This is a genomic window from Candidatus Pseudomonas phytovorans (assembly GCA_029202525.1).
In the GTDB taxonomy this organism is placed as follows: Bacteria; Pseudomonadota; Gammaproteobacteria; order Pseudomonadales; family Pseudomonadaceae; genus Aquipseudomonas; species Aquipseudomonas phytovorans.
In genome coordinates this window covers 1,011,853-1,069,523 of the sequence record CP119325.1, presented here as the reverse complement: position 1 = coordinate 1,069,523, position 57,671 = coordinate 1,011,853, and the positions used below count along the sequence as shown (strand labels likewise).

Sequence of the window (57,671 nt, the reverse complement as noted above, 5' to 3'; positions counted from 1 at the left end):
CACCGGCAACGCCAACGCTGCCGGCTCCAACGGGTTGTGCCCACCGGTAGGCACCAGGCTCCCGCCGACAAAGGCAATGTCGGCCAGCGCATAGAGGAACAGCAACTCGCCCATGGTGTCGCCAAGCAGTACCCGCGTCTGCGCATCGACCGGCGTGCCGGCAGAGCGGCGCACGGTCGTGAACTGTTCGCTGCAAAGCGCATGCACCGCGTTGAAGCGCTCGGGGTGGCGCGGTACCAGGATCAGCAAGGCATCCCCATGCACCTGCAGCAATTGCCGGTGCGCCTGCAGGATCAAGGCATCCTCACCCTCGTGGGTACTGGCGGCAATCCACACCGGGCGCTGCGTGGTACCCCACTGTTCACGCAAGGCCCTGGCACGCGGTAGCAGTTGCTCGTCGATCTTCAGATCAAATTTGATCGAGCCTGTGACCTGCACACACTCCGGCCGCGCACCCAGTTCACGGAAGCGTTGCGCCTCGGTCTCGGTCTGCACGGCAATCAGGTTCATCTCCGCCAGCATCGGCCGCGTCAGCTTGGCAAAGCGCCCGTAGCCACGGGCCGAACGCTCGGACAATCGCGCATTGGCCAGCGCCACCGGAATGCCGCGCTTGGCACACTGGTGAATGTGATTGGGCCACAGCTCGGTTTCCATGATGATGCCCAGCTTCGGCTGCACATGGTCGAGAAAACGCCCGGCCGCCCACGGCAGGTCGTAGGGCAGGTAGCAATGCTGCACGCGCGGTTCATCGGCGAACATGGCGCGAATGCGCTCGGAACCGGTAGGTGTCATGCAGGTAAGCGTGATCGGCAACTCGGGGTAAGCCTTGAGCAAGGCGCGCACCATGGGCGCGGCGGCAATGCTCTCGCCCACCGACACCGCATGCACCCAGATGCCACCCTGGCGCATGGCTGGCAGCTTGCAGGCGAAACGCTCGGCGATACGCTGACCATAGGCTGGCGCCTTGCGCGCACGCAGGTACAGGCGCAGCCTAACCAGCGGCAGGCCCAGGTGAAACAGCAAGGTATAGAGTGTTCTGTTCATGGCGGCGGAGTTTACCCGATCGCACGCAGGTGCACCGCAAAGCGCTCGGCCAGCCACTGCGCCGCCGGCCCCAAGGGCTCATCGCGCCGCCAGGCCAGTTCCGCTACCAGCGCCGGTGGGCGCCATTCGCTGTCCAGCTCGACCATGTGCGCCTGGTAGGTCGGGTACTGCACCACATGGCGTGGTAACCAGGCCCAGCCCAGGCCACGCATCAGCAACTCTGCCATGGCGTAGAAGCTGTCGGCACGCCACACCTGCGGGCTGGCTGCTTCGCTACCTGGATAACCGCTTTGCTGCGGGGTAATCAGCAATTGCCGGTGGCGGGCCAGCTGCTGGCAGGTAACGCGCTGCTCGCGGGCCAACGGGTGGTCGATCGAACACACCGTGACCATTTCCACACTGCCCAGCGCACGCCGCTCCAGCGAGGCCGGGATGCTCTCGTGGTGAAAGAACAGGCCGAGGTCAGCGCGACGCTCCACCAGCTTGCGCGCCACATCGCCCTGGGCGCCACTGGCCAGCTGCACCTCCAGGAACGGGTAGCGGCTGGCCAGTTCATCGAGGCTGTCGATCACCGGCTGATAGGGCATGGCTTCGTCCTGCGCCACCCGCAGCAAGGCCTCCTGCCCGCGCATCAACGCCAGTGCGCGGCCATCCAGGCGCTCGCACTGGCGCAACAGTTCGCGGGCATCTTCCAGCAGCGCGCTGCCATTTTCGGTGAGCTTTGGCTGCCGGCCGCTGCTGCGCTCGAACAAGGTGACACCCAGGTCAGTTTCGAGCAGGGCGATGGCGCTGCTGACTGCCGACTGGGCTTTGCGCTGCTCGCGCGCCACAGCAGAAAACGAGCGCAGTTCGGCAACGCGCAGAAAGGTTCGCAACTGCTCGAGGTTCCACTGCTCGGCCATCGACCTATCTCCCCTATTGATAGGTAATGACTTTACCCCATCCAGGTAACGTCTAGAATGCCCGACCAGTTATCGGAGGATCCTGCCATGAATGCCTACACCTACCTCGCTATCGCCATCTGCGCCGAAGTTATCGCCACTGCCTCGATGAAAGCGGTGAAGGGCCTGAGCACGCCATTGCCGCTGCTGCTGATGGTGGTCGGCTACGGCATCGCGTTCTGGATGCTGACCTTGGTGGTGCGCAGCATTCCGGTGGGGATCGCCTACGCCATCTGGTCGGGGCTGGGGATCGTGCTGATCAGTGTGGCGGCGCTGGTGATCTACGGGCAGAAGCTGGATGTGCCTGCGATGCTGGGCATGGCCATGATTGTGGGTGGGGTGGTGGTGATTCAGCTGTTCTCGAAGACAGCCGGGCATTGAGCCAACCTGTGCCGGCGATAGGGCCCCCACAGGTATAGCCTGTATACTTGCCAGCTGTCCCAGTCTTCGAGGTACCGCCATGCCATCTGCCATTTCCACTGACGTGCTGATCGTTGGTGCCGGGGTCGCAGGCCTCTGGCTCAATGCCCGCCTGCGCCGCCAGGGCTACTCGACAGTGCTGGTGGAACGCGCCAGCCTTGGCGGCGAGCAGACTATCAAGTCGCAGGGCATCATCCACGGCGGCACCAAGTACGCCCTGCACGGCGCCCTGACTGGTGCCTCGGAAGCCATCGCCGAGATGCCGCGCCGCTGGCGCGAGGCCCTGGCTGGCGACGGCGAACTCGACCTCGGGCGTACCCGCCTGCTCTCCGACGCCCACTACCTGTGGTCGCCGGGCACCTTGGCCGGTAACCTCACCAGTTTCTTCGCCAGCAAGGCCGTGCGCACCCGTGTCGAACAGGTCAAGGGCGAGCAACTGCCACCGGCCCTGCAGGACCGTGCCTTCAAGGGCAAGGTGTATCGCCTGGCCGAGCTGGTTATCGACGTGCCCAGCCTGCTGGCCAACCTGGCCGAACTGGCCGGTGACAGCCTGCTGGCGGGCGAACGCATCGAACCGCTGCGCGAAGGCGACGAACTGGTCGGCCTTTGCGTGGACGGTCGCGAAATCCGTGCCCAGCGCGTTGTGCTGAGTGCGGGTGCCGGCACCGAAGACCTGCTGCACACCCTCGGCGTGAACCAGCCCGCGATGCAAACCCGCCCCCTGCACATGGTCATGGCCAAGGGCGCCAACCTGAAGCCGCTTTACGCACACTGCCTGGGCGGTGGGCCGAAGCCGCGGGTAACGGTCACTACCCATCCGGCTGCGGATGGGCAATGGGTATGGTATCTGGGCGGCGACCTTGCCGAAGCGGACGGCGTCGCTCGCGAGCCTGCCGCGCAGATTGCTGCGGCGCAAAAGGAAATCGCCAACCTGCTGCCGTGGGTCGACCAGAGCCAAGTGCGCTGGGCCACCCTGCGGGTCGACCGTGCCGAACCTGCGCAGTCCGGCCTGGTACGCCCGGACAACGCCTTCCTCGCCGACCAGCAGCGCCTGCTGGTCGGCTGGCCGACCAAGCTGGCGCTGGCACCGGACTTCAGCGACCGGGTCATCAGCCACCTGGAGCGCGACGGCATCCGCCCGCAGGCGCAAGCCGACCTGGCCGACCTGCCACGCCCACCGCTGGGCGTACCGGCCTGGGAGCAACTGCTGCCATGAGCCTGCCAACCTTGCATGACTTCCACCGCCCGCTGGGCAGTACCGGCTTCAAGGTGTCCCCCTTGGGCCTGGGCACGGTCAAGCTGGGCCGCGACCAGGGTGTGAAGTACCCCACCGGTTTCACCATCCCCGGCGATGACGAAGCCCGCATGCTGCTGGCCCAGGCCCGCGAACTGGGCATCAACCTGATCGACACCGCCCCCGCCTATGGCCGCAGCGAGGAACGCCTGGGCCCGCTGCTGCGCGGCCAACGCGATGAGTGGGTAATCGTCAGCAAGGTCGGCGAAGAATTCGACAGCGGCCTGTCGCACTTCGACTTCAGTGCCGCCCACACCCGTCGTTCGGTGGAGCGCAGCCTGCGCCGCTTGGAAACCGACCGCATCGAACTGGTGCTGGTGCATTCCGACGGCAACGACTTGGCGATACTCGAACAGCAGGAGGTCTACCAGACCCTGGCGGAGCTCAAGCGCGAGGGCAAGATCCTCGGCTTCGGTCTGTCCGGCAAGACCGTCGCCGGCGGCCTGAAAGCACTGGAGCAAGGCGACTGCGCCATGGTCACCTACAACCTCAACGAACAGGCAGAACGCCCGGTGCTGGACTACGCTGCCGAACACGGCAAGGCCATTCTGGTCAAAAAGGCCCTGGCCAGCGGGCATATCTGCCTGGCCCCGGGCGTTGACCCGGTGCAGGCAAGCTTCGAGCTGTTGTTTGCCCACCCGGGCGTCAGCAGTGCTATCGTCGGCACCATCAATCCGCTGCACCTGGCCCACAACGTGGCCACCGTCGCCCGTATCCTGGGCCAGCACTGAGTTGCCTCTGGCCCAAGGGCCAGGAGAATGACCCGACGCAAGGAGGAGCCTCGTGGCGCGAACGCTGATCCGCAAGAACCCGAGCAACTTCAAGACACTGCCACTGCATGTCGAAGCCACGCCCGAAGGCCTGGTCTACCAGAGCATCGGCATGCCGCTGAACTTTGCCCAGACCCAACAGCGGCGCAAGGCCATCCAGCTGCCCGACACGCAGCGCTTCGTGGTCGAACTGGCCAACCTGGGTGTGTCGGTGCGCCTTACCCTGCATTGGCAAAACCGCGATTACTGGGTGTTGGTACGTCAGCGTCGGCAAGACCGGGGCGATGTGGTGCTGAAACTGATTTCTGGCTACGTACCCGCGCAGGAGCTGAACCTGCCGTTGCACACGGCTGTTCAGGAAGTGGCAGAGGAATGCCTGCTGGAAACCCCGGAAGGCTGGTTGGGCGGGCGCTTCAACGATACCTGGCTGCCTGTCCCGTACGCCGCAGCCCTGCACTATCGCGAAACACCGCACTTCTTGCTGGCCCCGGAGTCCGGCGCCGCCCGGCCCGTGCACTGCGGCAACCTGATGCTGCTGGAGCGGCCACGGGCCTATGTGCACTTGCCCACCGCCTCGCTGCAACTGATCTACGACATGCGCCTGCAGGTGCCCCGTGAAGCCAAGAAACTCAGCCTGTTTCACGTCGATGAGCGGCTGGAGGGTGGCCAGCTGGTGGCGCGGCTCAACCGCAAACGGCCAGACCTGTACCTGATGCCTTTGAAGGACGGTCAACCGCTGGCTGAGCTGTATACGCTGAAAAAGGATGAGCTGGTGCCGGCGAGTACCCGCGGGCTATATCTGGCCGAGAGTTTTGCCCGGCAGGAAGGCTGGGTAGTGACGGACGAGCGGGTGCGCTGGAAGGACTGGGTGAAGCAGCAGGGGTTGGTCGAGAGCAAGCCGGTGCGGGCATCGCACCTGCAGCGGTTTGGTGACAAGGCGCGGCAGTTGCTGGAACGGGCGCGAACATCACTTCACAAATGATTGGGGCCGCTATGCGGCCCTTCGCGGGCATGCCCGCTCCCACAGGGACGGTGCAACCTTCAAGCCTGCGCCGTACATGTGGGAGCGGGCGTGCCCGCGAAGGGCTGCACAGCAGCCCCAAAGCATCAGTTCTTGCGAATTTTCTCGACAATGGCGGTGGTCGAGCTGTTCTCGACCAGCCCCAGCACCTTCACGGTGCCGCCATAGGCCTTGACGATATCGGCGCCCACGACCTGGTCGATGCCGTAGTCGCCACCCTTGACCAGTACATCCGGCTTCACCTGACTTAGCAGGTTTTCCGGCGTACCTTCGGGGAAGCTGATTACCCAGTCTACCGCACCCAAGCCGGCCAGAACGGCCATGCGCCGGTCGACGCTGTTGATTGGTCGGCCCGGCCCTTTCAGGCGGCTGACCGAAGCGTCGTCGTTGACCGCGACAATCAGGCGATCGCCCTGGGCCCGCGCCTGTTCCAGGTAAGTGACGTGCCCGGCATGCAGGATGTCGAAGCAGCCATTGGTGAAGACGATCTTCTCGTTGTGCGCCCGCGCGTCATCGATGGCCAGCAGCAGTTGCTCCAGGCCCAGTACGCCGCGCTCGGAGCCTTCCTCACGCTGGATTGCCCGGCGCAGTTCGGGGGCACTGATAGCAGCCGTACCCAGCTTGCCGACCACGATGCCTGCCGCCAGGTTGGCCAAGGCCACCGCGTGGGGCAGGTCCTCGCCAGCGGCAATGGCCGCTGCCAGGGTGGAGATGACGGTATCACCGGCACCGGTCACATCGAACACTTCACGCGCCCGCGCCGGCAGGTGCAGCGCCGGCTGGCCAACGCGCAGCAGGGTCATGCCATGCTCGCCACGGGTTACCAGCACGGCACCCAGGTCCAGTTCCTGCAGCAACTGCAAACCTTTGGCGACCAGTTCAGCCTCATCGGCACAACGGCCAACGATGGCCTCGAACTCGCTGAGGTTGGGGGTAATCAGGCTGGCGCCACGGTAGATGGAGAAATCCTTGCCCTTGGGGTCGGCCAGCACCGGAATGCCCTTGGCCCGCGCCGCCTGGATCAGGCTCTGGTGATTCTTCAGTGCGCCCTTGCCGTAGTCCGACAAGACCAGCACCTTGACGCCTTCGAGCAGGCTATCGACTTCTGCACCCAGCGACAGCGGGTCGGTGGCAAACGGCTCTTCGAAATCGATACGCAGCAGTTGCTGGTGACGGCTCATGACCCGCAGCTTGACGATGGTCGGCTGGTGCGCAATGCGCTGGAACACCGAGCGAACCCCCGCAGCCTGCAAGCTGTTGGCCAGGCTGTCGGCGGCCTCGTCCTGGCCGGTAACGCCGATCAGCGAAGCCGGTGCGCCCAGGGCGGCGATGTTCAACGCAACGTTGGCCGCGCCGCCGGGGCGATCCTCGATCTGATCGACCTTGACCACCGGCACTGGCGCTTCAGGCGAGATACGCGAAGTACCGCCATGCCAGTAGCGGTCGAGCATGACATCGCCGACCACCAGAACCGGGGCTTGATCGAAACGCGGCATGGACAACTTCATGGGCAACCCATATGGAAATAATGAACAGGGGCAGGATATTAGCACAGGGTAGACGACGGCTTTATGGCCAGATCGCCCCCGGAAAATTCCCGTGACAATCGGGGCCGTTACGGCCCCGATCAGGGAGGACTCAGGTGATATCGGCCTTGACCGGCTCATCCAGGCCCATGGCATGAAGGCGGGCATAATGGCCATTAGCCGCGAGCAGCTCGGCATGGGTGCCGCGCTCGACCAGACGGCCTTGGTCCATGACCAGGATCTGGTCGGCCTTCTCGATGGTCGACAGGCGGTGGGCGATCACCAGTGTGGTACGGCCTTGCATCACATGGTCCAGGGCCGCCTGGATGTGCCGCTCGGATTCGGTATCCAGCGCCGAGGTGGCTTCGTCGAGAATCAGCAGCGGTGCGTTCTTCAGCAGCGCCCGGGCAATCGCCAGGCGCTGGCGCTGGCCGCCGGAGAGCAGCACGCCGTTTTCACCCACATCGGTGTCGAAGCCCTTCGGCAGCTTGTCGACAAACTCCTTGGCGTAGGCATCGGCCGCAGCGGCTTCGATGTCTGCGCGCGGGGCACCTGCCAGATCGCCGTAGGCGATGTTGTTGGCCACGGTGTCGTTGAACAGGGTGACGTGCTGGGTCACCTGCGCAACGTGGCGGCGCAGGTTGCGCAGGCGGTAGTTTTCGATCTCCACGCCATCGAGCAGGATCTGCCCCTGGTCGTGGTGATAGAAGCGTGGAATCAGCGCCGCCAGGGTCGACTTGCCACTGCCGGAGCGGCCGACCAGGGCGATCATCTGCCCGGGCTCGGCAGTGAAGCTGATATCGCTCAGCACTTCACGTTCGGTTCCCGGGTAGGTGAAGCTGAGGTTGCGTACTTCCAGGCGCCCTTCCACCCGCTCTTTCTCTACGGTGCCGGTGTCCACTTCAGCTTCTTCGTCCAGTTGCTCGAAGATGCTCTCTGCACCCGCCAGGCCTTTCTGGATGGTAGAGCTGACTTCCGACAACTGGCGAATCGGCTTGGGCAGCAAGCCGGCGGCGGTAATGTAGGCCACCAGGTCACCGGCGGTAGACTCACCCCGCAGGAACAGCACCAGGAACATCAGCGCGGCCATGGCGCTGTAGATCACCAGCTGCAGCATCGGCGTGTACAACGAGCCGGTCTTGGTCATGCGCAGTTGCTTGTCGGTATTGCTCTGACTGGCCTTGCTGAAACGCTGCTCCTCGTAGGCCTCGCCGCCGAAGCTGCGCACCACGCGGTAGCCCTGGATGGTTTCCGAGGCGACGTGGGTGACATCGCCCATCGCCACCTGGATTTTCTTGCTCTGCTTGCGGAATTTCTTGCTGGCAACGCTGACCATCACCGCAATCACCGGCAGGATGGCAACCATGACCAAGGTGAGGTGCCAGTTCATCCACAGCAGGTAGGCAAACAGGAACACCACGGTCAGGCCTTCACGGATGACCACCTTGATAGCATCGGTGGCAGCACCGGTGACCATGGTCACGTTGAAGGTGATACGCGAAATCAGGTGCCCGGAGTTGTGGTTGTCGAAGTAGCGGTTGGGCAGTACCAGCAGCTTGTTGAACAACTCCACGCGCAGGTCGTGCACCAGGCACAGGGAAACCTTGGCCAGAAAATAGTTGCCGAGGAACGAACCCAGGCCCTGCCACGCAGCGATCAGGATGATCAGCAGCGGCACCGCCTGCAGCAATTGCAGGTCGCGCAGGTACGGGACGGTGGGGAACAACACCGCTTCAGGGTTGCTCAGCCCGTCGACAAAGTACTTGAGGATGCCGGCCAGCATCGGCTGGGTGGAGGCGAAGATCACGAAACCGACAATGCTCAGCAGGAAAATGCCGAGATAGGGTTTCACATAGCTCAACAGCCGGAAGTAGATCTTCAGGCTGGAGGTGTGCTCCGCTGGTCGCGGTGTTTCGGCCATTATCGAGCTCGCTGTTCAGGTTGAACCGGAAATTTTACCACAGGCGTCATTTTCGGCACGCCCCCATGGCAGCATCATGGCAAGGCCGACAGGTAGCCAGCTGATAAACCATTCGGCACGTGGCGTGCCGGTGAGGCTGGCGGCATCGAACTGCATGGCCAGGGTCGAGTACACCCAGAAACCCAGCAGTATCTTGCCGAACAGCGTACCGCGTGCGCGCACGATTGCAGCCAGGGTGTACAGCCACACGGCGACCCAGAGCAACATGCCGGGCAAGCCCATTTCCACGGCGACGTGGGTGAACATGTTATGGGTGTGGTCGAAGTGCTTGCCGACAGCGCTTACTTCATAGTCAGCACCCAGGCCCAGCCCGGTCCAGGGGTGCGCGGCAATCATGTCGACCACAGCATGGAAAATTTCCGGCCGGTAGGACGAACCACGCTTGGCGATAATGTCGTACACGGCGAAGAAGGCCAGGCCGGTAGCAATGACTGCCAGTATGGAAAACACCCGGCTGTGACGATCACGGAACCACAGCGGCGCAACCACCACAGTGATCACCAGCGCCAGGATCGCCCCACGGCTCTGGCTGAGCATGGCAAATGCACCCAGGCAGACCAGTGCCGCCAGCCACAACAGCTGCAGGCCGCGTTGCCGGGGCGGCTCGTAGAGAAGAAAAAGCACAGCCGAGCCGATCACATAGGCGCCCAGGATGGGGTGGGATATCTCACCGATACCCCCCAATCTGGCCAGTAAAGGCATCCGCTGCAGCCCGTAGAAATTGATGATGGAGACCAGCGCGGCAACGGCCAGCAATGCGCTGCCGAGCAGCAACAACTGGCGAATGCGGGCAAGGCCTAGCTGGGCCAGCAATGGGAACGCCAGCAGAAACACCAGAATGTAGAGCAGGCGCTTGATCTCGCGCCCGTGCTCTTCTGCGGGCGACCACGCCAGGCTCAACCCGCTCCAGGCCAACAGCAGCAGCACACTCCCCCACAGCGCCGGCTGGCGCTTCCAGGCTTGTACCAGCACCTCACGGGCCGACCACGCGAGCACCAGCGTTGGCAGCCACAGGAACAATACCAAACCCTGTTGATAAATCTTGTTGCTCGGTGCCAGCGCAATCGCCGCCAGGAACCAGACCAGACCCAACCCCAACCAGGCCCGTGCCCAGTTTTTTTGATACAACATCCTTTTCCCCCGATGAATCAAAGACACCATCCATGGTGCTACCGCATTATTTTCGGCATTATTGCCGGTCATTTTGCTCGCCAGACGACAAGGCTCTATTCATGCAATGCTCCCGGCTCACCCAGGTCGACTTCGATCAGCTGACACAAGGCGCACAGGTGCTTGAGGCAGACAGCCATGGCGCCAAAGTCTACCTGCTCGCGGATGGTAATTTCCTCAAGGTTTTTCGTAGGAAGCGGCTGATTTCATCTGCACTGTTGCGGCCCTACTCGCAGCGCTTCGTCGATAACGCCGCGCGCTTGGCGCAATTGGGCATTCCCACCCTCGAAGTCATCAGCCAGCACAAGCTCGACCTGCCAGGCCGCACTGCCGTGCTGTATCGCCCGCTACCCGGGCGTACCTTGCTGCAAATGTCGCGCGATGAAGGATTCAGCTGGGACACGTACCTGCCCCAACTGATCCAGCTGGTCCGCCAGTTGCACCGCAGCGGCGTGTACTTCCGCTCGTTGCACCTTGGCAATGTGGTGGTTACCCCTGACCAGCGGCTGGGCCTGATCGATGTGGCCGACATGCGCTTCCTCCGCCCGCCGCTGTCTGCGCGCATGATTCGGCGCAATGTGCAGCACATGGTGCGCTATATCGAGCGGGAGAACCTGGGCGACCGGTTCCCCCTCGCCGCCTTCGAGGCAGCCCTGCTGGCGCGCTGAGCGTCAGTTGCGCAACAGGCTCTGTGAGCCGTTGCAGAAGGCCTGCCAGGCCTGCTCCGGCGCCAGTGCCTGACGCTGCCTTGCGGCTACCGTCGGGGCGCTGAGCGCCGTACAGCGCTCGATCGCCTCAGCCCAGGCGCTCTCGTCGGCAACAGGCAGATAGCCACCTGTGTCGCGCAGCTGCTCGCGGAACACCTGCAGGTCGCTGCACACCACCGGTACATCGGCCATCACTGCCTCTTGTACCACCAGCCCCAGGCCTTCGGACCGCGAAGGCACCAACAGCCAGTCGAATGCCCGATACAGCTGCTGCAGGTCTTCACGGTGACCGCGCAGGTGAACGCGATCTGCCAGGCCCAGTGCGTCAATACGCTCCTGCAGCGCGGCATGCTGCGGCCCCTCACCAATGATCGCCAGTTGCAGGCCCGGTTGCCGTGCACTGGCCCTGGCGAATGCCTCAATCAGCATTTCAAAGCCTTTGCTCTCGACCAACCGCCCTACCGCGCCCAGCATTACCCCGTCGGCCTGAGGCAACTGCAGCGCCTGCCTGGCCTTGTCGCGGCTCAGCAAAGGCGCAGCGAAGGCCAGCGGGTCGAGCGCCATGCGCAGGGTTTGTACCGGCCTGCCCAGGTCACGCTCCAGCGACTCGGCCAACGTCTGCGACACTGCCGCGATGCTCAGCCGCTCGGCCGGCAACATACGCAGCAAGCGAATGTCACTGCCATTGAGCCGCGTCTTGCCATGGAACAGCACCTTGGCACGCACGTCGGGAATGCTCTGCAACAACGGCAGCACAAGGCGCGCAACGCCAATACCGTCGAGCAGGACGATTTCCGCCCCGGCCTCGGCCAGCGCCTTGCGCAAACGCATGCGCAACCATGGCCGCAGCAAGCGCCACAAATGACGCCCCTTCAGGGCACGAGCCGGCATGTGCCACTCCCGGGTCGAGCCAAGCCCACAACAGAGCCCGCTACCCAGCAGCAGCCAGTTACTGATCCGGGCATCGGCACCCGCGTTCGACAACACCTGCCGATGCACCTTGTGGATGGACATGTACGGCGTTCCACCCGCCCACATCATATTGACGATGTTCATGGGCCCTCTCCCGCTCATGTCAGGTGGGACAGCGACTTCATTGAACAAAAAGGGTGATACCCATGCCGATCAAGGCACCTGTCACCAGCGTCAATGCCAGTTTGATCCGATCACGTTGACGACGTTTGGCCTTGCGCTCCACTTCTATGGGCAAGGTCACGTGATTGCCAAATCCAGTGTGCAATACTGCATCACCCTCCAGGGTGACCGCTGTAAGATTTAACTCAGCGTAGCGTCGGGAAAGCGCCTTCTCTCCAGCATAGGCGGCAAATGGCGCACAGCGCTGGTAATCGCTCAATCGACGCAGGCCAGGGTTGAGCGAAAACGCTTGCCACTCGGCCTTGTCCGACAGCAGCGGATAACACGGCACGCCAGCGATCACCTGGCGATCGCCCAAGTGGATATACGGGCTGTGGACGGCCAGGTCATGGGCATGGCTGCGCAGCCACACCTGCAACAGGTTGGGGCTGACCTCCAGAATGGCTCGCGAATCTTCGACAAAGCCCTGGCGGTAGAAATGCCAGTCGTCTTCGCAGTGGAAGATGTACGGCGTCTTGACGTGGCTGTAGGCCAGGTCGATTGACGGCAACTGGCCGAGCTTGGGCCGGTTGACGAACACCTTGCAGTACGGTTTCCAGTGCTCTGGCACAGCGCCATGCACGGCATCGTCACCGGAATCTTCGGTGATGAACACTTCGCGAACGGGCGCGGTGTTGTAGCGATCAAAACTCTCAAGGGTGTCTTTGAGCAGATCGAACCGCCCACAACTGGTCACGACAAGCGTGACATCACTTTCTTCTGAAAAGCGCACCGGACTCCCTCCGCATTGCGACTAGCGGCTTTCAACACCCGCTCCTGGGCGCGAAAGCTCTTATTTAGATGCCCAGTTTCAGGCGCAGCCGCTGCCACGCAGACAACGGCGGGTGGGGCCTGAGCGCTGGGCGCATGTGGTCGACGATGCTACGTCCAACTGCGGCGAAACTGAAACGGGAAACCGCCAGATGGCGGCCATTTTCTGCAATCTGCCGGGCCAGTTCAGGGTCTGCACGCAAACGGCGGAGCTTTTCCTGAAGGGTCGGGATGTTGTCATAGAACACCACGTTGTGCATGTCCTGCAGGCCCAATGCGCGGTTTTCTTCCTCGCCCTGGTCATACGCCAGCAACACACAGCCACAGGCCATGGCTTCAAAGTTCTTGATCATGTATTCGCCCATGCCCACGTCGGCACTGACGAAGAAACGGATACGGTTGAGCGTGTTGCAATAGTCTTCACCCGACTTGGTGCGGGTTACCAGCAGGTTCTCGACCTGCCCCAACTCGTCCAGCAGCGCCTTGCGACCGCTGTAGGCCACGCTGTTGACACTGCCGACGAAGGCCAGTTCGATATCACGCTCGCGCCCCTGGTCGGCCAACAACTGCTCGTCATAGCCCTTGGGCACGAACACCGCGTCGAAACCTTCCTGGCGCAGGCGCTCGCTGACCATGTAACCAGAGCTGATCACCCGCGCCCATGGCAGCTGGCGGTAATGAGCGCTGAACTTGCCGGTGTACTTGCACGGGATGTAGTTCTGGTAGGCGTCGTGTTCGAGGATGACCAGGTTCGGGACGGTGCGAATGAACGCTACCTGACGGATCTCTTGCTTGAAGCGCAGGAAGAACACGATGCGGTCATAACGCTCAACCTGCACTTCACGCTTGAAGTAGCGGCGCAGGTTGCGCTGGTCTTCGCTGGTCAGCCAGCGCAGGTCGCATTCGCAGTTGGCCGCGACGCCATCGTACAGGCGGTCGAGAATAGCCCGCTGCTCCTTCTGTACCAGAAATAGGACTTTCATTACGTTCCTTGGGCGCTCGGCGCCATCGCGGTCAGGTTTACAGCTCACGCCGCCAGAACAGCTCGTGCCGGCGCACGGCCTTGCGGAAGAACTCGTTTTCCCCGTAAGGCGACGGGCGACGCCCGGCCAGCCAGCGTTGCAGCAACCGGCGCAGGCGACGCTTGAACGGGGCCGGCGGCTGCAGGTCGTGCATCATGCCCAAGGCCATGGCCTTGTCGCGCTGGGTGGCCAGGTCAAGGACCAGGCTGCATGGGGCCCAGGCCTGGCTTGCGTTCAACTGCGGCGGCAAGGCCACGCCATCGCCGCTGTCGCCCATCGGCCAGCGGTCGTTATCGTGCAGGTGATTGGCGTAGCAGAGCAGCGTCTGCGGTTTCCAGCCCAGGCCCTGCAAAGCCTCTAGCACGGCATCCTGGGCGCAGATGTGGTCCGGGTGCGGGTCGAGCTGCGGGTGCGGCATTACCAGCACCTCGGGCTTGGCCATCTCCAGCAGGGCACGCAGGTCAGCCAGCAGGTTGTGCCAGGTGGGCGCACCATCGCTGTCGGCCGGCAGCGGGAACGGGTTGAACTGGCGGAACGGGCGGATATCGGCCATCTCGGCTTCGCGAGACACCGCAGGCTGCCCGGGCGCTGCTTGCATGGCAGGCAATTGCAGGCAGAAGTAGCCCAGCTGTATGCAACGCGACTCGGGCACACCGGCCCAACGCGGCACGGCAATGCTGTCCCAGGCGCGCAGTCGCCCTTTCAGGCGGGCGGCCTCAGCCTTGTCCAGGCCCATCTGTTGATAGTGCTCGGCCTCGATTTCGCCGGCAGTCAGCGTCACTACCCAGGTTTCGTCGGCCTGGCTGTACAGGCCATAGGCGGCCAGCTCGGCGTCGTCGGCATGGGGCGCAATCACCATTACCCGGCGCCGTTGCAGCTCAACCGCTGGCGTTATCCATAGGCGCGGCTGGCCTTGCAGGCGACAATGCCTGCCACGCAGGCGCAACGTGCCGGCCTTCAATGGCGCAGCCAGGCCAGTCAGGTTGAGGAACCGCAGGCCATCAACGCCGCGCTCGAAGGTTTGCCGATCGGACTGCTCGTCCGCCAGCAGTTCGACTTGCGGATCAAGGAAACGCCCAAACCAGTTGCTTTTTACCTGCAGCTCAAGCACAAGGGTTTCATCGCCCTGAAGCGCACAGTCGGCCTTCAGCACGTCGTCTTGCAGGCTCGCAGCAACTTGCCGTGCCTGGTCACCGAAGTCGTAGGCGTAGTCCTCGGCCGGGGCGTAGAACAGGTGGTCGGCAAACCAGGCCTCGTGTGCAGCCCAGACCAGCGGCAACAGCAACAGTGGCAGCCACCACCAACTGAATACACCCAGGACGACCAGCGCAACCAGCCCCGCCAGCAAGCCGAGGCGCTTGTTGCGCCGGTGGCGCTTGAGCAACTGCTGCTTGCGGCTCACGCCTGATACACCGGCACGGGGTTGCACCAGCGGTCCTTGTACTCGCGATCGGCACGGCCGAACGAGAAGCGCAGTGGTTTGTTGCGCGCGCGGGCGTCTTCCCAGGCCGCCTGGGTATTGAGGAAGCTCAGCACGCTGCCCGGGCTGAAGGCCTTGGTTTCAGGGTCGACACCGCCGTTGATGTACTCGACGCTGACCCATTCCGGCGCTTCGACGCGGTACACCAGCTGGATGGCAATCGGCTTGCCGTCCAGCATCAGCACCGAGCCGATCAACAACTCGCGCAGGCGCTCCAGCACCTCGGCCATGCGCTCGGCACCGGTGGCCGGGAAGCCCCAGCGGCGCTGGAACAGGTCGCAGTACATGCTGGCGATTTCCTGTGCGCTGAAATCGCTGATCGGGCGCACCACCCCACCGGCCTCTTCCAGCAGGCGCAGTTCGCGGCGCTGGTTGTAGCGGAACTTCTTCGACAAGTCTTCGGGCGCCCGGGCCATGGCCAGCTGCTCTTTCTGCGCCTTGAGGCCACTGAAGCGGCCCTGGTTCAGCTCGGAGAGGTAACGCACGGTATGGCGCAACGGTGCAGCAGCATCAGCCGCCGCTGGCAGGATGATTTCGGCATTGCCAAGGTCGAACAGGGCTTTTTTGCCGGCACGCTTGAGCACGTCCTTGGCCAGCGCCAAGTGGCGCCCCCAGGTCGGGATGGCGGCTTTCAGCTCGCCGGCCTGGTACCAGCCCAGGTAACGCACCGGGATCTGCGCCAGGTCAGCCAGTTGCTCGATCACCAACGGATGGGTGGCAACACTGCCACCAAACCGCGCCCACGCCTCGGCATATGCTTTGGCGTCGATAACTTGCCAGCCGCGCTCGCGCAAGGCCTGGATACGATTGAGCATCAGACCTGCCCTACCAGCGCACGTACCTGCGGCAGCTGCCAGAAGGCCTCGCGCACCGCCTGGTCGGAAAAGCGTTCATGCAGGCGTTGCAGCATGTGCTCGGCACAGGCCTGGCGCTGTTCAGCGTCCAGCGTGGCCATATGCTTCAGGCCCTGGGCCAACTGGGCAGCATCGCCCAACGGGAACAGCACACCCACACCCTCGACCACTTCACGGGCCCCGCCGCAGGCCGTGGCCAGCACCGGCACGCCAGCGACCATGGCTTCGAGCAGGACCATGCCGAACGGCTCGTGGTCGGAGCTCAGGGCGAACACGTCGAAAGCCTGGAAGTAGCGGCGTGCATCCGGCACCTGGCCGAGGAAATCAACTTGCCCGGCAATGCCCAGCTCGGCAGCCAAGGCCTTGAGTTCAGCCTCCAGACGGCCTTTGCCGAGAATCGCCAGGCGAGCACCTGTTGGCAACCCGGGCAGCGCCTGGGCAAAACCACGTAACAGCGTGGCCTGGTCCTTGTCCGGGTGCAGGCGCCCGACGTTACCAACGATCCATGCCTGCGCATCCAGACCCAGTGCCCGGCGCGCTTCGGCCCGCGGCACCAGGGCCGCTTGCAGGGCGTCGATATCGATACGGTTGTACAGGGTCTGGATGCGCTCTGCAGGCCACTGGGGCAGGCAGCGGCGCATATCGTCACGCACCGCGTCCGACACGCCCAGCAGGCTCAAGCGCTTGCTGAACAGGTTGGCGAACAGCCGACGACCTTTGCGCTCATAGTCGCCAAAGGCATGGTGCACGCCGATCACCGGCAGGCCGGTACCCAGCAAGGCCACGTAGATGGGCTTGAATCGGTGAGCAATGCAGAAGGCAAAGTTGCGCTCGGCCGCAACCCGCCGCAATGCGCGGATGGCGCCGAGTTTGAGGCCGCGCACGGCCTTGGAGCTGAACTCCATGAACAGCACCTCGTCCGACGCGCAGCCGGCCACTACCTGCGGGTCGGCGGCGCCAGTGAGGAATACCGTGGTGACCTGGTAGCCATGCCCCTGAAACAGGCTGGCGTACTGACGGGCACAGTCCAGAAACGGCCCGTCATAGCCATGGCAGAACTGCAGGATGCGCGGTTCAGAGCGGCTGGTCATACGCGGCCGCGCCGTCCTTCACAACCAGGATGTCTTCCATGATCAGGTACTGCAGGTCCGAGCCGAAGAACATGTGCAGGGCATCGGTTGGCGAGCAGATCATCGGTTCACCACGGCGGTTCAGCGAGGTGTTCAGCGACACGCCGTTGCCGGTCAGGTCTTCCAGCGCCTTCATCATGTCGTAGTAGCGCGGGTTGTACTCGCGCTTGAGCACCTGGGCACGCGACGTACCGTCCTCGTGCACCACTTCCGGTACGCGGGTTTTCCACTCTTCAGCCACTTCGAAGGTGAAGGTCATGAACGGCGCCGGATGGTCGACCTTGATCATCTGCGGGGCAACGGTGTCGAGCATCGACGGGCAGAAAGGTCTCCAGCGTTCGCGGAACTTGATCTGGTGGTTGATGCGGTCAGCCACGCCTGCAACGCTCGGGCAGCCGATGATCGAACGGCCACCCAAGGCGCGCGGACCGAACTCCATGCGGCCCTGGAACCAGGCCACCGGGTTGCCGTCGACCATGATCTGGGCGATTTGCTGTGGCATGTTGTCGAGCTTGCGCCACTTCGGCGCGTCCGGGTGACGGGCGCAAGCAGCAATCACGTCTTCGTTGGAGTACGAAGGACCGAGGTAGACGTGTTCCATCTTCTCGACCGGTACGCCACGGGCGTGGGAAACATAGGCTGCGGCACCCACGGCAGTGCCGGCGTCGCCGGAAGCCGGCTGCACGAACAGCTCTTTCACGTCCGGGCGGGCGATGATTTTCTGGTTAAGCTTCACGTTCAGCGCACAGCCGCCAGCGAACGCCAGTTTGCCGGTTTCACGCAGGGTATCGCCCAAATAGTGGTCGATCATCTGCAGCGCCAGCTTCTCGAACAGCGCTTGCATGCTGGCTGCGTAGTGAATGTAAGGCTCGTCGGCAATGTCGCCTTCGCGCTTGGGGCCCAGCCATTCGATCAGCTTCGGCGAGAAGTAGAAACCCTTGCCCTTCTCTTTATAGCGACGCAGGCCGATGACGTTGGCGTACTCGGTGTTGATCACCAGCTCGCCATTTTCGAAGCTGGCCAGGCGCGAGAAGTCGTACTTTGTGGCATCGCCATAAGGCGCCATGCCCATGACCTTGAACTCGCCGTCAAGCATCTCGAAGCCGAGGAACTCGGTGATTGCACCGTACAGGCCGCCCAGCGAGTCCGGATCGAAGAATTCCTTGATCTTGTGGATCTTGCCGTTTTCGCCATAGCCAAAGAAGGTGGTGGCGTATTCGCCTTTACCGTCAATGCCGAGGATTGCGGTTTTTTCCTTGAAGCCCGAGCAGTGGTAGGCACTGGAGGCGTGAGCCAGGTGGTGCTCGACCGGCTCGATCTTGACCTTTTTCGGGTCGAAGCCCAGCTGTTCCAGGCACCAGACGATCTTCTTGCGGTAGCGCTTGTAGCGACGGTTGCCCATCAGGATAGCGTCGAGGGCGCGATCCGGGGCGTACCAGTAGCGTTTGGCATAGTGCCAGCGTGCCTTGCCGAACAGGCTGATCGGGGCGAACGGGATGGCTACCACGTCTACGTCGGACGGCTTGATGCCTGCCTGCTCCAGGCAGAACTTCGCCGACTCGTAGGGCATGCGGTTCTTCGCATGCTTGTCACGCACGAAGCGCTCTTCTTCGGCGGCGGCAATCAGCTTGCCGTCAATGTACAGGGCCGCGGAAGGGTCATGGCTAAGGGCGCCGGACAGGCCAAGAATCGTCAATGCCAAGGGATTAGCCTCTTCATTCGGTAGAAACGCGCCAGCGGCCTCATGGGCGGGTGGCGACTAAAGGGCGGGATTATAACGCAAAGATCAGGAACTGCGCGGTCGTTGTGGGAGCGGGCTTGCCCCGCGAACACCGGCAAAGCCGGTGCCATACACCGCGTCGCCTGCTTCGCGGGACAAGCCCGCTCCCACAAGGGAGATGAGACGCCTGCTTACTCGGCGATCAGCCAGTCCATGCGGTAGCTGCCGGCAGTCTGCGCCAGCTCTTTGGCCAGCCATGGCAGCAGCTCTTTGAGCTCTTCTTCCAGGCCCCACGGTGGGTTGGCGATGGCCAGGCCCGAACCATTAAGGCCCTGCGGGCTGTCCTGGTGGTGCACATACAGTTCGACCCGCAGCAGTTTCGGCGCGCCGGTGCTGGTCAGGTCCTGGTAATAGCGGGTCAGCGAGCGTTGGTCCTTGATCGGGTACCAGATAGCCGCAACCGTCTGGCGCATGCGGCTGATCGCCTCTTTCATCGAATTGGTACAGCGTTTGAGTTCATCGGCCTGCTCGAACGGCGGGTCGATCAGCATGATCGCGCGCTTTTCCTGCACCGGAAGCAAGGCCCGCGGCACATGCCACCCTTCGCCCAGGTGCACGGTCACGCGCGGGTCTTTCTTCATGTTCTCTTTGAGCAGCGGCCCGTCTTCGGGGTGCTTCTCGTTGAGCAGGGCGCGGTCCTGCTCGCGCATGAGGCGGCGGGCCAGCTCGGGCGAACCCGGGTAGTAACGCAGCTCACCGTCGGCGTTCAGGCGCTTGATGACGCGCAGGTAATCGGCAGCCATGGCGGGCACATCATCGCGGTTCCACAGGCGGGCAACGCCCTCCAGGTACTCGCCGGTACGGCTAGCCTGGTCGCCTTGCAGGTCATACAGACCGAGCCCTGCGTGGGTATCGATATAGGCGAACGGCTGCTCCTTGCGCGACATCAAGGCGATGAGGCGGGTCAGCACGATGTGTTTGAGAACGTCGGCATGGTTGCCGGCGTGGAAGGCGTGACGATAGTTCATGGCAACTCCTGCGAAGGCGGCAAGTTTACCTTGCCTTGCAGGCGGAGTCAGGCCTGGCTGTCGATCGGCGGTGGCTTCTTCGCGGGCTCGCCCGCTCCCACAGGGATTGCGCTGGTTTCAGGTTCAGTGCAAATCCTGTGGGAGCGGGCGGGCCCGCGAAGCAGGCGCCGCCGATTCAACGGGTGTTACTTGTCAGCGTGATACGCCGCATCAGCAGTCTCGAAGCGCTGAACCATCGCGTTCGAAGGGCTGCCCAGCTTGCTCACCACAAAGATGGCGATGCTGGCCAGCAGGAAGCCCGGGATGATTTCGTACAAGCCCCAGACATCAATCTGCTTCCACAGGATCACGGTCAGTGCGCCGACCACGATACCGGCCAGTGCGCCGTTACGGGTCATGCCTTTCCACAACACCGAAATCAGCACCACCGGGCCGAAGGCGGCACCGAAGCCGGCCCAGGCGTAGGCCACCAGGCCCAGCACGCGGTTTTCAGGGTTGGCAGCCATGGCGATGGCGATCAGGGCCACGGCCAGCACCATCAGGCGGCCGACCCACACCAGCTCGACCTGCGAAGCGTTCTTGCGCAGGAAGGCTTTGTAGAAGTCTTCGGTCAGGGCGCTGGAGCACACCAGCAGCTGGCAGCTCAGAGTACTCATCACCGCCGCCAGGATGGCCGACAACAGCACACCGGCGATCCACGGGTTGAACAGGATCTTGGCCAGCTCGATGAAGATACGCTCGTGGTTCTCGGTGACCGGGCCTGCCAGGTCAGGGTTGGCCGAGAAATAGGCGATGCCGAAGAAGCCCACGGCGCAGGTACCGGCCAGGCACAGGATCATCCAGGTCATGGAGATGCGGCGGGCGTTGGCGATCGACTTCACCGAATCGGCGGCCATGAAGCGCGCCAGGATGTGCGGCTGGCCAAAGTAGCCAAGGCCCCAGCCCATCAGCGAGATGATGCCGACGAAGGTTGCACCCTTGAGCATGTCGAAGTTGGCCGGGTTCACCGTTTCGATGGCGGCGAAGGTCTGATCGAAGCCTCCCGTGGAGATCAGCACGATCACCGGGGTGAGGATGAGCGCGAAGATCATCAGCGTGGCTTGCACGGTGTCGGTCCAGCTCACCGCCAGGAAACCACCCACGAAGGTGTAGGCGATGGTGGCCGCAGCGCCAGCCCACAGCGCAGTCTCGTAGGACATGCCGAAGGTGCTTTCGAACAGGCGGGCACCGGCAACGATGCCAGAAGCACAGTAGATGGTGAAGAACACCAGGATGACGATGGCCGAGATGATCCGCAGCATGCCGCTTTTGTCTTCGAAGCGGCTGGCGAAGTAGTCCGGCAGGGTCAGTGCGTCACCGTTGTGCTCGGTCTGCACTCGCAGACGACCAGCAACGAACAGCCAGTTCAGGTAGGCGCCGACGGTCAGGCCGATGGCGATCCACGCTTCGGAGAGGCCGGAGAAATAGATGGCGCCCGGCAGGCCCATCAGCAACCAGCCGCTCATGTCGGAGGCACCGGCGGAAAGCGCAGTGACCACGCTGCCCAGGCTGCGACCGCCAAGGATGTAGTCGGAAAGGTTGTTGGTGGCGCGATAGGCCGCGAAGCCGATCAGTACCATTGCCGCGATGTAGATCACAAAGGTGATCGTGATTGGATTGCCCATGCGTGTGCCCTGGCGTTTGTTTTTATCTCATGTACAACCGCAGTCATGGCGGTTGCACCCAGGCGGCGAATCCTATGCAACAACGCAAAGCAGGTGCAACCATTTTTCATTTGCAAGTTGCACCCATCCAGGCATTTTTTGTAAAAGTCGCTTTTTTGCTCCTTTTTGGAGCATAAACGCGTTTTTTCAGAATAAAACGCACCGTGAACGCCCCTTTTCAAGGTGTGGAAATGTCTGTCAGACGAGTTGCACCTTTTACACAAAAAATTCGGGTTGCACCTGGTTGCACCCGAATTGTCCTACAGCTACTCTTGGCGCCAGCTTAGGCCACAGCCGTGGCAATAAAGAGGATAAGAAATGGCTACCACCACCCTTGGGGTCAAACTCGATGACCCTACCCGTGAGCGACTCAAGGCAGCTGCGCAGTCGATTGACCGCACGCCGCACTGGTTGATCAAGCAAGCGATCTTCAACTACCTGGAGAAGCTCGAGGGTGGCGCCACCCTGACCGAACTCAACGGTCATGCCAACAGCCTGGCCGATGACGCCGGTGATGTTCAGGCCGACCACGGCCACCAGTGCTTCCTCGAGTTTGCCGAGAGCATCCTGCCGCAATCGGTACTGCGCTCAGCGATCACCGCCGCCTACCGCCGCCCCGAGCAGGAAGTGGTGCCAATGCTGCTGGAGCAGGCACGCCTCAGCGCACCGCTGGCCGAAGCCACCAACAAGCTGGCGGCCGGCATTGCCGAAAAACTGCGCAACCAGAAGAGCGCCGGCGGGCGCGCCGGCATCGTCCAGGGCCTGCTGCAGGAGTTTTCGCTGTCGTCCCAGGAAGGCGTGGCACTGATGTGCCTGGCCGAAGCGCTGCTGCGCATCCCCGACAAGGGCACCCGCGACGCGCTGATCCGCGACAAGATCAGCACCGGCAACTGGCAGCCGCACCTGGGCAACAGCCCGTCGCTGTTCGTCAACGCCGCCACCTGGGGCCTGCTGCTGACCGGCAAGCTGGTCAGCACCCACAACGAATCCGGCCTGACCTCCTCCCTCACCCGCATCATCGGCAAGAGCGGCGAGCCGATGATCCGCAAGGGCGTCGACATGGCCATGCGCCTGATGGGCGAGCAGTTCGTCACCGGTGAGACCATCGCCGAAGCCCTGGCCAATGCCAGCCGTTTCGAGGCCAAGGGTTTCCGCTATTCCTACGACATGCTCGGCGAAGCCGCACTGACCGAGCATGACGCACAGAAGTACCTGGCGTCCTACGAGCAGGCCATCCATTCGATTGGCAAGGCCTCTCATGGCCGCGGCATCTATGAAGGCCCGGGCATCTCCATCAAGCTGTCGGCACTGCACCCACGCTACAGCCGCGCCCAGTACGAGCGCGTGATGGAAGAGCTGTACCCGCGCCTGCTGTCGCTGACCCTGCTCGCCAAGCAGTACGACATCGGCCTGAACATCGACGCCGAAGAAGCCGACCGCCTGGAGCTGTCGCTCGACCTGCTCGAGCGCCTGTGCTTCGAGCCCTCGCTGGCGGGCTGGAACGGTATCGGCTTTGTCATCCAGGCCTACCAGAAGCGCTGCCCGTACGTGATCGACTACGTCATCGACCTGGCCAAGCGCAGCCGCCACCGCCTGATGATCCGCCTGGTAAAAGGCGCCTACTGGGACAGCGAGATCAAGCGCGCCCAGGTCGAAGGCCTGGAAGGCTACCCGGTCTACACCCGCAAGGTGTACACCGACGTGTCCTACGTCGCCTGCGCCCGCAAGCTGCTGGCCGTACCAGAAGCCATCTACCCGCAGTTCGCTACCCACAACGCCCACACCCTGTCGGCCATTTACCACATTGCCGGGCAGAACTACTACCCGGGCCAGTACGAGTTCCAGTGCCTGCACGGCATGGGCGAACCGCTGTACGAGCAAGTGGTCGGCAAGGTTGCCGATGGCAAGCTGAACCGCCCGTGCCGCGTCTATGCGCCGGTCGGCACCCACGAAACGCTGCTGGCCTACCTGGTACGCCGCCTGCTGGAAAACGGCGCCAACACCTCGTTCGTCAACCGCATCGCCGACCACTCGATTTCCATCCAGGAACTGGTCGCCGACCCGGTCGCCAGCATCGAGCGTATGGGCGCCCAGGAAGGCAGCCTTGGCCTGCCGCACCCACGCATCCCGCTGCCGCGTGATTTGTACGGCCCTGAGCGGGCCAACTCGGCCGGTATCGACATGGCCAACGAACACCGCCTGGCGTCGCTGTCCTGCGCCATGTTGGCCACCGCCAACAATGACTGGAAGGCTGCCCCGCTGCTGGCCTGCGCCGCCACCGAGTCTGCTGCAGTACCGGTGCTGAACCCGGCGGACCACCGCGATGTGGTCGGCCACGTACAGGAAGCTACCGTTGCCGACGTCGACAATGCCATCCAGTGCGCGATCAATGCTGCGCCTATCTGGCAGGCCACGCCGCCAGCCGAGCGCGCCGCCATTCTGGAGCGCACTGCCGACCTGATGGAGGCCGAGATCCAGCCGTTGATGGGCCTGCTGATCCGCGAAGCTGGCAAGACCTTCGCCAACGCCATCGCCGAAGTGCGTGAAGCCGTGGACTTCCTGCGCTACTACGCGGTGCAGGCACGCAACGACTTCAGCAACGACGCCCACCGCCCGCTGGGCCCGGTGGTGTGCATCAGCCCGTGGAACTTCCCGCTGGCGATCTTCTCCGGCCAGGTGGCCGCTGCCCTGGCAGCCGGTAACCCGGTACTGGCCAAGCCCGCCGAGCAAACGCCGCTGATCGCCGCCCAAGCCGTACGCCTGCTGCTGGACGCTGGCATCCCTGAAGGCGTGCTGCAACTGCTGCCAGGCCGTGGCGAAACCGTCGGTGCCGGCCTGGTCGGTGACGAGCGCGTCAAAGGCGTGATGTTCACCGGCTCTACCGAAGTTGCCCGCCTGCTGCAGCGCAACGTCGCCGGCCGCCTGGACAACCAGGGCCGTCCGATCCCGCTGATCGCCGAAACCGGCGGCCAGAACGCGATGATCGTCGACTCCTCGGCACTGACCGAGCAGGTAGTGATCGACGTGGTGTCGTCGGCCTTCGACAGCGCCGGCCAGCGTTGCTCGGCCCTGCGCGTGCTGTGCCTGCAGGAAGACTCCGCCGACCGCGTGATCGAAATGCTCAAGGGCGCCATGGCCGAAAGCCGCCTGGGCTGCCCGGACCGCCTGGCCGTGGACATTGGCCCGGTGATCGACGCCGAAGCCAAGGCCGGTATCGAGAAGCACATCCAAGGCATGCGTGAGAAAGGCCGGTCGGTCTATCAGGTGGCCATCGCCGATGCTGCCGAGGTCAAACGTGGCACCTTCGTCATGCCAACGCTGATCGAGCTGGACAGCTTCGATGAGCTGAAGCGCGAAATCTTCGGCCCGGTGCTGCACGTGGTGCGCTACAACCGCCGCAACCTCGACCAGTTGATCGAGCAGATCAACAACTCCGGTTACGGCCTGACCCTGGGCGTGCACACCCGCATCGACGAGACCATCGCCAAGGTGGTGGAGAACGCTAACGCCGGCAACATGTACGTCAACCGCAACATCGTCGGTGCAGTAGTGGGCGTGCAGCCGTTTGGTGGTGAAGGCCTGTCTGGCACCGGCCCGAAAGCCGGCGGCCCGCTGTACCTGTACCGCCTGCTGTCGACCCGCCCGGCCGACGCGATTGGCCGCCATTTCCAGCAGCAGGACGGCGAAGGCAAGCCTGACCGCACCCTGCACGAGCAGTTGGTGAAGCCGCTGCACGGCCTGAAGGCCTGGGCCGAGAGCAACCAGCTGCCCGAACTGGCCGCACTGTGCGACCAGTTCGCAAGCCAGTCGCAAAGCGGCATCGCCCGCCTGTTGCCAGGCCCGACCGGCGAGCGCAACAGCTACACCATTCTGCCGCGCGAGCACGTGCTGTGCCTGGCCGACAACGAGGCCGACCTGCTGGCGCAGTTCGCTGCAGTGCTGGCTGTAGGCAGCTCGGCGGTGTGGGCTGACGGCGAACCTGGCAAGGCCCTGCGTGCCCGCCTGCCGCGTGAGCTGCAGGCCAAGGTCAAGCTGGTGGCGGACTGGAACAAAGATGAAGTGGCGTTCGACGCCGTGATCCACCATGGCGACTCGGACCAGCTGCGAGCGGTTTGCCAGCAAGTGGCCAAGCGTGCCGGTGCGATCGTGGGTGTGCACGGGTTGTCCAGCGGGGATCACCAGATTGGGCTGGAGCGGTTGGTGATCGAGCGAGCGGTGAGTGTGAACACTGCGGCGGCGGGGGGTAATGCCAGCTTGATGACCATTGGCTGATCGCTGTTGATAAAAAAGGAGGGCTTCGGCTCTCCTTTTTTATGGGCAACTCGCGGCATTGGCCTCACGATTTTTCCAAGATACACGATTCAGATGTACGCCAAAGCCACCAGATACTCCACCCTTTAATCGCCTCTGAAGCAAGTAGCAACCCAACCCATATCCAGTTATTGATCCCAGCAACGACCATAGGCAAGAGCAAAACCACCGAAATCGACGGGACAATGAAAAACAATCTGAATGGTATCTGCACCAGCGCCAAAAAAATCACGATTTTTTGATACTTAAAAAAACCCACGCACGTAACAATAACTGAAATCTGTAAGAACAGCCCGATCCAAATCACAAAACTTGACCCACCCCAACTCCGCACCACTTCAAGACCACTATTTAAATCCGACCAAAAAGGGAGTGCGCCACGGACGACATTACGCAAGACATACAAAATAATATAAAACGCATCCATACTTGCCCAAAGAAAATATATAGATCGCTGTTTATTAATGTTAGAGACCATCAGCATGCGCCGTTTTTATATTCATATTCCTCATCAGCCACCGCAGGGCGCCAGTGCCAGGACTGCCCTGTGATCGCCCATGCATCATCAGCCTGTACATAATTTTGCGTTATACTTCATACATCGCCATATCGATGTATAGCCGACAGCCTGGCGAAATTCCGCTCATTTTTGCCCAACGGCACCCACCTCTGGTTTACCAACCTACGGGTATTTGCATAGTCTTTCCCCTCGCTCGAAAAAAGCCGCCCCTCATCTCCTCGGGATGTAACAAAATTTGCGACCAACGCCACCCCAGACCACAATAAATCTGTATTAATACTGAATGTTTTCCACTTCCCAGGACCATCAACTTCTGGGTATTTACTCTCAGACAGCAGTAAATCCAGCTTTGATTCTGCCCCTCTCAACTGAGGGTAACGCGACACATCAATCGGAGAAATTGCTTGCTCCCGAATAAGGAACCACCTACCGTCCTCCACCAGCTTCAAAGCTCGCCAGATATCATCCTGCAGCAGAGGACGCCCCAGAGGCAAATCACATGCTTTCTGGAAATCACGCAGTCCTCGCAGGGTCGTATTTTCCAGCAAAGCTCTCTGTACTACCGAACAAGCAAAAAAAGGGTCTTCAACCCTCTCTAAATCTTCTTTCCAAACGTCGCGCCACTCACAAATCCTGTCCATAGAATTCCTCCACAGTGAAGACTCAATACCTACCTCATCTTCCATAATTGCGGTCATAGGAAGTTTCTGAAAAGCGCGTAGGTTTTTTCCTGCTGCCTTCTCCGAAGAAGCCTCTGACGCCTCAAATTTTTCATGCCGTCAGTGGAATAGCAGAGCTTAAAAGGTGTCGAGGCTGACAGGTGCATGCCTTTTGATCTCGCACCCGCTACAAGGTTAACTGCGAACTAGTGGTCTTGACGCTCGCTCAACCCAGCCCCTTCGCCCCGTCACCCCTACCAGACGCTCAAATGCGAGAATCTGTAGCTGAACATCATCTGAATCAATCATGGTAGCCAGCCTTATTCGGCCAATCCTAGACTCGCCCCAAGCCCGCTCAAGGACCGCCCCCATGCCCGAGACCCTGCTCAGCCCCCGCAACCTGGCCTTCGAGCTCTACGAAGTCCTCGACGCCGAAGCCCTCACCCAGCGCCCTCGCTTCGCCGAGCACAGCCGGGAAACCTTCGACGCGGCGTTGACCACCGCACGCACCATCGCCGAAAAGTACTTCGCCCCGCACAACCGCAAGGCCGACGAAAACGAGCCACGCTACGTGGACGGTCGCGCCGAACTGATCCCCGAGGTGAAACCCGCTGTCGATGCCTTCCTCGAAGCCGGTTTCCTCAACGCCAACCGGGATTTCGAGGCTGGTGGCATGCAGTTGCCCAGCCTGGTTTCGCAGGCGTGCTTCGCCCACTTCCAGGCCGCCAACGCCGGCACCACGGCCTACCCGTTCCTGACCATGGGCGCGGCCAACCTGATCGAGAGCTTCGGCAGCGAAGAGCAAAAGCGCCTTTTCCTGCAACCGATGATCGAGGGCCGCTACTTCGGCACCATGGCTCTGACCGAACCGCATGCAGGCTCGTCGCTGGCCGATATCCGCACCCGCGCAGAACCTGCAGGCGACGGCAGTTACCGGATCAAGGGCAACAAGATCTTCATTTCCGGCGGCGACCACGAGCTGTCGGAAAACATCGTGCACATGGTGCTGGCCAAACTGCCGGATGCTCCACCTGGGGTAAAAGGCATTTCGCTGTTCATCGTACCCAAATACCACGTCAACCCGGACGGCAGCCGTGGCTCGCGCAACGATGTGCTGCTGGCTGGGCTGTTCCACAAGATGGGCTGGCGCGGCACCACCTCCACTGCACTGAACTTCGGTGACAACGGCGAGTGTGTCGGCTACCTGGTCGGCCAGCCTCATCAAGGCCTCGCCTGCATGTTCCAGATGATGAATGAGGCGCGCATCGGCGTCGGCATGGGGGCAGTGATGCTCGGTTACGCCGGTTACCTGTATTCACTGGAATACGCCCGCCAGCGCCCGCAGGGCCGTCTGCCGGACAACAAGGACCCGCACAGCCCTGCGGTGCCGATCATCAGCCACACCGATGTGAAACGCATGCTGCTGACGCAGAAGGCCTATGTGGAAGGCGCCTTCGACCTTGGCCTGTATGCAGCGCGCCTGTTCGACGACACCCAGACTGCCGACGACGAAGCTACCCGCAAACAAACGCAGGACCTACTCGACCTGCTGACCCCGATCGTCAAGTCTTGGCCCTCGACGTTCTGCCTCAAGGCCAACGAACTGGCGATCCAGATCCTTGGCGGCCACGGCTACACCCGTGAGTACCCGGTGGAGCAGTATTACCGCGACAACCGCCTGAACCCGATCCACGAGGGCACCGAAGGCATCCAGTCGCTCGACTTGCTTGGGCGCAAACTGGCGCAGAACAATGGCGCCGGCCTCAAGCAACTGATCCGCCTGATCGCCGCCACCGGCGAGCGCGCCAGCCACCACCCCAACCTCGACCCGCTGCGCCAGCCGCTGGAACAACTGGTCAACCGCCTGCAAAGCGTGACCCTGGCCCTGCTCGGCGACCTGGCGCAGGGCAAAATCGCTGGCGCCCTGGCCAATTCGGCCCTGTACCTCAAGGCCTTCGGACACTGCGTGATCGGCTGGCGCTGGCTGGAACAGGCGATCCACGCTGAACTTGGCCTACACAAGGGCAACAACGCCGACCGCGACTTCTATCTCGGCAAGCTGCAGGCCGCGCGTTATTTCCTGACCTGGGAAGTACCGGGCTGCCATAATGACCTGGCATTGCTAGAGGCGCGCGACGACACTTGCCTCACCATGCAGGACGAGTGGTTCTAAGGGGGAGCCACCGTATACACGGAGGCTTTGGCATGTTCGATTCCAGCGCCCTGCTGCGCCAGCGCTTCGCCGCGCTGCGCAGCACGGCCGAGTTGTTTTCCCTGCGCCATGTGAAACAGTCGCACCAGGCGCTGTCGGTTCGCCGCAACGTCGCCGAACCACCCTTCTTCAGCCAGGACGAGGGCGCCATGCTCACCGTGCGGGTCAATGGCGTGGAAGCCTATGCGGCCACCGCCGACCTGTCACAGGCCGGCCTGCAACGCGCACTGGAACAAGCCGAGGCCCTGGCCCGGCAGATCACCCGGCACAGCCTGCTCGACCTGCGCGACCAGCCAGTGACCAACGCCCGTCACGACCATGTTTCGCCCAACTTCGAGCAACCGGTACCTTCGCTCGCTGACTGCCTTGGCCTGCTCGCTGCCGAATCTGCCAGCGTGCCCAAGGACAGCCGCCTGGTGGACTGGCAAGCCAGCCTGGGCCTGAGCCTGGTCGAGCAAACGTACCTCAACTCGGCCGGGGCCGAACTGCGCCACGCACAGCGTTTCCTTTTCCCGGGCCTTGGCGTAACTGCCAGCGATGGTCAGGACAGCCAGAGCCGCAGCCTGGGCCGCGACAACTTCGGCCAGCAGGGCGGTTTCGAGATCATCGAACGTTGCGGGCTGGTCGGCGCCGCCCGGCAGGTGGCCGACGAGGCGCTGCAACTGCTGCTGGCCCCCAACACCCCCAGCGGCCCGCGCGACCTGCTGCTGATGCCCGACCAGATGATGCTGCAGATCCATGAGTCCATCGGCCACCCGCTGGAAATGGACCGCATCCTCGGCGACGAGCGCAACTACGCCGGTACCAGTTTCGTCAAAGCCAGTGACTTTGGGCAGCTGCAATACGGCTCCAGCCTGTTGAACGTGACCTTCGACCCGACCATCGGCGAAGAACTGGCCAGCTACAGCTTTGATGATGACGGCACCCCGGCCAGCAAGCAGTTCCTGATCCGCGATGGCCTGCTGTTACGTCCGCTGGGCGGCGCGCTGTCGCAGTTCCGCTCTGGCCTGGACGGCGTGGCCAACAGCCGTGCCTGCGGCTGGAACCGCGCCCCGATCGACCGCATGGCCAACCTCAACATCGAGCCGGGCGACCAGTCCTTCGATCAACTGATCGGTGGTATCGAGCACGGCATCCTGATGCGCACCAACCGCTCCTGGTCCATCGACGATGCGCGCAACAAGTTCCAGTTCGGCTGCGAATGGGGCCAGTTGATCGAGAACGGCCAGCTCAAAGGCATCGTCAAGAACCCCAACTATCGCGGCATCTCCGCACAGTTCTGGCGCAACCTGTCGGCCGTCGGCGACCGCAGCACCTTCCAGGTCTTGGGCACGCCCAACTGTGGCAAGGGCGAACCCAACCAGGTGGTGCGGGTCGGGCATGCCTCGCCGGCCTGCGTATTCCGCCAGATCGACGTATTCGGGGGGGACGCCTGATGAAACACACTTTCGAAGCCTTGGTCGGCGATGTGCGGGCCGCCCTGCAAACAGGCGAGCAGTTCACCCTGGGCTACAGCGCCGAACAGTCGCAATTTGTGCGCTTCAACCACGCGAAAGTGCGCCAGGCCGGCGAAGTGAGCCAGGCCAGCGCGCAACTGCGGCTGGTCCGGGACGGGCGTCAGGCGGAACAGCAACTGACCTTGAGTGGTGACGTGCAACTGGACCGCCAGCGCCTGGCCGAAGCCCTGGCGCAACTGCGCCAGACCTTGCCGCTGTTGGCCGTCGACCCTTACCTGCGCCTGGACGAAAGCGCCTGGCACAGCCACAGCCTGCAGGAACAACCCCTGCCCCAGTTGGACGAAGTGCTGGCCTTGCTCGACAGCGAGGCCGGTGACCTGGACCTGGTCGGCATCTACGCCGCCGGCCCGATCTGCCGGGGCTTCGCCAGTTCGTTCGGAGCCTTTGGCTGGCACCAGGCCAACAGTTTCAACTTCGACTGGAGCCTCTTCCACGAAAACGGCCAGGCGGTGAAAGCCAACTACGCCGGGCAACTGTGGAGCGCCGACGACTTCAGCGCACGCCTGCGCCAGGCAAGGGAGCAACTGGGTTTCCTTGGCCGCCCGGCAGTCACCCTCAAACCCGGCAGATACCGGGCGTACCTGGCACCTGCGGCCATGGACGAAATTGCCGGCATGCTCTGCTGGGGCAGTTTTTCCGCGCAGGCCCTGGCTACCGGCAACAGCGCGTTGCAGCGTCTGTACAACGGCGATGCCCGACTGAGCCCGTTGGTGAATTTCACTGAGCAGGTCAGCGGCTCGCTGAGCCCGGCGTTTTCCGATGAAGGCGCGCCACGTCTGGATGTGCCGTTGATCCAGCAAGGCGAGGCGCAGCAACGGTTGACCAGTGCACGCAGTGCAGCCGAATTCGAGCTGCTGGCCAATGGTGCCGACAGCTACGAATCGCCCTGTGCGCTCAGCCTGGCGCCGGGTAATCTGGCCCACGGGCAGATCCTTGAGCGGCTGGGCACCGGGCTCTACATCAGCAACCTGTGGTACCTGAACTACTCTGACCTGCCGGCGGCGCGGATGACCGGGTTGACCCGCTTCGCCACCTTCTGGGTGGAAAACGGGCAGATTCAGGGGCCGGTGAGCACAATGCGTTTCGATGACAGCCTGTACAGCTTGCTCGGTAGCCAGCTGGAGGACCTGACCCAGGAGCGCGAGATGATCCTGTCGACCAGCACCTATGGACAGCGCAGCACCGGGTCGAGCCATTTACCTGGGGCGCTGGTCAAAGGCCTGACCCTGACATTGTGACTGGATTTGCCGGCCCTTTCGCGGCTAAAGCCGCTCCCACAGGATCTCCACTGCCCTCAAATGTGGTGATTTCCCTGTGGGAGCGGGTTTACCCGCGAAGGGGCCGGCACTGACAAACGAGGAAGTCATGCCCGAACGCACCCCGCTGGACCCCGTCACCGCCCGCTGGATCCCTTGGGTGGTGGCCATCGCTTTCTTCATGCAGTCCCTGGACGGCACCATCCTCAACACCGCGCTGCCGGCCATGGCCCGCTCGCTGGCCGAAGACCCGCTGCGCATGCAGGGCGTGATCATCGCCTACATGCTCACCGTGGCCCTGCTGATCCCCGCCTCGGGCTGGATCGCCGACCGCTTCGGCACCAAACGCATCTTTTTCAGCGCCATCCTGCTGTTCAGTTTCGGCTCGCTGCTGTGCGCAGCCGCCAACAGCCTTGGCTTTTTGATCTTCGCCCGCGTGGTGCAGGGCCTGGGCGGTGCGTTGATGCTGCCGGTCGGGCGGCTGGTGGTGCTGCGCGCCTACCCGCGCAGCGAGCTTGTGCGGATCATGAGCTTCATCACCATTCCCGGCCTGCTCGGGCCGCTACTAGGCCCAACCGTCGGCGGCTGGCTGGTGGAAATCCTCAGCTGGCACTGGATCTTCCTGCTCAACCTGCCGGTCGGCCTGATCGGCTGCTATGCCGTGTGGAAGTTCATCCCTGACCTGCGTGGTGCCGAGCGCACCCGTTTCGACACCCCGGGTTTCCTGCTGTTTGGCGCGGCGATGGTGCTTATTACCATTGCCATGGAAGGCTTGGGCGAGCTGCACCTGCCGCATTTGCGGGTGATGCTGCTGCTGTTCGCCGGCATGGCTTGCCTGGCTGCTTACTGGCTGCGTGCCGGGCGTGATCCCGAGCCGCTGTTCTCGCCCAACCTGTTCCGCACGCGCACCTTCGCCATCGGTATTCTTGGTAACCTGTTTTCGCGCCTGGGCAGCGGCGCGCTACCGTTTCTGGTGCCGCTGTTGCTGCAGATTGCGCTGGGCTATTCGCCGTCCCAGGCGGGCATGAGCATGATCCCACTTGCGGCGGCGGCGATGATCGCCAAATCCGTAGCCAGGCCGCTGATCGAGCGCTTCGGCTACCGCATCATCCTTACCGGCAACACGCTGCTGCTGGGCCTGTTGCTGGCCAGCCTCGGCCTGGTCGACGAGCAGACTCCGTATGCGGTGCTGCTGATCCAGCTGGGCCTGTTGGGCGCTGTCAACTCAATGCAGTTCACGGCCATGAACACGGTAACCCTGATCGACCTTGACGACGCCAGCGCCAGCAGCGGCAACAGTTTGCTGTCGGTCGTTGCACAACTGTCGCTGAGTCTCGGCGTGGCCTGTGCCGGCGCGCTGCTCGGTGGCTTCACCGCAGCGGGCAGCGCCGACGGCGTGGAGACTACTCTGGGGGCATTCCAGCTGACGTTCGTCACCATCGGCGTGATGGCCATGTTGGCGGCGGCAATCTTCCTGCAACTGGCGCCGACGGACGGAAGGCGTGCCCGTCGTCCGGAAGAACACATGGAGTCGTAGGGCGAATGGCCACGAGGCTGGTAGACTGGTCGGCATTTTTCGCTTCGCACCGCAGGCCCGCCTCGTGACCACCGAAACCACCGCCTTTGCCACCTTGCCGCTGTCCACCGCCATGCTGGCGAACCTGGACGCCCTCGGCTATGCCTCGATGACGCCGATCCAGGCCCAGAGCCTGCCGGTCATTCTCAAGGGCATGGACCTGATCGCCCAAGCCAAGACCGGCAGCGGCAAGACCGCCGCCTTCGGCATCGGCCTGCTGAACCCGATCAACCCGCGCTACTTCGGCTGCCAGGCACTGGTACTGTGCCCCACCCGCGAGCTCGCCGACCAGGTGGCCAAGGAACTGCGCCGCCTGGCCCGCGCTGAGGACAACATCAAGATCCTCACCCTGTGCGGTGGCGTTTCGCTGGGCCCGCAGATCGCTTCGCTGGAACACGGTGCGCACATCATCGTCGGCACCCCGGGGCGCATCCAGCAGCACCTGGACAAAGGCACGCTGGTGCTTGATGGCCTGAACACCCTGGTGCTGGACGAAGCCGACCGCATGCTCGACATGGGCTTTTTCGATGCCATCGCCAGTATCATCGGCAAGACCCCGTCGCGCCGCCAGACCCTGCTGTTCTCGGCCACCTACCCGGCCGGCATCAAGCAACTGGCCGCCGACTTCATGCGTAACCCGCAGCAGGTCAAGGTCGAGAGCTTGCACGCCGACAGCCAGATCGAGCAAAGCTTCATCGAGATCGACCCGCAGCACCGCCTGGAGGCTGTCACTCGCGTGCTCGGCCACTACCGCCCGCAGTCCTGCGTGGCGTTCTGCTTCACCAAACAGCAATGCGAGGACGTGGTTGCCCACCTGACCGCCAAGGGCATCGTGGCCCAAGCCCTGCACGGTGACCTGGAGCAGCGTGACCGCGACCAGGTGCTGACCATGTTCGCCAACCGCAGCAGCTCGGTGCTGGTGGCCACCGACGTGGCCGCGCGCGGCCTGGATATCGATGGCCTGGACATGGTCCTCAACGTGGAGCTGGCGCGTGATGCGGAAATTCACGTGCACCGCGTAGGCCGTACGGGCCGTGCCGGTGAGAAAGGGGTTGCGGTAAGCCTGGTGGCACCTGCCGAAGGCCACCGTGCCCAGGCCATAGAACAGCTGCAGAAATACCCGCTGCGCTGGGACTCGCTGGACAGCCTGAAGAACAAAGGTGGCGAGCCGCTGCTGCCGGTGATGAGCACCCTGTGCATCGCTGCCGGACGCAAGGACAAGCTGCGCCCAGGCGACATTCTTGGGGCGCTGACCGGTGATGCCGGCATCCCGGGCAAGCAGGTGGGCAAGATTGCCATCTTCGACTTCCAGGCGTTCGTGGCCGTGGAGCGGGCATTGGCCAAGCAGGCCATGCAGCGGCTGAACAGCGGCAAGATCAAGGGCCGCGTCCTGAAAGTCCGCATCGTCTGACCTATTTTGGGGCCGCTATGCGGCCCATTCGCGGGGCAAGCCCGCTCCCACAGGTACTTCGCCGATCTCAAGGATTGTGGAGATCCTGTGGGAGCGGGCTTGCCCCGCGAATGGGCTGCAAAGCAGCCCCGGCAATTTATGAGGTAACACCGTGCACTCCACCGACGTGATCATCCTCGGCGCCGGCGCCGCCGGCCTGATGTGCGCCCAGCTCAGCGCCCGCCGTGGCCGCCGCGTTCTGCTGCTCGACCACGCCAACAAGCCAGGCAAGAAGATCCTCATGTCCGGCGGCGGGCGCTGCAACTTCACCAACATGTACACCGAGCCCGCCAACTTCCTGTCGCAGAACGCGCACTTCTGCAAGTCGGCGCTGGCCCGCTATACCCAGTGGGACTTCATCGAACTGGTGAGCAAACACGGCGTGGCCTACCACGAGAAGAAGCTTGGCCAGCTGTTCTGCGACAACAAGGCCAGCGACATCCTCGACATGCTGCTGGCCGAATGCGACCAGGCCGGCGCCGAGATCCGCATGCACACCAGCATCGAACAGATCGAAAAGACCGAAACCGGCTACCTGCTGCAAACCAGCGGCGGCCAGTTTGCCTGCCAGTCGCTGGTGATCGCCACCGGTGGCCTGTCGATCCCGACCCTGGGCGCCACCGGCTTCGGCTACCAGGTGGCGCGCCAGTTCGGCCACACCCTGCTGCCGACCCGCGCCGGGCTGGTGCCGTTCACCATCACCGAGCCCCAACTGAAGGCACTGTGCACCGAGCTGTCCGGTACCTCGCTGGACTGCACCGCCAGTTGCAACGGCACCAGCTTCCGCGAAAACCTGCTGTTCACCCACCGCGGCCTGAGCGGCCCGGCGATCCTGCAGATATCGTCTTTCTGGGAAGCCGGTGACACGGTCGAGATCAATCTGCTGCCGGACCGCGATGCGCTGACCTGGCTGCAACAGATGCAGGCCGAACGCGCCAACGCCGAACTGAAGACCGTGCTGGGCGAGGTATTCACCCGCAAGCTGGCCAACTTGCTGGCCGAGCAATGGTTCGAGTCCAGGCCCATGAAGCAGTACACCCCGGCAGAACTCGCCGAGATCGCCGAAAAACTGGCGAACTGGCAGGTGGTGCCGGCAGGCACCGAAGGCTACCGCACAGCCGAAGTGACCCTGGGTGGCGTGGATACCCGCGAAGTGTCGTCCAAGACCATGGAATCGCTGAAAAGCCCCGGGCTTTACTTCATCGGAGAAGTGCTCGACGTCACCGGCCACCTGGGCGGCTTCAACTTCCAGTGGGCCTGGGCATCAGCCAACGCCGCAGCGCAGTTCGTGTAGAGTAGAATCCATTCAGCAGCACGGAACGCTTCTTGCTGGCCGTGCTTGGCACCGGAATTTGGGCCGCTTCGCGCCCCTTCGCGGGCACGCCCGCTCCCACAGGGTTCTGTGTAGGACCTGTGGGAGCGGGCGTGCCCGCGAAGGGGCGCGAAGCGGCCCCAGTAAACGGTTCTGAAAGGTATTCCTCTGATCACTGCCTAGCAGGCCATCATGTCATCGAGCTCGTTCCGTCAGTCACTGCGTCGCCTGTGGGGCCAAGACAAGTTCAGCTACAGCATCCGGGTCACCATTGCCCTCACCGGCAGCCTGGCCCTGTGCTGGTACCAGAACGAGATGGCCCTGCTGATTCCGCTGTTTCTCGGCATCATCGCCAGCGCCCTGGCCGAAACCGACGACAGCTGGCAAGGCCGCCTCAGCGCCCTGGCCGTTACCTTGGTGTGTTTCGCCATCGCTGCACTGGCGGTCGAGTTGTTGTTCCCCTACCCCTGGATCTTCGCCGTCGCCCTGGCCCTGGCGGCGTTCGGCCTGACCATGCTCGGCGCCCTGGGCGAGCGTTACGGTGCAATTGCTTCGGCCACACTGATCACAGCGGTTTACACCATGATCGCTGTGGACCAGCGCGGTGGCCAGGTGACGGACTTCTGGCACGAGCCGCTGCTGCTGGTGGCGGGCGCCGCCTGGTACGGACTGCTTTCGGTACTTTGGCAGGCACTGTTTTCCAACCAGCCGGTGCAGCAGAGCCTGGCCAAGCTGTTCTTCGAGCTGGGCAGCTACCTCAAACTCAAGGCCAGCCTGTTCGAGCCTATCCGCACCCTCGACGTCGAAGCCCGCCGGCTGGAGCTGGCCCAGCAGAACGGCAAGGTGGTAGCAGCGCTCAACGCAGCCAAAGAGATCATCCTGCACCGGGTGGGCAACAGCCAGCCGAACTCGAAGGTCAGTCGCTACCTCAAACTGTACTTCCTGGCCCAGGACATTCACGAGCGGGTCAGTGCCTCGCACTACCCCTACAACGGCCTGACCGAGGCGTTTTTCCACAGCGACGTCATGTTCCGCTGCCAGCGCCTGCTGCGTAAACAAGGCTCGTCCTGCCAGGAGCTTGCCCGCTCGATACGCTTGCGCCAGCCGTTCGTGCTGGCCAGCGGTTATCCAGAAGCCCTCGAAGACCTCAACGCTTCGCTGGAGCACCTGCGCATCCAGAGCAACCCGGCCTGGCGCAGCCTGTTGCGCTCGCTGCGGGCACTGGCCGCCAACCTGGCGACACTGGACCGCCTGCTCAGCGCCGCCAGCAACCCGGACAGCCTGGCCGATGCCAGTGACAGCAGTCTGCTCGACCGCTCGCCACGCTCGCTGAAAGACGTGTGGAAGCGCCTGCGCACCCAGCTCACGCCGACTTCGCTGTTGTTCCGCCATGCCCTGCGCCTGCCGCTGGCGCTGTCTATAGGCTACGGCATGGTGCACCTGATCCACCCGACCCAGGGGTACTGGATCATCCTCACCACGCTGTTCGTGTGCCAGCCCAACTACGGTGCAACCCGGCGCAAGCTGGTGCAGCGAATCTTAGGCACCGCGGTCGGCCTGACAGTGGGCTGGGCCTTGTTCGACCTGTTCCCCAATCCGGTCATCCAGTCGCTGTTCGCCGTGGTCGCCGGGGTGGTGTTCTTCGTCAACCGCACCACCCGCTACGCCTTGGCCACGGCCGCGATCACCCTGATGGTGCTGTTCTGCTTCAACCAGATCGGCGATGGCTATGGCCTGTTCCTGCCGCGCCTGTTCGATACCCTGGTGGGCAGTTTGATCGCCATCTTGGCGGTGTTCTTGTTCCTGCCTGACTGGCAAGGGCGACGCTTGAACAAAGCGCTGGCCAATACCTTGGCCTGCGCCAGCGTGTACCTGCGCCAGATCATGCAGCAGTACGCCCACGGCAAGCGCGACGACCTGGCCTACCGCCTGGCCCGGCGCAATGCCCATAACGCAGACGCGGCGCTGTCCACTACCTTGGCCAACATGCTGATGGAGCCTGGGCATTTCCGTAAGGAGGCCGACGTGGGCTTTCGCTTCCTGGTGCTGTCGCACACCTTGCTCAGCTACCTCTCGGGGCTGGGCGCGCACCGCGACACGGCGTTGCCTGCAGAGGTGCAGGAGCAGTTGATCGAAGGCGCCGGGCAAAGCCTGGCCAGCAGCCTGGACGAGATTGCCAACGGCCTGGCCGCACGGCTACCAGTGGCGATTCACAGCGATGCCGAAGAAGCGCTGGCCAATGCCCTGGAGCAGATGCCGGAAGAGCTGGATGAGCACCAGCGGCTGGTGCAGACGCAGCTGGCGTTGATCTGCCGGCAGCTGGGGCCGTTGCGGACCTTGGCAGCACACCTGATCAAGGAGAGTACTCCGGCCTAGGTTGCTCCGTCGCTTTGGCCACAGGCCCGCATCATGCGAAGATCGACAGCCCAACCAAGGAGTTCGCGCCAATGTCCATCGACTGGCTCTGCAAGCATCACACCGACCTGGGCAAGGATCAGCTCTACGCCATTCTGCAATTGCGTACAGAAGTGTTCGTGGTCGAGCAGTGCTGCGCCTACCAGGAAGTCGATGGCCAGGACCTGAGCGGCGATACCCTGCACCTTATGGCCTGGCAGGAAGACAAGCTGGTGGCTTACTTGCGTTTGCTCGACCCACAGTCACAGGGCGGGGATGTGGTGATCGGGCGAGTAGTGACCTCACCTGAAGCGCGCGGGCTGAAGCTTGGGCATACCTTGCTGCTGAAGGGGCTGGAAGCGGCTGAGCATTGCTGGCCGGGGGTGCCTGTTTACCTGTCGGCGCAGGCACATTTGCAGGAGTTTTATGCCGGGCATGGGTTTGTGGCTGTGGGTGAGCAATATCTTGAGGATGACATTCCACATATCGGCATGCGCAAGGGCTGAAATTTCCGCGATCCCTGTGGGAGCGGGCCTGCCCCGCGAAGCAGACGACGCGGTGCATGGCACCGGCTTTGCCGGTGTTCGCGGGACAAGCCCGCTCCCACAGGCCGCAGAGCGCCCCCCAGGTTTTCAGGGATAGCCCAGCACTTCGCGAATCTGGCGCAGATGGCGGATGATCCACTGCTTGTCGATCGCCCCCCAGTCATGAATGCGGTAATGCCCGGCATGGTTGCGCGCGCCTTCCTGCTGTTCGAACTCGCAGACGATGTCCAGGTCGGCCAGCGCGGCGATGGTGTCCTGGGCCGTACGCCGAGGCATGCCGGTGGCCTCCATCAGGGCGGGCACGCTGGTCGCGGTCTGGCTATCGATCAGCCAGGCCACGTACAGCCGGCGGTAGAAGCTGCTCTTGGTCTTGCTCACTTCCATGCTGCGTGGTCCTTAACAGTTGCCCGGCAGCTCCCGATAGGTCAGGTAGACGCGCAGGTCAAATTCCAGTTGGTGGTAGGCCGGCTCCATGTGCTGGCAGAGCTGGTAGAACGCCTTGTTGTGATCGCGCTCGCGCAGGTGCGCCAGTTCGTGCACCACGATCATGCGCAAGAACTGCGGTGCAGCTTCCTTGAACAGCGAGGCAATGCGGATTTCCTTCTTCGCCTTGAGCTTGCCACCCTGCACCCGCGACACCGCCGTGTTCAGGCCCAGGGCCCGATGGGTCAGGTCGAGACGGTTGTCGAACAGCACCTTGTCCAGGTTCGGCGCGCTGCGCAGGTATTGCTGGCGCAAGTCCTGGGCATAGCCGTACAGCGCCTTGTCGCTTTGCACGTCATGGCGGTCAGGGTAGCGGCGCTGCAGGTACTCGCCCAGGCGGTCGCTGTCGATCATTTGCCGCACCTGCTCTTGCAGGTGCGGGGGGTAGGCTTGCAGGTAACGTAATACGGTCATGACGCTGCATTCGGCGTAACGAGTGCCGATTCTAGCCAATCAAGGCCCAGGCCAGGAGAAAATCGCCGGGAAGCCGCTGGCATCCGCCGCGGTCATCGGGTACGCCACCAGGAAGCCCTGCACATATTCGCAACCATTGGCCTTGAGCCACGCCGCCTGGGCCGGGGTTTCGACACCCTCGGCGATCACCGTGATGCGGTAGTCGGCGCACAGGCTGATGACACTGCGCACCAAGGCGGCATCCACCGCTGAATCGGGCAGGCGCGCCACCAGGTGGCGGTCGAGCTTCAACGTGTCGATCGGCAAGTCACGCAGCATGCGCAACGAACAGTCGCCTGCGCCAAAATCGTCCAGGGCCACCCGTACCCCCAACTCACGCAAGCGGTGTATCTGTTTGACGGCCGCATCGATGTTGTACATCAGCGAGGTTTCCGCGACTTCCACCTCCAGCTGCGTAGGGTCCAGCTGGTAAAGCTGGATCACCCGCTGCAACTCTTCGACCAGGCCGGGCATGACGAACTGCGCGCGGCTCAGGCTGATGCCGAGCACAAGGTCGGCGGGGAAGCGGTCGTACCAGGCTTGGCGCTGTGCAGCCCCCTGCCGATAGATCCAGCTGGCCAGGCGGTTGATCAGCCGCGCTTCTTCCAGCAACGGAATAAACAGCCCCGGTGGTACGTCGCCGACGCTGGGATGCTGCCAGCGCAACAAGGCCTCGAAGCCACGCAGACGGCCATCAATGAATGACACCTGAGGCTGGTACACAAGGGTGAAGTCCTGCTGCTCGATGGCCGCGCGCACGCTGTCTTCAAGCATCAGCCGCGAGCGCGCTCGGCCGTTGAGCTCCTGATCGTAGAAACGATACTGCTGGCGCCCGGCTTGCTTGGCGGCGTACATCGCCGCATCGGCGGCGCGCAGCAGGCCTTCGACGTTGGCCCCGCAGTCCGGGTAGGTAGCGATGCCGATGCTGACCCCAAGGCACACATCCAGCCCCTCGATCTGGTGAGTGATCGAAATACGCTCAAGCAACTTTTCGGCATAGCGCCCTGCCTGTTCGGGATAAGGCAGGCTGTCGAACAGCGCTGTGAATTCATCGCCCCCCATTCGTGCCAGCAAGGCCTCGCTGCCGAGGCAATCCTTCAGTTGCTCGCCCACCCAGCGCAGCACGCGGTCGCCGGTGTCGTGGCCCAACGAGTCGTTGATGCGCTTGAAGCCATCCAGGTCCATGTACATCAATGCCTGGGCCTTGTCCGAGCGCTCGTTGCGCAGCAGCGCACCTTCAGCAGCCTGGTAGAAACCACGGCGGTTGAGCAACCCGGTGAGCGGGTCGGTCACGGCCTGATACTCCAGCTGCTGGTGCAGGTTGCGCACCACCGACATGTCCAGCACGGTGACCACCATCGCCTGCTGGTCAGCCGGCAACGGTGCGCAGGACAACGCTACCGGCACCAGTTCGCCACCGAGGGTACGCAACTGGGCATCATGCACGCGAAAGATACGCCGCCCCAGGTAAGCCTGGTAGAAGTCCGAATCAGCCCAGAGGCTGGCACTGGCCAGTTGCACCAGGTCGAGCAGGTGCACGCCCTGCAACTGCTGCACCGGGGCCGACAGCAAGCGCGAAATGGCCGGGTTGGCGAAACTGATGATGCCCTCGGCATCCACCACCAGGATGCCCTCGGCAGCGTTCTCCAGGATCGACGCATTGAACGCCCTGGCCGCCTCCAGCTCGCGCGTGAGCCGCTGCAGCATGCGCCGGTTGCGCTGCTGGTCGAGCAAGGCCTGGACCTTGGGTTTGAGAATTTGCGGGTCGAACGGTTTGAACATGTAGTCCACAGCGCCACTGGCATAGCCTTTGAGCACGGCGGCTTCGGACTGTTCGTTGGCGGTGAGGAATATGATCGGTGTCAGCCGGGTGCGCTGACTACCACGCATCAGCCGGGCGACTTCGAATCCATCCATCTCCGGCATTTGTACATCCAGCAAGACCAGGTCGACATCGTGTTCGAGCAACGCACTCAAGGCTTCCGTCCCCGAGCTTGCCGTCAACACTTGCCAATCCTGCCGGGCCAGCAAAGCCCGCATGCTGATGAGGTTCTCGGGGTAATCGTCTACCACCAGAAGAACCGAGCTGCCATCCAGTGGCTGAGGTTGAGGGTGAGCGCCATCCATGCTGCTTCTCTATTTATGTGACCGACTTCAAAATAAATCTGGATCCATTAATACTCTAGACCTGAGCTGGCAACACGCAATGCAATCAGAACGCTATCAGTGACTCACCTGTACGGTAGCCGACTAACGGTCGGTCTGCCGAAAAAATGCCCACGTTTGTATGACCCATAAATGAAAAAACCCGCATTTCTGCGGGCTTCTTCATTATTGCCAGTAGATCAGTTGACCTTGGCGGCCAGCTCACCTTTCAGGTAGCGCTGGTACATGCCTTCGAGGGAGACCGGTTTGATCTTCGAGGCATTGCCGGCGGTGCCGAAGGCTTCGTAACGGGCGATACATACGTCACGCATGGCCTTGACGGTTTCACCGAAGAACTTGCGCGGGTCGAACTCGCTCGGGTTTTGCGCCATCAGGCGGCGCATGGCACCGGTGGAGGCCAGGCGCAGGTCGGTGTCGATGTTGACCTTGCGCACGCCGTGCTTGATACCTTCGACGATCTCTTCGACCGGTACACCGTAGGTCTCTTTGATGTCGCCGCCGTACTGGTTGATGATCGCCAGCCACTCTTGCGGTACCGAGGAAGAACCGTGCATCACCAGGTGGGTGTTGGGGATGCGCTTGTGGATTTCCTTGATGCGGTCGATGGCCAGCACGTCACCGGTAGGTGGCTTGGTGAACTTGTAGGCACCGTGGCTGGTACCGATGGCGATCGCCAGGGCGTCAACCTGGGTCTTCTTGACGAAGTCCGCAGCTTCTTCCGGGTCGGTCAGCATCTGGCTGTGGTCCAGCACGCCTTCGGCGCCGATGCCGTCTTCTTCACCGGCCATGCCGGTTTCCAGCGAACCCAGGCAGCCCAGTTCGCCTTCCACCGAAACGCCGCAGGCGTGGGCCAGGGCAACGGTCTGCTGGGTAACGCGGACGTTGTACTCGTAATCGGTCGGGGTCTTGCCGTCTTCACCCAGCGAGCCGTCCATCATCACCGAGCTGAAGCCCAGCTGGATCGAGCGCTGGCAGACGTCAGGGCTGGTGCCGTGGTCCTGGTGCATGCACACCGGGATGTGCGGGAACTCTTCGATGGCAGCCAGGATCAGGTGACGCAGGAACGGGGCACCCGCGTATTTGCGGGCACCGGCCGAGGCCTGCACGATCACCGGGGAGTCGGTCTTGTCAGCCGCTTCCATGATGGCGCGCATCTGCTCAAGGTTGTTGACGTTGAAAGCTGGTACGCCGTAACCGAACTCGGCGGCGTGGTCCAGCATCTGGCGCATGCTAATGAGTGCCATTGTGTATCTCTCTCCCGACAAGCGTCGTTTGTTTCGTGCAAGCCTGCCGCAGGGGCGGTTGCTGTTCAAGTAGTGTGGGCCATTCACGCGGCCCGGCCAGTCACGGTGCCTTGCAGCCCCGCCCAATCAGATCGTTGGTTGCCACCCAGTACACCAGGCCTTCTTCGCCCTTGGTGTGGAAGGCCAGCATGCCATCGCTGTACAGCGCACCCGAAGCACCCGGCTCGGACTTGAGTCGGTAGACCTGGTCACCGCCGCCAAGGCGCACGTCGACCTGGTCGCGTTGTGCATCGGCGAAGCGCCACAGCACTTCGGCCTGGGTGTCGCAGACCCAGCGGGTCCAGTTGTCTGCCGGGGCGGGTTGCGCCGGCTGCAGCAGTGAGCATCCTGCCAGTGTCGCCAGGGCCGTTACGGCCAAAAGCGCTTTCATTACATATCCTCTAGATGACCACACAGCGGTCGCTTGGTTGCCTGACCCGACGAAACGCCGGCGTCACGGGCAACCCGGCGCCTTGCGCTGGTGGTCTTCGTCGTACTTTTCCAGGCCTTCCGGGCCCACGCGCTTGCTGATGACCGGCACGGTTTCGGCCTGCCACTCGGACTGGTAGCAACCACCCTTGGGCGGCTGCGCCGGGTCGCCATCCGAGGACGGGCTGCCGGAGCAGGCGCTCAGCAGGCCGGCCAGCATCATCACAGGCAATTGCTTGACCATCAGGCCACTCCCTTTGCCAAGCGCCGACGTCATCAGGCCTTGGCCCGCTCTTCCAGGATTGCCACCGCTGGCAGGACCTTGCCCTCGACGAACTCGAGGAAAGCACCGCCACCGGTAGAAATGTAGGAGATTTCCTTGCTGACGCCATATTTGTCGATGGCAGCCAGGGTGTCACCGCCACCGGCGATGGAGAATGCTGCGCTGTCGGCGATGGCCTTGGCCAGTACCTTGGTGCCGTTGCCGAACTGGTCGAACTCGAACACGCCTACCGGGCCATTCCACAGGATGGTCTTGGACGTCTTCAGCAACTCGGCGAAGTTGGCCGCGGTTTGCGGGCCGATGTCCAGAATCATGTCGTCAGCGGCAACGTCGGCGATGGCCTTGACCGTGGCTTCGGCAGTTTCGGCGAACTCCTTGGCAACCACCACGTCGACTGGCAGCGGGACGTTGACCTTGGCGGCGATGGCCTTGGCGGTCTCGACCAGGTCAGGCTCGTACAGCGACTTGCCCACCGGGTGGCCAGCAGCGGCCAGGAAGGTGTTGGCGATGCCACCGCCGACGATCAGCAGGTCACACACGGTGCTCAGGCTGTTCAGCACGTCCAGCTTGGTGGACACCTTGGAGCCGGCAACGATGGCCGCCATCGGTTTGGCCGGGGCCTTCAGGGCCTTGCCCAGAGCGTCCAGCTCGGCTGCCAGCAGCGGGCCGGCAGCAGCGACCTTGGCGAACTTGGCCACGCCATGGGTCGAACCTTCGGCGCGGTGTGCAGTACCGAAAGCGTCCATGACGAACACGTCGCACAGGGCAGCGTACTTCTGCGCCAGCTCGTCGGCGTTCTTTTTCTCGCCCTTGTTGAAGCGCACGTTCTCGAACAGCACCAGTTCACCGGCCTGTACTTCGACACCGTCAAGGTAGTCGGCAACCAGCGGCACATCGCGGCCCAGGGCCTTGCTCAGGTACTCGGCAACCGGCTTGAGGCTGTTCTCGGCCGAGAACTCGCCTTCGGTCGGGCGGCCCAGGTGCGAGCAGACCATTACCGCCGCGCCCTTCTCCAGGGCCAGCTTGATGGTCGGCAGCGCTGCCAGGATACGCGCGTCGCTGGCTACCACACCGTCCTTCACAGGCACGTTGAGGTCTTCGCGGATCAGTACGCGCTTACCTTGCAGGTCGAGGTCGGTCATCTTCAACACGGTCATGAATGCAGTCCTTCAGGGCTGTTTGTTGCGGGTTGGGTGAACGACGTGCAGAAAGTGTTCGGCAACGTCGAGCATACGGTTGGCAAAACCCCATTCGTTGTCGAACCAGGCCAGCAGGTTCACCAGGCGGGGGCCGGAAACGCGGGTCTGGCTGGCATCGACGATCGCCGAATGCGGGTCATGGTTGAAATCACAGCTGGCGTGGGGCAGCTCGGTGTAGGCCAGCAAGCCTTTCAGCGGGCCTTCCAGCGCGGCCTCGCGCAACACCCGGTTGACCTCGGCCGCACTGGTGTCGCGGGCGGTTTGCAGGGTGATGTCCAGGCACGAGACGTTGACGGTCGGTACACGTACCGCTTTGGCCTGGATTCGCCCGGCAAGTTCCGGCAGCAAGCGCTCGATACCACGTGCCAGGCCCGTGGACACCGGGATCACCGACTGGAAGGCCGAACGTGTGCGGCGCAGGTCTTCGTGGTGATAGGCGTCGATCACCGGCTGGTCGTTCATCGCCGAGTGGATGGTGGTGATCTGCACGTATTCGATGCCGAATGCCTGATCCAGCACACGCAGCAGCGGCACACCGCAGTTGGTGGTACACGATGCGTTGGACACCAGGCGCTCGCTGCCGGTCAGGCAGGCCTGGTTGATCCCGTAGACTACCGTGGCATCGACGTCAGCCTCGCTGGCCATGGGTTGCGAGAACAGCACACGTGGTGCGCCAGCATCGAGGAAGCGCTGGCCGTCGGCACGGGTGTTGTAGGCGCCGGTGCATTCCAGCACCAGGTCGATGTCCAGCGCCGCCCAGTCGATGCCTTCGGGGGTGGCACTGCGCATTACCTTCACGCAGTCGCCATTGATATGCAGACAGTCGCCGTCGACCTTCACCTCACCGGGGAAACGCCCGTGGGTGGAGTCGAAGCGTGTCAGGTACTCAAGGCTGGCCTGATCGGCCAGGTCGTTCAGCGCGACGATCTCGAAACCGGCCTTCGCCCCCCGCTCGAACAGCGCGCGCAGGACACAGCGGCCGATACGGCCATAACCGTTGAGTGCAACTTTGTAGGGACGATCTTGGGGCATCAGGGGCTCGCTAACGCATGATGGCTATTGGGGCCGCGTTGCGGCCCATCGCGACACAAGGCCGCTCCCACAGGTGCCGCGACAACATCGAGGTTGCGCGGTACCTGTGGGAGCGGCCTTGCATCGCGATGGAGGGCAAAGCCCTCCCCTTGCACGACCTGGAGGGCGTCACTGCCCTCCATTTTTACATCAGTCTTCCAGCAGCTCTTCGGCAGTACCCAGGATGTTCTCCAGGGTGAAACCAAACTCTTCGAACAGTGCCGGAGCTGGCGCCGACTCACCGTAGGTGGTCATGCCGATGATACGACCTTCCAGGCCGACGTACTTGTACCAGAAGTCGGCGTGGGCAGCTTCGATGGCGATGCGCGCGCCCACTTCCAGTGGCAGTACGGACTGCTTGTAGGCAGCGTCCTGAGCGTCGAACACGCTGGTGCTCGGCATCGACACGACACGCACCTTGCGGCCTTGCTCGGTCAGTTTGTCGAAGGCCTGAACGGCCAGGCCCACTTCGGAACCGGTGGCGATCAGGATCAGCTCAGGCTCGCCAGCACAGTCCTTCAGCACGTACCCGCCACGGGCGATGTCGGCGATCTGCGCATCGCTGCGCACCTGATGCTGCAGGTTCTGACGCGAGAAGATCAGCGCCGATGGGCCGTCCTTGCGCTCCAGGGCGTGCTTCCAGGACACGGCGGATTCCACGGCGTCGGCCGGGCGCCAGGTGTCCAGGTTCGGCGTGCAGCGCAGGCTGGCCAGCTGCTCGATCGGCTGGTGGGTCGGGCCGTCTTCGCCCAGGCCGATGGAGTCGTGGGTGTAGACGTGGATCACGCGCTGCTTCATCAGTGCAGACATGCGCACGGCGTTGCGGGCGTATTCCATGAACATCAGGAAGGTCGCGCCGTACGGCACCAGGCCACCGTGCAGGGCAACGCCGTTCATGATCGCGGTCATGCCGAACTCGCGCACGCCGTAGTACATGTAGTTGCCATTGGCATCTTCATGGCTGACGCCCTTGCAACCTTTCCACAGGGTCAGGTTGGAGCCGGCCAGGTCGGCCGAGCCGCCCAGCAGTTCCGGCAGCAGCGGGCCGAAGGCGTTCAGGGTGTTCTGGCTGGCCTTGCGGCTGGCAATGGTCTCGCCTTTGGCCGCGACTTCGGCAATGTAGGCAGCGGCTTTTTCCGCGAAGTCGGCTGGCAGCTCACCGTTCAGGCGGCGCTTGAGCTCGCTGGCCAGTTCCGGGAAGGCAGCGGCGTAGGCGTCGAAACGCTTGTTCCACTCGGCTTCGGCCTTGGCACCGGCTTGCTTGGCATCCCACTCGGCGTAGATGTCGGCCGGGACTTCGAACGGACCGTGGTTCCAGTTCAGTTCCTTGCGGGCCAGGGCGATTTCGTCGTTGCCCAGCGGAGCGCCGTGGCAGTCTTCCTTGCCCTGCTTGTTTGGCGAGCCGAAACCGATGATGGTCTTGCAGCAGATCAGGGTCGGGCGGTCGCTCTTGCGGGCAGTCTCGATGGCGGTACGGATTTCGTCGGCGTCGTGGCCATTGACGTTGCGGATCACCAGCCAGTTGTAGGACTCGAAACGCTTCGGCGTGTCGTCGGTGAACCAGCCTTCCACTTCACCGTCGATGGAAATGCCGTTGTCGTCATAGAAGGCAACCAGCTTGTTCAGGCCCAAGGTGCCGGCCAGCGAGGCGACTTCGTGGGAAATGCCTTCCATCATGCAGCCGTCGCCCAGGAACACGTAAGTGTTGTGGTCGACGACGTTGTGGCCTTCACGGTTGAACTGGGCGCCCAGCACTTTTTCGGCCAGGGCAAAGCCCACAGCGTTGGCCAGGCCTTGGCCCAACGGGCCGGTGGTGGTTTCGACACCCGGGGTGTAGCCGAACTCCGGGTGGCCCGGGGTGCGGCTGTGCAGCTGGCGGAACGATTTGAGGTCATCGATGGTGACGTCGTAGCCGGTCAGGTGCAGCAGCGAGTAGATCAGCATCGAGCCGTGGCCGTTGGACAGCACGAAGCGGTCACGGTCGGCGAAACTCGGGTTGCTCGGGTTGTGCTTCAGATAGTCGCGCCAAAGCACTTCGGCGATATCCGCCATGCCCATGGGGGCACCTGGATGGCCGCTGTTGGCCTTTTGCACGGCATCCATGCTGAGGGCACGAATGGCGTTGGCACGTTCACGACGGCTGGGCATCGCTGATCTCCTGGGGGTTTGAATAGATAGTGTTACGAAAAAAGGCGGCCATTTTCGCCCACTGGGGGGTTTGGGGCAATGACGTATGGTCGCAGTCAGGGGATTTTCCTGTAAATGGCATTCAATACCCTGCAAAACCGGGTTAAGCGTTCCGCCCATCACCCAATATCAAAACTTTTTGATATTGGCCTTGCTAGGGCATCGATGCCTGTCTAGACTGCCGCCCCATGAATCTCCGTGCGCAATCGATCCCCGAGCAACGCGAAACATTGGCTGCCCTGTGCAAGGCCAGTGGCGACGAGTTGCGCCTGAACGTATTGCGCGCACTGGCCAACGATTCGTTCGGCGTACTGGAGCTGGCGCAGATCTTCGACGTCGGGCAATCGGGCATGAGCCATCACCTGAAGGTGCTGGCCCAGGCCGAGCTGGTAGCCACCCGCCGCGAAGGCAACGCCATCTTCTATCGCCGCGCCCTGCCCGACAGCCTGCGCCTGGGTGGCCGGCTGCATGCGGCGCTGCTCGAAGAGGTCGATGACCTGACCCTGCCGCCAGACGTACAGGCGCGGATCGCCCAGGTACAGCAGCGCCGCGCGGCCACCAGCCAGGACTTTTTCCTGCGCGTGGAAGAGAAGTTTCGCGCCCAGCAAGACCTGATCGCCGGCCTGCCGCAGTACCGCGAAAGCCTGTTGGCGCTGCTCGACAAACTGCATTTCGACCCCGCCGCCAGTGTGCTGGAGGTCGGCCCTGGCGACGGTGGTTTCCTTCCCGACCTGGCCAGGCGCTTCGCCCAGGTGACTGCGCTGGACAACAGCCCGACCATGCTCGAACTGGCGCGCCAGGTGTGCCAGCGCGAAGGGCTCGACAACGTGAACCTGCAGTTGGCCGATGCACTGGATGCAACGGATGTGGCCGCCGACTGCGTTGTGCTGAACATGGTGCTGCACCATTTCAGCGATCCGGCCTTGGCCTTGCGCCAACTGGCCAAACGTGTGAAGGCAGGCGGCAGCCTGCTGGTCACCGAATTGTGCAGCCATGACCAGGGGTGGGCGCGCGAAGCCTGCGGCGACCTTTGGCTTGGCTTTGAACAGGACGACCTGGCCCGCTGGGCCAACGCTGCCGGGCTGGCCCACGGGGACAGCCTGTACGTAGGCTTGCGTAACGGTTTCCAGATCCAGGTCCGCCATTTCCAGCGGACGGCTGGCGACATACACCATCGGTAATTTTCAGGAACCTTCGAGATGAGCGAATACTCCCTTTTCACCTCCGAGTCCGTGTCCGAAGGGCATCCGGACAAGATCGCCGACCAGATTTCGGACGCCGTCCTTGATGCCATCATCGCCCAGGACAAATACGCCCGCGTAGCGTGCGAAACCCTGGTCAAGACCGGTGTCGCCATCATCGCCGGCGAAGTCACCACCTCGGCCTGGGTCGACCTGGAAGACCTGGTGCGCAAGGTCATCATCGACATCGGCTACAACAGCTCCGACGTCGGCTTCGACGGTGCCACCTGCGCCGTGATGAACATCATCGGCAAACAGTCGGTGGACATCGCCCAGGGCGTGGACCGTTCCAAGCCGGAAGATCAGGGCGCGGGTGACCAAGGCCTGATGTTCGGCTACGCCAGCAACGAAACCGAAGTACTGATGCCGGCCCCGATCTGCTTCTCGCACCGTCTGGTCGAGCGCCAGGCCGAAGCGCGAAAGTCCGGCCTGCTGCCGTGGCTGCGCCCGGATGCGAAATCGCAGGTCACCTGCCGTTACGAGAACGGCAAGGTGGTAGGCATCGACGCGATCGTCCTGTCGACCCAGCACAACCCGGAAGTTTCGCAGAAAGACCTGCAAGAAGCCGTGATGGAGCTGATCGTCAAGCACACCCTGCCTGCCGAACTGCTGCACAAAGGCACCCAGTACCACATCAACCCGACCGGCAACTTCATCATCGGTGGCCCGGTGGGTGACTGTGGCCTGACCGGCCGCAAGATCATCGTCGACTCCTACGGCGGCATGGCCCGCCACGGTGGTGGTGCGTTCTCCGGCAAGGACCCGTCCAAGGTCGACCGTTCCGCCGCCTATGCCGGCCGCTACGTAGCCAAGAACATCGTTGCTGCCGGCCTGGCCGAGCGCTGCGAGATCCAGGTGTCGTACGCCATTGGCGTGGCCCAGCCGACCTCCATCTCGATCAACACCTTCGGTACCGGCAAGATTTCCGACGACAAGATCATCCAGCTGGTGCGCGAGTGCTTCGACCTGCGTCCGTACGCCATCACCACCATGCTCGACCTGCTGCACCCGATGTATCAGGAAACTGCCGCCTACGGTCACTTCGGCCGTGAGCCACAGCAGAAGACTGTCGGCGACGACACCTTCACCACCTTCACCTGGGAACGCACCGACCGCGCCCAGTCGCTGCGTGACGCTGCCGGCCTGTAAGTTTCCTACAGCGCTGGACGAAAGCCCCTGCCGAGTGATCGGCAGGGGCTTTTTTGTGACATATCGGCTGACAATCGCGCAGCGGCAAGCGCCTGTGAACCCGCCTAGGCTGGGGTTCCCACCCGCCACGCAAGGATGCTGGCCATGCGTTACCCCCTGCTGTTCACGCTGCTGCTGTTGCTGCAGGCTCCATTGGCCTGGGCCGGACAGTGCCCCGGCTGGACGCCAGAGCAGGTCGATGGCGAAGTCGCACAACTGCGGGCCACGCTTGCCCGCTGGGATGACCAGTACCATCGCCTGGGCACCGCACTGGTGGCCGATGAACTCTACGACCAGAGCCGTCAGCGTCTGGGGCACCTTCAGCAGTGCTTTGGCCTCGCGGCCAGCCCGTCCCCTTTGGCCAACGCTGGCGGCCCGCTCACCCACCCGGTACCGCACACCGGTGTCGAAAAGCTGCGCGATCGCCAGGCGGCGCAGCAGTGGATGGCCGGCAAAACGGGAATATGGGTACAACCCAAGGTCGATGGCGTTGCTGTTTCCCTGATCTATCGACAAGGCCAACTGGTACAACTGATAAGCCGTGGAGACGGCGTGCAAGGCCACGACTGGAGCCGACACATCCCCCAGCTCGGCACCATAACCCGACGGTTGCCTCAGGCAATCGACCTTCAACTGCAGGGTGAGCTTTACCTGCGTCAGAATCAACATGTGCAAGCCCAGGCAGGCAGCGCCAACGCTCGCGGCACCGTGGCCGGGCTGCTCGCACGCAAGCAACTGACCGCCGGGCAAGGGAACACCATCGGCCTGTTCGTGTGGGGCTGGCCGCAGGGTCCCGGGCAACAAGCCGACCGCCTCGCACAACTGGCTCAACTGGGTTTCCCGGATAGCCAGCACTACAGCATTGCCATCGACACCCTGGAGGATGCTGCCCACTGGCGTGAGCATTGGTACCGCTCCCCCCTGCCCTTCGCCAGCGACGGCGTAATCCTGCGCCAAGGGGCCCGGCCACCCGCCGAGCGCTGGCAGGCCAGGGCGCCGTACTGGATCGCGGCCTGGAAATACCCCTTCGTGCAAGCCTTGGCTGAAGTTCGCGACGTGCGCTTTCGGGTCGGCCGCACTGGCCGGGTCACACCGGTGGTGCACTTGCTGCCGGTCACCCTCGATGACCGGCGGATCACTCAGGTAAGCCTGGGTTCGCTGGCGCGCTGGCACAGCCTCGACATCCGCCCCGGTGACCAAGTGGCCGTCAGCCTTGCCGGGCTGACCATCCCGCGCCTGGAGCAGGTGGTGCACCGCAGCGTCGAACGCCTGCCGGTCACCGCGCCGGCGCCCGAACAGCATCACGCTCACAGTTGCTGGCAGGCCAGCGCAGGCTGCGAAGAACAGTTCATTGCCCGCCTCACCTGGCTCAGTGGCAAACAGGGGCTGGCACTGCCGCGCACCGGGCCCGGCACCTGGCGCCGGCTGGTCGGCGCTGGCCTGGTAACGTCAATGACCGACTGGCTGCAGCTGGATGCCCAGCGCCTGAGCGAGGTAACAGGCATCAGCGAGACGACGGCCGTAGAGCTACGCCACAGTTTTGACGAAGGCCGCACACGGCCTTTCTCTCAATGGCTGAGAGCACTTGGCGCCCCTACGCCGAAAGGCTTGCAGGTGCCAGGCGACTGGCAGGACCTGGCAGCGCACACATCTGTCGAGTGGCAGGCTTTACCCGGTATCGGCGAAAAGCGGGCGCAACAACTGGCCCATTTTTTTGCTGCCCACGAGGTCAAGACCATTGCAACGCAGCTGGCCAATGCAGGCATTGATGGCTTTCAAAGCACTAAGCAATGATTTTTTACCAATTTACCTGTAAGGAAACCCCGAGTTTCAATCGGAAAACCCTGACAAGGGTTTCTAAATGGACAAAACCAAGGCAGGATTTCACCCTACTTTTTTGCTGCCCCGCCCCGTCCAGGAGGCTTTTCATGAAACGTATTTCGACCTTTTTGCTGCTTGCCACCCTTGGTTTTGCTACAGGCGCCGTGCAGGCTGCCCAGCCGGACGCCGGCCTGACCGGTTGCGCCGCCAAGCGCAGTGCCATCGAGAACCAGTTGAAAATTGCCCGTGACCACGGCAACAACGACCAGGTAGCAGGGCTGGAAGAAGCACTGCGCGGTGTGGACAACTGCACCGATGCGAGCCTGCGCAAAGAGCGTGAGCAAAAGGTGCTCGACGCACGTCACGAAGTGGCGCAACGGGAAAAAGACTTGAAAAAGGCCGAGAAAAAAGGCGATTCCGAGAAGATCAACAAGCGCAAGGACAAGCTGGCCGAGTCGCGCAAAGAACTGCAGGAAGCCGTGGACGATCTGGATCGCTAACGCATCCGTCCCGCTAGCGCGGTCATTCAATGATTACGAAACTCGGTATGGCACGCCTTGCACGCCGCTTCGACCTTGTCCATCGGCGCTCTCAACTGCGCAACGTCAAGCGGCTGGCTGCGGCTGGCATCTACCAGTTCGCCCGTGACGTTTTCCAGCTGCCGGGCCAGGTCATGAAAACGCGCCTGGCGCTCCCATACCTCTGCGCGCGCAGCGCTGTCACCGCCATCGCGTACCTGCGGAAAATGCTGCCAGGGCTGGTGCGAGAGGTTGTCCAGCTTCAGCGCACCGTCGGCAAACTTGACGCCGTCGAACGGCAACCGGCCACGCAGCATGCCGCCCAGGTCTTCGCTGCTCTTGAGCATGTCCTTGAAGATCACCTTGCGCTTGCCCAGCGGCGAGTTCGGGTCGACACGATCGCAACCACTCAAGGCCAGTACTGCCAGCAGAACAACGGTCAATCGCTTCAACATCACGCTCACTTCGGCATACGCAAATGGGCGGCCAGTATCGCTGCCCAAGGGCCAAACACCAATAGCCACATAAAAAACAGGGGCGAATTTTCATGTTCGCCCTGACAGGAATGCACACATGACATCTGCCCTGCGCCACCTGGCCTGGACACTCCCGGTGCTGGCTTTGCTGGCGGGCTGCAACGGCGGCGAGAGCGCCAAGCCCGAGCCCCACGCCATCGCCACCTACGCCCCGGCCACCTGGAAAGACTTGCCCGCAGTCAGCGATGAAGACCTGCTGGCCGGCTTCTACGCCTGGCGCAGCGGCTGTGAAAAGCTCAAGCGCGACCCGGTGTGGGCCGCCACCTGCGAAGCGGCTGGCAGTGCTACGGCCAGCGCCACCCAGGTACGTACCTTCCTTGAACAGAACCTGCAGGTATACGGCCTGCGCTCCGCCGAAAACAACGCCAACGGCCTGATTACCGGCTACTACGAGCCGGTCTACCCCGGCAGCCTGAGCCAGTCGGCGACCAACCATGTGGCGGTCTACGGCACACCTGATGACATGATCGTGGTCGACCTGGCCAGCGTGTATCCGGAACTCAAGGGCAAACGCCTGCGCGGTCGCCTTGATGGCCGGGTGCTCAAGCCGTACGACACTGCCGAGGTGATCAACCGTGACGGCGTCAAGGCTCCGGTGCTGGCCTGGCTGACAGATCCGATGGACCTGCAATTCCTGCAGATCCAGGGTTCTGGCCGGGTACAGCTGGAAGACGGCCGTCAGCTGCGCCTGGGCTACGCCGACCAGAACGGCCACCCCTACCGGCCGATCGGCCGCTGGCTGGTGGAACAGGGCCAGCTGAAAAAAGAAGACGTGAGCATGGGCGCCATTCATGCCTGGGCCCAGGCCAACCCGCAGCGCGTTCCGGAACTGCTGGCCAGCAACCCCAGCTACGTGTTCTTCAGTACACGCCCGGACAGCAACGAAGGCCCGCGCGGTTCGCTGAACGTGCCGCTGACAGCGGGCTACAGCGTGGCTATCGATCGCAAGGTAATCCCGTTGGGCAGCCTGCTGTGGCTGTCCACCACCCGCCCGGACGGCTCGCCGGTGGTGCGCCCGGTGGGGGCCCAGGACACGGGCGGGGCGATTGCCGGTGAAGTGCGTGCCGACCTGTTCTGGGGTACCGGGCCGGAGGCCGGCGAACTGGCCGGGAACATGAAACAGCAAGGGCAGATCTGGATGCTGTGGCCCAAGGGCCAGCCGTTGCCCGAAGTACCTAAAGTGCCTTGATCGGTGATGGATTCTTCGCGGGCTCGCCCGCTCCCACAGGTACACCACAGCCCTTGAATGCTGCGCTGTACCTGTGGGAGCGGGCAAGCCCGCGAAGCAGGCGACCCGGTTTCAGATGGAAACCCCAAAGAACGCCACAATTATCGCCAACCCGGCAAACCACACCAGCGAGCGCAAGGCAGCCCAATCGGCCAGGTAGCAGATGATGTAAAGCAAGCGGCTGGTGATGTACATCACCCCCAGCACATCCTGCGTCACCTGCTCGGCGTTGCCGACGATATCCGCCACCAGCACCGCCGCAGCAAACGCCGGGAACGCTTCGTAGCCGTTCTGCTGCGCAGCATGAGCACGGCGTGGCAAGCCCGACAAGGTGTCCAGGAAAGCGCGAGGGTCGTGATTGTGCTTGAGGCCGAACCGGCCGCTGCTCACCTTGGCGATCAAGGCACACAGCGGGTTCAGCAGCAGCGCGATCAGGATGCACCACAGGGCAACGGTCATGCTCAGGACTCCTTGTTAAAAATGGGTTAGAGCTTCATCACCAGCATGCCTGCCAGGACCAGCCCGCAAGCTAGGAGTCTCGGCCCGCCAAAAGGTTCTTTGAGGTAGCGCATACCCAGCAACACCACCAGGATCACGCTCAACTCCCGCAGCGCGGCCGCCTCGGCCACCGACCCCAGGTGCATGGCCCACAGCACCAGGGCATAACTGAACAATACGCAGAACCCTACCGCCAGGCCCAGGCGCCATTGCGTTCGCCAGAACAAGACAAACGGCGCCCGCCGCGCCACAGTGGCCACCAGCGGGAATTGCCAGGCACTGAGCAGGGTCAGCCACACCAGGTAGTCCCACGGTTTGCCCCACAAGCGCACTGCCTGGCCGTCGAACCAGGTGTAACAGCCGATACACAGGCCGATCAGCGCAACCACCGGCAGCATCGACCAGGGCAGCCGGTCACCGCCACCGCCCTGCCACAGCAGACAAGCCATGCCACACGGGATCAGCAGGATGCCGATGATCTGCTGCTGGCTCAGCGATTCCCCGGCAAAGGCCAGGGTCAGCCCCAGCACCACCAGCGGCGACAGCCCGCGCATCAGAGGATAGACCAGCCCCAGGTCGCCCACGCGGTACGCCTGGATCAGCAGGTAGCGATACAGCTGCTCGGCCAGCGCCGAGGCGATCAACCACGGCCATATTTCAGCCGGCGGCAGATCGACGAAAGCGACAGCCAGCACTGCGAACACCAGCGCCACCGTGTCCATGCTGGCGATCACCAGCAAGCGCTCGCCGCTGAATTTGATCAGGGTATTCCAGGTCGCATGCAGCAGGGCGGCGACCAGCACCAGGGATGTTGCCAACACGCCTTCTTATCCTTATGCCTCTTTATGGCTGTGAATATATAGCGTTCGGGAGCTGTTGTACGGGCCCCGTACATGGGAACGATTTGGACTAATTGGGTCAAAGCTTGTGTCCCGAACCCCGCGCCAGGTCATCAAAGAACTGCCCGAGCCATTCGGGTAACGACTTGGAAGCCACTGTCACAGGATTCGGGATGCTTGAATTAGTTGCCGCGTTTATTTGCCTCACCACCCTCCTTACTTATGTAAATTACCGCTTCATCGGCCTGCCCCCCGCCATCGGCGTGATGGTCACGGCACTGCTGTTCTCCCTGATGCTGCAGGGCCTTAGCCTGATCGGCTTCCCAGGCCTTGAAGAGCGCGTCGAAGGCCTGATGAACCAGATCGACTTCAACGACCTGCTCATGCACTGGATGCTCGCATTCCTGCTGTTTGCCGGCGCCCTGCACGTCAACCTCACCGACCTGCGCAGCTACCGCTGGCCAATCGGCTTGCTCGCCACGATAGGCGTGCTGATCGCAACGGTCGTCATCGGCTACCTGTCGCACTGGGTCTTCGCCCTGTTCGGCTGGCAGGTGCCGCTGATCTATTGCCTGCTGTTCGGCGCACTGATTTCCCCGACCGACCCCATTGCAGTACTCGGCGCCTTGCGTACTGCAAATGCATCGAAACCGCTGAAAACCACCATCGTGGGTGAGTCGCTGTTCAACGATGGCACGGCGGTAGTGGTGTTCACCGTGCTGCTGGGCATCATCCAGCTGGGCGAAACACCCAGCATCACCGACACCGCGATCCTGTTCG

The 57,671-nt window shown here is 62.9% G+C and carries 48 protein-coding genes (2 of these 48 only partly in view); 20 read left to right on the top strand and 28 right to left on the bottom strand.

Annotated features, from left to right (window positions below):
• Window positions 1–1,044 carry the 5' portion of a lipid IV(A) 3-deoxy-D-manno-octulosonic acid transferase gene (waaA, locus tag P0Y58_04655; GenBank protein ID WEK31492.1) on the bottom strand. 228 nt of this gene lie to the left of the window's left edge, so the window shows 1,044 of its 1,272 coding nt (coding positions 1–1,044); its start codon is at window positions 1,042–1,044; its stop codon lies off the left edge, out of view.
• Between the two features lie 11 nt (window positions 1,045–1,055).
• On the bottom strand, window positions 1,056–1,946 hold the full coding sequence (locus tag P0Y58_04650; GenBank protein WEK31491.1) for a LysR family transcriptional regulator: 891 nt from the start codon (window positions 1,944–1,946) through the stop codon (window positions 1,056–1,058).
• Window positions 1,947–2,033: 87 nt separating this feature from the next.
• Between P0Y58_04650 and P0Y58_04645 the strand changes: the two genes are divergently transcribed.
• The 4 genes from P0Y58_04645 to P0Y58_04630 all read left to right on the top strand — a co-directional run bounded on the left by P0Y58_04645 (window position 2,034) and on the right by P0Y58_04630 (window position 5,451).
• Window positions 2,034–2,366: a multidrug efflux SMR transporter gene (locus P0Y58_04645; GenBank protein WEK31490.1), complete on the top strand. Its 333-nt coding sequence runs from the start codon at window positions 2,034–2,036 to the stop codon at window positions 2,364–2,366.
• 79 nt (window positions 2,367–2,445) lie between these two features.
• Window positions 2,446–3,621 carry an FAD-dependent oxidoreductase gene (locus P0Y58_04640; GenBank protein WEK31489.1) on the top strand — a complete coding sequence of 392 codons (1,176 nt, stop codon included), beginning with the start codon at window positions 2,446–2,448 and terminating at the stop codon, window positions 3,619–3,621.
• Window positions 3,618–4,430 (top strand): aldo/keto reductase, encoded by an 813-nt coding sequence (locus tag P0Y58_04635; GenBank protein WEK31488.1) that lies wholly within the window; start codon window positions 3,618–3,620, stop codon window positions 4,428–4,430. Before P0Y58_04640 ends, P0Y58_04635 begins: the two co-directional genes overlap by 4 nt.
• 52 nt (window positions 4,431–4,482) lie before the next feature.
• On the top strand, window positions 4,483–5,451 hold the full coding sequence (locus P0Y58_04630; GenBank protein ID WEK31487.1) for a metal ABC transporter ATPase: 969 nt from the start codon (window positions 4,483–4,485) through the stop codon (window positions 5,449–5,451).
• Between the two features lie 125 nt (window positions 5,452–5,576).
• On the opposite strand, the gene hldE is transcribed toward P0Y58_04630, so the two are convergent.
• The 3 genes from hldE to P0Y58_04615 all read right to left on the bottom strand — a co-directional run bounded on the left by hldE (window position 5,577) and on the right by P0Y58_04615 (window position 10,128).
• Window positions 5,577–6,998, bottom strand: coding sequence for a bifunctional D-glycero-beta-D-manno-heptose-7-phosphate kinase/D-glycero-beta-D-manno-heptose 1-phosphate adenylyltransferase HldE (gene hldE / locus P0Y58_04625; protein WEK31486.1), 1,422 nt, complete (start codon window positions 6,996–6,998; stop codon window positions 5,577–5,579).
• Between the two features lie 130 nt (window positions 6,999–7,128).
• Entirely contained in the window at window positions 7,129–8,937 is a 1,809-nt protein-coding gene (gene msbA, locus P0Y58_04620; GenBank protein WEK31485.1) for a lipid A export permease/ATP-binding protein MsbA, read from the bottom strand.
• Window positions 8,938–8,952: 15 nt separating this feature from the next.
• On the bottom strand, window positions 8,953–10,128 hold the full coding sequence (locus tag P0Y58_04615) for an O-antigen ligase family protein (GenBank protein WEK31484.1): 1,176 nt from the start codon (window positions 10,126–10,128) through the stop codon (window positions 8,953–8,955).
• A 101-nt stretch (window positions 10,129–10,229) separates the two neighbouring features.
• On the opposite strand from P0Y58_04615, the gene P0Y58_04610 reads away from it, so the two are divergent.
• Window positions 10,230–10,835 carry a toluene tolerance protein gene (locus P0Y58_04610; protein ID WEK31483.1) on the top strand — a complete coding sequence of 202 codons (606 nt, stop codon included), beginning with the start codon at window positions 10,230–10,232 and terminating at the stop codon, window positions 10,833–10,835.
• A 3-nt stretch (window positions 10,836–10,838) separates the two neighbouring features.
• On the opposite strand, the gene P0Y58_04605 is transcribed toward P0Y58_04610, so the two are convergent.
• From P0Y58_04605 to putP, 9 genes are all read right to left on the bottom strand, one after another.
• A complete protein-coding gene (locus P0Y58_04605; GenBank protein WEK31482.1) occupies window positions 10,839–11,930 on the bottom strand; it encodes a glycosyltransferase in 1,092 nt (363 codons plus the stop codon).
• 37 nt (window positions 11,931–11,967) lie between these two features.
• Entirely contained in the window at window positions 11,968–12,741 is a 774-nt protein-coding gene (locus P0Y58_04600; protein ID WEK31481.1) for a glycosyltransferase family 2 protein, read from the bottom strand.
• A gap of 64 nt (window positions 12,742–12,805) precedes the next feature.
• On the bottom strand, window positions 12,806–13,762 hold the full coding sequence (locus tag P0Y58_04595; GenBank protein WEK31480.1) for a glycosyltransferase: 957 nt from the start codon (window positions 13,760–13,762) through the stop codon (window positions 12,806–12,808).
• Between the two features lie 37 nt (window positions 13,763–13,799).
• Entirely contained in the window at window positions 13,800–15,203 is a 1,404-nt protein-coding gene (locus P0Y58_04590) for a PIG-L family deacetylase (GenBank protein ID WEK31479.1), read from the bottom strand.
• Window positions 15,200–16,096 carry an antimicrobial resistance protein Mig-14 gene (locus P0Y58_04585; protein ID WEK31478.1) on the bottom strand — a complete coding sequence of 299 codons (897 nt, stop codon included), beginning with the start codon at window positions 16,094–16,096 and terminating at the stop codon, window positions 15,200–15,202. The genes P0Y58_04590 and P0Y58_04585 overlap by 4 nt, the downstream gene beginning before the upstream one ends.
• Window positions 16,096–17,226: a glycosyltransferase gene (locus tag P0Y58_04580; GenBank protein ID WEK31477.1), complete on the bottom strand. Its 1,131-nt coding sequence runs from the start codon at window positions 17,224–17,226 to the stop codon at window positions 16,096–16,098. Before P0Y58_04580 ends, P0Y58_04585 begins: the two co-directional genes overlap by 1 nt.
• Window positions 17,210–18,967 carry a carbamoyltransferase gene (locus tag P0Y58_04575; protein WEK31476.1) on the bottom strand — a complete coding sequence of 586 codons (1,758 nt, stop codon included), beginning with the start codon at window positions 18,965–18,967 and terminating at the stop codon, window positions 17,210–17,212. Before P0Y58_04575 ends, P0Y58_04580 begins: the two co-directional genes overlap by 17 nt.
• Window positions 18,968–19,176: 209 nt before the next feature.
• Window positions 19,177–20,013 (bottom strand): 23S rRNA (adenine(2030)-N(6))-methyltransferase RlmJ, encoded by an 837-nt coding sequence (gene rlmJ, locus P0Y58_04570; GenBank protein ID WEK31475.1) that lies wholly within the window; start codon window positions 20,011–20,013, stop codon window positions 19,177–19,179.
• 185 nt (window positions 20,014–20,198) lie between these two features.
• Window positions 20,199–21,677, bottom strand: a complete 1,479-nt coding sequence (gene putP, locus P0Y58_04565; protein WEK31474.1) for a sodium/proline symporter PutP — start codon at window positions 21,675–21,677, stop codon at window positions 20,199–20,201.
• 357 nt (window positions 21,678–22,034) lie between these two features.
• Between putP and putA the strand changes: the two genes are divergently transcribed.
• Window positions 22,035–25,988, top strand: a complete 3,954-nt coding sequence (putA, locus tag P0Y58_04560; GenBank protein WEK31473.1) for a trifunctional transcriptional regulator/proline dehydrogenase/L-glutamate gamma-semialdehyde dehydrogenase — start codon at window positions 22,035–22,037, stop codon at window positions 25,986–25,988.
• 64 nt (window positions 25,989–26,052) lie between these two features.
• Here putA and P0Y58_04555 read toward each other — a convergent pair whose 3' ends face one another.
• Together P0Y58_04555 and P0Y58_04550 are read right to left on the bottom strand one after the other, a co-directional pair.
• A complete protein-coding gene (locus tag P0Y58_04555) occupies window positions 26,053–26,505 on the bottom strand; it encodes a hypothetical protein (GenBank protein WEK31472.1) in 453 nt (150 codons plus the stop codon).
• A gap of 116 nt (window positions 26,506–26,621) precedes the next feature.
• Entirely contained in the window at window positions 26,622–27,245 is a 624-nt protein-coding gene (locus P0Y58_04550) for a hypothetical protein (protein WEK31471.1), read from the bottom strand.
• 331 nt (window positions 27,246–27,576) lie between these two features.
• Here P0Y58_04550 and P0Y58_04545 point away from each other — a divergent pair, with 331 nt between their 5' ends.
• The 8 genes from P0Y58_04545 (at window position 27,577) to P0Y58_04510 (ending at window position 39,429) form a co-directional block, all read left to right on the top strand.
• A complete protein-coding gene (locus P0Y58_04545) occupies window positions 27,577–29,379 on the top strand; it encodes an acyl-CoA dehydrogenase (protein WEK31470.1) in 1,803 nt (600 codons plus the stop codon).
• Between the two features lie 32 nt (window positions 29,380–29,411).
• Window positions 29,412–30,854 carry a TldD/PmbA family protein gene (locus P0Y58_04540; protein WEK31469.1) on the top strand — a complete coding sequence of 481 codons (1,443 nt, stop codon included), beginning with the start codon at window positions 29,412–29,414 and terminating at the stop codon, window positions 30,852–30,854.
• On the top strand, window positions 30,854–32,173 hold the full coding sequence (locus P0Y58_04535; protein ID WEK31468.1) for a TldD/PmbA family protein: 1,320 nt from the start codon (window positions 30,854–30,856) through the stop codon (window positions 32,171–32,173). Before P0Y58_04540 ends, P0Y58_04535 begins: the two co-directional genes overlap by 1 nt.
• Before the next feature lie 127 nt (window positions 32,174–32,300).
• A complete protein-coding gene (gene mdtD / locus P0Y58_04530; protein ID WEK31467.1) occupies window positions 32,301–33,728 on the top strand; it encodes a multidrug transporter subunit MdtD in 1,428 nt (475 codons plus the stop codon).
• A gap of 112 nt (window positions 33,729–33,840) precedes the next feature.
• Window positions 33,841–35,178 carry an ATP-dependent RNA helicase DbpA gene (gene dbpA / locus P0Y58_04525; protein WEK33276.1) on the top strand — a complete coding sequence of 446 codons (1,338 nt, stop codon included), beginning with the start codon at window positions 33,841–33,843 and terminating at the stop codon, window positions 35,176–35,178.
• A gap of 151 nt (window positions 35,179–35,329) precedes the next feature.
• Window positions 35,330–36,511: an NAD(P)/FAD-dependent oxidoreductase gene (locus P0Y58_04520; protein ID WEK31466.1), complete on the top strand. Its 1,182-nt coding sequence runs from the start codon at window positions 35,330–35,332 to the stop codon at window positions 36,509–36,511.
• A 210-nt stretch (window positions 36,512–36,721) separates the two neighbouring features.
• Window positions 36,722–38,905, top strand: a complete 2,184-nt coding sequence (yccS, locus tag P0Y58_04515; protein ID WEK31465.1) for a YccS family putative transporter — start codon at window positions 36,722–36,724, stop codon at window positions 38,903–38,905.
• A gap of 71 nt (window positions 38,906–38,976) precedes the next feature.
• Window positions 38,977–39,429: a GNAT family N-acetyltransferase gene (locus P0Y58_04510; GenBank protein WEK31464.1), complete on the top strand. Its 453-nt coding sequence runs from the start codon at window positions 38,977–38,979 to the stop codon at window positions 39,427–39,429.
• 126 nt (window positions 39,430–39,555) lie between these two features.
• On the opposite strand, the gene P0Y58_04505 is transcribed toward P0Y58_04510, so the two are convergent.
• The 9 genes from P0Y58_04505 to tkt all read right to left on the bottom strand — a co-directional run bounded on the left by P0Y58_04505 (window position 39,556) and on the right by tkt (window position 48,983).
• Complete coding sequence (locus tag P0Y58_04505) at window positions 39,556–39,852, bottom strand: winged helix-turn-helix domain-containing protein (protein WEK31463.1); 297 nt, start codon at window positions 39,850–39,852, stop codon at window positions 39,556–39,558.
• A gap of 12 nt (window positions 39,853–39,864) precedes the next feature.
• The gene (locus P0Y58_04500; protein WEK31462.1) at window positions 39,865–40,365 is read right to left on the bottom strand and encodes a M48 family metallopeptidase; all 501 of its coding nucleotides are present in this window, start codon (window positions 40,363–40,365) and stop codon (window positions 39,865–39,867) included.
• Between the two features lie 39 nt (window positions 40,366–40,404).
• Window positions 40,405–42,531 carry an EAL domain-containing protein gene (locus P0Y58_04495; GenBank protein ID WEK31461.1) on the bottom strand — a complete coding sequence of 709 codons (2,127 nt, stop codon included), beginning with the start codon at window positions 42,529–42,531 and terminating at the stop codon, window positions 40,405–40,407.
• Between the two features lie 218 nt (window positions 42,532–42,749).
• Window positions 42,750–43,814 carry a fructose-bisphosphate aldolase class II gene (gene fba / locus P0Y58_04490; protein WEK31460.1) on the bottom strand — a complete coding sequence of 355 codons (1,065 nt, stop codon included), beginning with the start codon at window positions 43,812–43,814 and terminating at the stop codon, window positions 42,750–42,752.
• 100 nt (window positions 43,815–43,914) lie between these two features.
• The gene (locus tag P0Y58_04485) at window positions 43,915–44,244 is read right to left on the bottom strand and encodes an MliC family protein (GenBank protein ID WEK31459.1); all 330 of its coding nucleotides are present in this window, start codon (window positions 44,242–44,244) and stop codon (window positions 43,915–43,917) included.
• 63 nt (window positions 44,245–44,307) lie between these two features.
• On the bottom strand, window positions 44,308–44,559 hold the full coding sequence (locus tag P0Y58_04480; protein ID WEK31458.1) for a hypothetical protein: 252 nt from the start codon (window positions 44,557–44,559) through the stop codon (window positions 44,308–44,310).
• Window positions 44,559–45,722 carry a phosphoglycerate kinase gene (locus P0Y58_04475; protein ID WEK31457.1) on the bottom strand — a complete coding sequence of 388 codons (1,164 nt, stop codon included), beginning with the start codon at window positions 45,720–45,722 and terminating at the stop codon, window positions 44,559–44,561. The genes P0Y58_04480 and P0Y58_04475 overlap by 1 nt, the downstream gene beginning before the upstream one ends.
• Window positions 45,723–45,734: 12 nt before the next feature.
• A complete protein-coding gene (gene epd / locus P0Y58_04470; protein WEK31456.1) occupies window positions 45,735–46,796 on the bottom strand; it encodes an erythrose-4-phosphate dehydrogenase in 1,062 nt (353 codons plus the stop codon).
• A gap of 189 nt (window positions 46,797–46,985) precedes the next feature.
• Window positions 46,986–48,983, bottom strand: coding sequence for a transketolase (tkt, locus tag P0Y58_04465; protein ID WEK31455.1), 1,998 nt, complete (start codon window positions 48,981–48,983; stop codon window positions 46,986–46,988).
• Between the two features lie 227 nt (window positions 48,984–49,210).
• Between tkt and P0Y58_04460 the strand changes: the two genes are divergently transcribed.
• The 4 genes from P0Y58_04460 (at window position 49,211) to P0Y58_04445 (ending at window position 53,772) form a co-directional block, all read left to right on the top strand.
• The gene (locus P0Y58_04460) at window positions 49,211–50,203 is read left to right on the top strand and encodes a metalloregulator ArsR/SmtB family transcription factor (protein ID WEK31454.1); all 993 of its coding nucleotides are present in this window, start codon (window positions 49,211–49,213) and stop codon (window positions 50,201–50,203) included.
• Window positions 50,204–50,221: 18 nt separating this feature from the next.
• A complete protein-coding gene (gene metK / locus P0Y58_04455) occupies window positions 50,222–51,412 on the top strand; it encodes a methionine adenosyltransferase (GenBank protein ID WEK31453.1) in 1,191 nt (396 codons plus the stop codon).
• Window positions 51,413–51,556: 144 nt separating this feature from the next.
• A complete protein-coding gene (gene ligB, locus P0Y58_04450) occupies window positions 51,557–53,245 on the top strand; it encodes an NAD-dependent DNA ligase LigB (GenBank protein ID WEK31452.1) in 1,689 nt (562 codons plus the stop codon).
• 134 nt (window positions 53,246–53,379) lie between these two features.
• Window positions 53,380–53,772 (top strand): DUF1090 domain-containing protein, encoded by a 393-nt coding sequence (locus tag P0Y58_04445; protein ID WEK31451.1) that lies wholly within the window; start codon window positions 53,380–53,382, stop codon window positions 53,770–53,772.
• 26 nt (window positions 53,773–53,798) lie between these two features.
• Here the strand turns inward: P0Y58_04445 and P0Y58_04440 are convergent, their stop codons facing one another.
• Window positions 53,799–54,245 carry a cytochrome c gene (locus P0Y58_04440; protein WEK31450.1) on the bottom strand — a complete coding sequence of 149 codons (447 nt, stop codon included), beginning with the start codon at window positions 54,243–54,245 and terminating at the stop codon, window positions 53,799–53,801.
• A 118-nt stretch (window positions 54,246–54,363) separates the two neighbouring features.
• On the opposite strand from P0Y58_04440, the gene P0Y58_04435 reads away from it, so the two are divergent.
• The gene (locus P0Y58_04435) at window positions 54,364–55,515 is read left to right on the top strand and encodes an MltA domain-containing protein (GenBank protein ID WEK31449.1); all 1,152 of its coding nucleotides are present in this window, start codon (window positions 54,364–54,366) and stop codon (window positions 55,513–55,515) included.
• A 111-nt stretch (window positions 55,516–55,626) separates the two neighbouring features.
• Here the strand turns inward: P0Y58_04435 and P0Y58_04430 are convergent, their stop codons facing one another.
• Both P0Y58_04430 and P0Y58_04425 read right to left on the bottom strand, forming a co-directional pair.
• The gene (locus P0Y58_04430) at window positions 55,627–56,013 is read right to left on the bottom strand and encodes an MAPEG family protein (GenBank protein ID WEK31448.1); all 387 of its coding nucleotides are present in this window, start codon (window positions 56,011–56,013) and stop codon (window positions 55,627–55,629) included.
• A gap of 26 nt (window positions 56,014–56,039) precedes the next feature.
• Window positions 56,040–56,873: an EamA family transporter gene (locus P0Y58_04425; protein ID WEK31447.1), complete on the bottom strand. Its 834-nt coding sequence runs from the start codon at window positions 56,871–56,873 to the stop codon at window positions 56,040–56,042.
• Window positions 56,874–57,064: 191 nt separating this feature from the next.
• On the opposite strand from P0Y58_04425, the gene P0Y58_04420 reads away from it, so the two are divergent.
• On the top strand, window positions 57,065–57,671 hold the 5' portion of the coding sequence (locus P0Y58_04420) for a sodium:proton antiporter (protein ID WEK31446.1). Its footprint extends 629 nt past the window's final position; the window shows 607 of its 1,236 coding nt (coding positions 1–607); it begins with the start codon at window positions 57,065–57,067; its stop codon lies off the right edge, out of view.

Bases quoted from the DNA above. Each gene is read 5' to 3' on its own strand.
- P0Y58_04650 (WEK31491.1), bottom strand. From the start codon at position 1,946: ATGGCCGAGCAGTGGAACCTCGAGCAGTTGCGAACCTTTCTGCGCGTT.
- P0Y58_04645 (WEK31490.1), top strand. From the start codon at position 2,034: ATGAATGCCTACACCTACCTCGCTATCGCCATCTGCGCCGAAGTTATC.
- P0Y58_04640 (WEK31489.1), top strand. From the start codon at position 2,446: ATGCCATCTGCCATTTCCACTGACGTGCTGATCGTTGGTGCCGGGGTC.
- P0Y58_04635 (WEK31488.1), top strand. From the start codon at position 3,618: ATGAGCCTGCCAACCTTGCATGACTTCCACCGCCCGCTGGGCAGTACC.
- hldE (WEK31486.1), bottom strand. From the start codon at position 6,998: ATGAAGTTGTCCATGCCGCGTTTCGATCAAGCCCCGGTTCTGGTGGTC.
- msbA (WEK31485.1), bottom strand. From the start codon at position 8,937: ATGGCCGAAACACCGCGACCAGCGGAGCACACCTCCAGCCTGAAGATC.
- P0Y58_04615 (WEK31484.1), bottom strand. From the start codon at position 10,128: ATGTTGTATCAAAAAAACTGGGCACGGGCCTGGTTGGGGTTGGGTCTG.
- P0Y58_04610 (WEK31483.1), top strand. From the start codon at position 10,230: ATGCAATGCTCCCGGCTCACCCAGGTCGACTTCGATCAGCTGACACAA.
- P0Y58_04605 (WEK31482.1), bottom strand. From the start codon at position 11,930: ATGAACATCGTCAATATGATGTGGGCGGGTGGAACGCCGTACATGTCC.
- P0Y58_04595 (WEK31480.1), bottom strand. From the start codon at position 13,762: ATGAAAGTCCTATTTCTGGTACAGAAGGAGCAGCGGGCTATTCTCGAC.
- P0Y58_04585 (WEK31478.1), bottom strand. From the start codon at position 16,096: ATGCTCAATCGTATCCAGGCCTTGCGCGAGCGCGGCTGGCAAGTTATC.
- P0Y58_04580 (WEK31477.1), bottom strand. From the start codon at position 17,226: ATGACCAGCCGCTCTGAACCGCGCATCCTGCAGTTCTGCCATGGCTAT.
- rlmJ (WEK31475.1), bottom strand. From the start codon at position 20,013: ATGAACTATCGTCACGCCTTCCACGCCGGCAACCATGCCGACGTTCTC.
- putP (WEK31474.1), bottom strand. From the start codon at position 21,677: ATGGGCAATCCAATCACGATCACCTTTGTGATCTACATCGCGGCAATG.
- putA (WEK31473.1), top strand. From the start codon at position 22,035: ATGGCTACCACCACCCTTGGGGTCAAACTCGATGACCCTACCCGTGAG.
- P0Y58_04555 (WEK31472.1), bottom strand. From the start codon at position 26,505: ATGGTCTCTAACATTAATAAACAGCGATCTATATATTTTCTTTGGGCA.
- P0Y58_04550 (WEK31471.1), bottom strand. From the start codon at position 27,245: ATGACCGCAATTATGGAAGATGAGGTAGGTATTGAGTCTTCACTGTGG.
- P0Y58_04545 (WEK31470.1), top strand. From the start codon at position 27,577: ATGCCCGAGACCCTGCTCAGCCCCCGCAACCTGGCCTTCGAGCTCTAC.
- P0Y58_04540 (WEK31469.1), top strand. From the start codon at position 29,412: ATGTTCGATTCCAGCGCCCTGCTGCGCCAGCGCTTCGCCGCGCTGCGC.
- P0Y58_04535 (WEK31468.1), top strand. From the start codon at position 30,854: ATGAAACACACTTTCGAAGCCTTGGTCGGCGATGTGCGGGCCGCCCTG.
- mdtD (WEK31467.1), top strand. From the start codon at position 32,301: ATGCCCGAACGCACCCCGCTGGACCCCGTCACCGCCCGCTGGATCCCT.
- dbpA (WEK33276.1), top strand. From the start codon at position 33,841: ATGCTGGCGAACCTGGACGCCCTCGGCTATGCCTCGATGACGCCGATC.
- yccS (WEK31465.1), top strand. From the start codon at position 36,722: ATGTCATCGAGCTCGTTCCGTCAGTCACTGCGTCGCCTGTGGGGCCAA.
- P0Y58_04510 (WEK31464.1), top strand. From the start codon at position 38,977: ATGTCCATCGACTGGCTCTGCAAGCATCACACCGACCTGGGCAAGGAT.
- P0Y58_04505 (WEK31463.1), bottom strand. From the start codon at position 39,852: ATGGAAGTGAGCAAGACCAAGAGCAGCTTCTACCGCCGGCTGTACGTG.
- P0Y58_04500 (WEK31462.1), bottom strand. From the start codon at position 40,365: ATGACCGTATTACGTTACCTGCAAGCCTACCCCCCGCACCTGCAAGAG.
- P0Y58_04495 (WEK31461.1), bottom strand. From the start codon at position 42,531: ATGGATGGCGCTCACCCTCAACCTCAGCCACTGGATGGCAGCTCGGTT.
- fba (WEK31460.1), bottom strand. From the start codon at position 43,814: ATGGCACTCATTAGCATGCGCCAGATGCTGGACCACGCCGCCGAGTTC.
- P0Y58_04485 (WEK31459.1), bottom strand. From the start codon at position 44,244: ATGAAAGCGCTTTTGGCCGTAACGGCCCTGGCGACACTGGCAGGATGC.
- P0Y58_04480 (WEK31458.1), bottom strand. From the start codon at position 44,559: ATGACGTCGGCGCTTGGCAAAGGGAGTGGCCTGATGGTCAAGCAATTG.
- P0Y58_04475 (WEK31457.1), bottom strand. From the start codon at position 45,722: ATGACCGTGTTGAAGATGACCGACCTCGACCTGCAAGGTAAGCGCGTA.
- epd (WEK31456.1), bottom strand. From the start codon at position 46,796: ATGCCCCAAGATCGTCCCTACAAAGTTGCACTCAACGGTTATGGCCGT.
- tkt (WEK31455.1), bottom strand. From the start codon at position 48,983: ATGCCCAGCCGTCGTGAACGTGCCAACGCCATTCGTGCCCTCAGCATG.
- P0Y58_04460 (WEK31454.1), top strand. From the start codon at position 49,211: ATGAATCTCCGTGCGCAATCGATCCCCGAGCAACGCGAAACATTGGCT.
- metK (WEK31453.1), top strand. From the start codon at position 50,222: ATGAGCGAATACTCCCTTTTCACCTCCGAGTCCGTGTCCGAAGGGCAT.
- ligB (WEK31452.1), top strand. From the start codon at position 51,557: ATGCGTTACCCCCTGCTGTTCACGCTGCTGCTGTTGCTGCAGGCTCCA.
- P0Y58_04445 (WEK31451.1), top strand. From the start codon at position 53,380: ATGAAACGTATTTCGACCTTTTTGCTGCTTGCCACCCTTGGTTTTGCT.
- P0Y58_04440 (WEK31450.1), bottom strand. From the start codon at position 54,245: ATGTTGAAGCGATTGACCGTTGTTCTGCTGGCAGTACTGGCCTTGAGT.
- P0Y58_04435 (WEK31449.1), top strand. From the start codon at position 54,364: ATGACATCTGCCCTGCGCCACCTGGCCTGGACACTCCCGGTGCTGGCT.
- P0Y58_04430 (WEK31448.1), bottom strand. From the start codon at position 56,013: ATGACCGTTGCCCTGTGGTGCATCCTGATCGCGCTGCTGCTGAACCCG.